The 57671-nt window shown below is 41.0% G+C and carries 53 protein-coding genes and 1 pseudogene (1 of these 54 running past the window's edge); 27 read left to right on the top strand and 27 right to left on the bottom strand.

Annotated elements, in window-relative coordinates:
- From tatB to rraA, 7 genes are all read right to left on the bottom strand, one after another.
- Positions 1 to 182: the start of a Sec-independent protein translocase protein TatB gene (tatB, locus tag L2737_RS20995; RefSeq protein WP_102526387.1), read on the bottom strand. 217 nt of this gene lie to the left of the window's left edge; 182 of the gene's 399 nt are visible here — the first part of the coding sequence; it begins with the start codon at positions 180 to 182; its stop codon lies beyond the left edge, outside the window.
- Between the two features lie 6 nt (positions 183 to 188).
- Positions 189 to 428: a Sec-independent protein translocase subunit TatA gene (gene tatA / locus L2737_RS20990; RefSeq protein ID WP_102526388.1), complete on the bottom strand. Its 240-nt coding sequence runs from the start codon at positions 426 to 428 to the stop codon at positions 189 to 191.
- A gap of 99 nt (positions 429 to 527) precedes the next feature.
- Complete coding sequence (ubiB, locus tag L2737_RS20985; protein WP_248957002.1) at positions 528 to 2177, bottom strand: ubiquinone biosynthesis regulatory protein kinase UbiB; 1650 nt, start codon at positions 2175 to 2177, stop codon at positions 528 to 530.
- Positions 2174 to 2794: a ubiquinone biosynthesis accessory factor UbiJ gene (locus L2737_RS20980; protein WP_248957001.1), complete on the bottom strand. Its 621-nt coding sequence runs from the start codon at positions 2792 to 2794 to the stop codon at positions 2174 to 2176. The genes ubiB and L2737_RS20980 overlap by 4 nt, the downstream gene beginning before the upstream one ends.
- A complete protein-coding gene (ubiE, locus tag L2737_RS20975) occupies positions 2794 to 3549 on the bottom strand; it encodes a bifunctional demethylmenaquinone methyltransferase/2-methoxy-6-polyprenyl-1,4-benzoquinol methylase UbiE (protein WP_102526391.1) in 756 nt (251 codons plus the stop codon). The genes L2737_RS20980 and ubiE overlap by 1 nt, the downstream gene beginning before the upstream one ends.
- A gap of 589 nt (positions 3550 to 4138) precedes the next feature.
- Positions 4139 to 5176, bottom strand: coding sequence for a formimidoylglutamase (locus L2737_RS20970; protein ID WP_248957000.1), 1038 nt, complete (start codon positions 5174 to 5176; stop codon positions 4139 to 4141).
- A 148-nt stretch (positions 5177 to 5324) separates the two neighbouring features.
- Complete coding sequence (gene rraA / locus L2737_RS20965) at positions 5325 to 5810, bottom strand: ribonuclease E activity regulator RraA (RefSeq protein ID WP_102526393.1); 486 nt, start codon at positions 5808 to 5810, stop codon at positions 5325 to 5327.
- Between the two features lie 382 nt (positions 5811 to 6192).
- On the opposite strand from rraA, the gene L2737_RS20960 reads away from it, so the two are divergent.
- The 3 genes from L2737_RS20960 (at position 6193) to L2737_RS20950 (ending at position 8401) form a co-directional block, all read left to right on the top strand.
- On the top strand, positions 6193 to 6450 hold the full coding sequence (locus tag L2737_RS20960; RefSeq protein ID WP_102526446.1) for a YgjV family protein: 258 nt from the start codon (positions 6193 to 6195) through the stop codon (positions 6448 to 6450).
- 277 nt (positions 6451 to 6727) lie between these two features.
- Positions 6728 to 7252, top strand: coding sequence for a phosphatase PAP2 family protein (locus tag L2737_RS20955; RefSeq protein ID WP_229371562.1), 525 nt, complete (start codon positions 6728 to 6730; stop codon positions 7250 to 7252).
- A 105-nt stretch (positions 7253 to 7357) separates the two neighbouring features.
- Positions 7358 to 8401, top strand: a complete 1044-nt coding sequence (locus L2737_RS20950; protein ID WP_102526394.1) for an MJ1255/VC2487 family glycosyltransferase — start codon at positions 7358 to 7360, stop codon at positions 8399 to 8401.
- Between the two features lie 108 nt (positions 8402 to 8509).
- On the opposite strand, the gene rsd is transcribed toward L2737_RS20950, so the two are convergent.
- Entirely contained in the window at positions 8510 to 8986 is a 477-nt protein-coding gene (gene rsd, locus L2737_RS20945) for a sigma D regulator (protein WP_102526395.1), read from the bottom strand.
- Positions 8987 to 9454: 468 nt separating this feature from the next.
- Here rsd and hemE point away from each other — a divergent pair, with 468 nt between their 5' ends.
- Positions 9455 to 10519 carry a uroporphyrinogen decarboxylase gene (hemE, locus tag L2737_RS20940; RefSeq protein ID WP_102526396.1) on the top strand — a complete coding sequence of 355 codons (1065 nt, stop codon included), beginning with the start codon at positions 9455 to 9457 and terminating at the stop codon, positions 10517 to 10519.
- Between the two features lie 628 nt (positions 10520 to 11147).
- Entirely contained in the window at positions 11148 to 11366 is a 219-nt protein-coding gene (locus tag L2737_RS20935; protein ID WP_102526397.1) for a hypothetical protein, read from the top strand.
- 165 nt (positions 11367 to 11531) lie between these two features.
- Here L2737_RS20935 and L2737_RS20930 read toward each other — a convergent pair whose 3' ends face one another.
- The 4 genes from L2737_RS20930 to L2737_RS20915 all read right to left on the bottom strand — a co-directional run bounded on the left by L2737_RS20930 (position 11532) and on the right by L2737_RS20915 (position 15393).
- Positions 11532 to 12986 (bottom strand): sensor histidine kinase, encoded by a 1455-nt coding sequence (locus tag L2737_RS20930; protein WP_248956999.1) that lies wholly within the window; start codon positions 12984 to 12986, stop codon positions 11532 to 11534.
- Positions 12987 to 13068: 82 nt separating this feature from the next.
- On the bottom strand, positions 13069 to 13803 hold the full coding sequence (locus L2737_RS20925) for a response regulator transcription factor (protein WP_248956998.1): 735 nt from the start codon (positions 13801 to 13803) through the stop codon (positions 13069 to 13071).
- Between the two features lie 118 nt (positions 13804 to 13921).
- Positions 13922 to 14674, bottom strand: coding sequence for a spondin domain-containing protein (locus L2737_RS20920; protein ID WP_248956997.1), 753 nt, complete (start codon positions 14672 to 14674; stop codon positions 13922 to 13924).
- A gap of 11 nt (positions 14675 to 14685) precedes the next feature.
- The gene (locus L2737_RS20915; RefSeq protein ID WP_248957008.1) at positions 14686 to 15393 is read right to left on the bottom strand and encodes a spondin domain-containing protein; all 708 of its coding nucleotides are present in this window, start codon (positions 15391 to 15393) and stop codon (positions 14686 to 14688) included.
- A gap of 223 nt (positions 15394 to 15616) precedes the next feature.
- Between L2737_RS20915 and L2737_RS20910 the strand changes: the two genes are divergently transcribed.
- Entirely contained in the window at positions 15617 to 16195 is a 579-nt protein-coding gene (locus L2737_RS20910; protein ID WP_248956996.1) for a GNAT family N-acetyltransferase, read from the top strand.
- A 59-nt stretch (positions 16196 to 16254) separates the two neighbouring features.
- Entirely contained in the window at positions 16255 to 17607 is a 1353-nt protein-coding gene (locus L2737_RS20905; protein ID WP_248956995.1) for an NAD(P)/FAD-dependent oxidoreductase, read from the top strand.
- Here L2737_RS20905 and nhaC read toward each other — a convergent pair.
- Positions 17604 to 19082, bottom strand: a complete 1479-nt coding sequence (gene nhaC, locus L2737_RS20900) for a Na+/H+ antiporter NhaC (RefSeq protein WP_248956994.1) — start codon at positions 19080 to 19082, stop codon at positions 17604 to 17606. The two genes, L2737_RS20905 and nhaC, sit on opposite strands and share 4 nt — an antisense overlap.
- A 458-nt stretch (positions 19083 to 19540) precedes the next feature.
- On the opposite strand from nhaC, the gene L2737_RS20895 reads away from it, so the two are divergent.
- From L2737_RS20895 to L2737_RS20885, 3 genes are all read left to right on the top strand, one after another.
- Positions 19541 to 19990: a hypothetical protein gene (locus tag L2737_RS20895; protein ID WP_248956993.1), complete on the top strand. Its 450-nt coding sequence runs from the start codon at positions 19541 to 19543 to the stop codon at positions 19988 to 19990.
- A 161-nt stretch (positions 19991 to 20151) separates the two neighbouring features.
- Positions 20152 to 20703, top strand: a complete 552-nt coding sequence (locus L2737_RS20890) for a GNAT family N-acetyltransferase (RefSeq protein WP_248956992.1) — start codon at positions 20152 to 20154, stop codon at positions 20701 to 20703.
- 824 nt (positions 20704 to 21527) lie between these two features.
- Complete coding sequence (locus tag L2737_RS20885; protein WP_248956991.1) at positions 21528 to 22295, top strand: Abi-alpha family protein; 768 nt, start codon at positions 21528 to 21530, stop codon at positions 22293 to 22295.
- Between the two features lie 70 nt (positions 22296 to 22365).
- Here the strand turns inward: L2737_RS20885 and purD are convergent, their stop codons facing one another.
- Both purD and purH read right to left on the bottom strand, forming a co-directional pair.
- Positions 22366 to 23667: a phosphoribosylamine--glycine ligase gene (gene purD, locus L2737_RS20880; protein ID WP_248956990.1), complete on the bottom strand. Its 1302-nt coding sequence runs from the start codon at positions 23665 to 23667 to the stop codon at positions 22366 to 22368.
- 269 nt (positions 23668 to 23936) lie between these two features.
- Positions 23937 to 25526: a bifunctional phosphoribosylaminoimidazolecarboxamide formyltransferase/IMP cyclohydrolase gene (purH, locus tag L2737_RS20875; protein WP_102526411.1), complete on the bottom strand. Its 1590-nt coding sequence runs from the start codon at positions 25524 to 25526 to the stop codon at positions 23937 to 23939.
- A gap of 328 nt (positions 25527 to 25854) precedes the next feature.
- Between purH and zntR the strand changes: the two genes are divergently transcribed.
- From zntR to L2737_RS20850, 5 genes are all read left to right on the top strand, one after another.
- Positions 25855 to 26310, top strand: coding sequence for a Zn(2+)-responsive transcriptional regulator (gene zntR / locus L2737_RS20870; RefSeq protein ID WP_248957007.1), 456 nt, complete (start codon positions 25855 to 25857; stop codon positions 26308 to 26310).
- Positions 26311 to 26318: 8 nt separating this feature from the next.
- The gene (locus L2737_RS20865; RefSeq protein ID WP_248956989.1) at positions 26319 to 27686 is read left to right on the top strand and encodes an SO_0444 family Cu/Zn efflux transporter; all 1368 of its coding nucleotides are present in this window, start codon (positions 26319 to 26321) and stop codon (positions 27684 to 27686) included.
- 290 nt (positions 27687 to 27976) lie between these two features.
- Positions 27977 to 29845: a multiheme c-type cytochrome gene (locus L2737_RS20860; protein ID WP_248956988.1), complete on the top strand. Its 1869-nt coding sequence runs from the start codon at positions 27977 to 27979 to the stop codon at positions 29843 to 29845.
- Positions 29846 to 30410: 565 nt separating this feature from the next.
- Positions 30411 to 32321, top strand: coding sequence for a multiheme c-type cytochrome (locus tag L2737_RS20855; protein WP_248956987.1), 1911 nt, complete (start codon positions 30411 to 30413; stop codon positions 32319 to 32321).
- A 592-nt stretch (positions 32322 to 32913) separates the two neighbouring features.
- A complete protein-coding gene (locus tag L2737_RS20850) occupies positions 32914 to 34896 on the top strand; it encodes a multiheme c-type cytochrome (protein ID WP_248956986.1) in 1983 nt (660 codons plus the stop codon).
- A 482-nt stretch (positions 34897 to 35378) separates the two neighbouring features.
- Here L2737_RS20850 and L2737_RS20845 read toward each other — a convergent pair whose 3' ends face one another.
- The gene (locus L2737_RS20845) at positions 35379 to 36173 is read right to left on the bottom strand and encodes a S1/P1 nuclease (RefSeq protein WP_248956985.1); all 795 of its coding nucleotides are present in this window, start codon (positions 36171 to 36173) and stop codon (positions 35379 to 35381) included.
- Positions 36174 to 36502: 329 nt separating this feature from the next.
- On the opposite strand from L2737_RS20845, the gene L2737_RS20840 reads away from it, so the two are divergent.
- The gene (locus L2737_RS20840) at positions 36503 to 39715 is read left to right on the top strand and encodes a TonB-dependent receptor (RefSeq protein ID WP_248956984.1); all 3213 of its coding nucleotides are present in this window, start codon (positions 36503 to 36505) and stop codon (positions 39713 to 39715) included.
- 140 nt (positions 39716 to 39855) lie between these two features.
- On the top strand, positions 39856 to 40326 hold the full coding sequence (locus L2737_RS20835; protein ID WP_248956983.1) for a GNAT family N-acetyltransferase: 471 nt from the start codon (positions 39856 to 39858) through the stop codon (positions 40324 to 40326).
- Positions 40327 to 40484: 158 nt separating this feature from the next.
- Here L2737_RS20835 and L2737_RS20830 read toward each other — a convergent pair whose 3' ends face one another.
- Complete coding sequence (locus L2737_RS20830; RefSeq protein ID WP_248956981.1) at positions 40485 to 40682, bottom strand: hypothetical protein; 198 nt, start codon at positions 40680 to 40682, stop codon at positions 40485 to 40487.
- Between the two features lie 232 nt (positions 40683 to 40914).
- Here L2737_RS20830 and L2737_RS20825 point away from each other — a divergent pair, with 232 nt between their 5' ends.
- On the top strand, positions 40915 to 41793 hold the full coding sequence (locus L2737_RS20825) for a radical SAM protein (protein ID WP_248956980.1): 879 nt from the start codon (positions 40915 to 40917) through the stop codon (positions 41791 to 41793).
- A gap of 61 nt (positions 41794 to 41854) precedes the next feature.
- Here L2737_RS20825 and L2737_RS20820 read toward each other — a convergent pair whose 3' ends face one another.
- Positions 41855 to 42568, bottom strand: a complete 714-nt coding sequence (locus L2737_RS20820; protein ID WP_248956979.1) for a DUF3313 family protein — start codon at positions 42566 to 42568, stop codon at positions 41855 to 41857.
- A gap of 205 nt (positions 42569 to 42773) precedes the next feature.
- On the opposite strand from L2737_RS20820, the gene L2737_RS20815 reads away from it, so the two are divergent.
- Entirely contained in the window at positions 42774 to 43229 is a 456-nt protein-coding gene (locus tag L2737_RS20815) for a GNAT family N-acetyltransferase (protein WP_102526422.1), read from the top strand.
- 34 nt (positions 43230 to 43263) lie between these two features.
- On the opposite strand, the gene L2737_RS20810 is transcribed toward L2737_RS20815, so the two are convergent.
- From L2737_RS20810 to L2737_RS20800, 3 genes are all read right to left on the bottom strand, one after another.
- Positions 43264 to 43467 carry a helix-turn-helix transcriptional regulator gene (locus L2737_RS20810; RefSeq protein ID WP_102526423.1) on the bottom strand — a complete coding sequence of 68 codons (204 nt, stop codon included), beginning with the start codon at positions 43465 to 43467 and terminating at the stop codon, positions 43264 to 43266.
- A complete protein-coding gene (locus L2737_RS20805; RefSeq protein ID WP_229372340.1) occupies positions 43464 to 43880 on the bottom strand; it encodes a hypothetical protein in 417 nt (138 codons plus the stop codon). The genes L2737_RS20810 and L2737_RS20805 overlap by 4 nt, the downstream gene beginning before the upstream one ends.
- A 279-nt stretch (positions 43881 to 44159) precedes the next feature.
- Entirely contained in the window at positions 44160 to 44999 is an 840-nt protein-coding gene (locus L2737_RS20800) for a mechanosensitive ion channel family protein (RefSeq protein ID WP_248956978.1), read from the bottom strand.
- Between the two features lie 283 nt (positions 45000 to 45282).
- Here L2737_RS20800 and L2737_RS20795 point away from each other — a divergent pair, with 283 nt between their 5' ends.
- Positions 45283 to 45747 carry a hypothetical protein gene (locus L2737_RS20795; protein ID WP_229372338.1) on the top strand — a complete coding sequence of 155 codons (465 nt, stop codon included), beginning with the start codon at positions 45283 to 45285 and terminating at the stop codon, positions 45745 to 45747.
- 121 nt (positions 45748 to 45868) lie between these two features.
- Here L2737_RS20795 and L2737_RS20790 read toward each other — a convergent pair whose 3' ends face one another.
- Complete coding sequence (locus L2737_RS20790; RefSeq protein ID WP_102526427.1) at positions 45869 to 46078, bottom strand: HP1242/YdcH family protein; 210 nt, start codon at positions 46076 to 46078, stop codon at positions 45869 to 45871.
- A gap of 305 nt (positions 46079 to 46383) precedes the next feature.
- Between L2737_RS20790 and udp the strand changes: the two genes are divergently transcribed.
- The gene (udp, locus tag L2737_RS20785) at positions 46384 to 47142 is read left to right on the top strand and encodes a uridine phosphorylase (protein WP_248956977.1); all 759 of its coding nucleotides are present in this window, start codon (positions 46384 to 46386) and stop codon (positions 47140 to 47142) included.
- Between the two features lie 11 nt (positions 47143 to 47153).
- On the opposite strand, the pseudogene L2737_RS22570 reads toward udp, so the two are convergent.
- A pseudogene (locus L2737_RS22570) lies at positions 47154 to 47354 on the bottom strand (hypothetical protein).
- Positions 47355 to 47772: 418 nt separating this feature from the next.
- On the opposite strand from L2737_RS22570, the gene L2737_RS20775 reads away from it, so the two are divergent.
- The 4 genes from L2737_RS20775 to L2737_RS20760 all read left to right on the top strand — a co-directional run bounded on the left by L2737_RS20775 (position 47773) and on the right by L2737_RS20760 (position 51612).
- Positions 47773 to 48249, top strand: a complete 477-nt coding sequence (locus tag L2737_RS20775) for an NfeD family protein (protein WP_102526429.1) — start codon at positions 47773 to 47775, stop codon at positions 48247 to 48249.
- Between the two features lie 67 nt (positions 48250 to 48316).
- Positions 48317 to 49252, top strand: coding sequence for an SPFH domain-containing protein (locus L2737_RS20770; RefSeq protein ID WP_248956976.1), 936 nt, complete (start codon positions 48317 to 48319; stop codon positions 49250 to 49252).
- Between the two features lies 1 nt (position 49253).
- A complete protein-coding gene (locus L2737_RS20765) occupies positions 49254 to 50192 on the top strand; it encodes an SPFH domain-containing protein (RefSeq protein WP_102526431.1) in 939 nt (312 codons plus the stop codon).
- Between the two features lie 226 nt (positions 50193 to 50418).
- Complete coding sequence (locus L2737_RS20760) at positions 50419 to 51612, top strand: glycosyltransferase family 4 protein (protein ID WP_248956975.1); 1194 nt, start codon at positions 50419 to 50421, stop codon at positions 51610 to 51612.
- Between the two features lie 47 nt (positions 51613 to 51659).
- Here L2737_RS20760 and L2737_RS20755 read toward each other — a convergent pair whose 3' ends face one another.
- From L2737_RS20755 to L2737_RS20740, 4 genes are all read right to left on the bottom strand, one after another.
- On the bottom strand, positions 51660 to 51941 hold the full coding sequence (locus tag L2737_RS20755) for a hypothetical protein (RefSeq protein WP_248956974.1): 282 nt from the start codon (positions 51939 to 51941) through the stop codon (positions 51660 to 51662).
- Positions 51942 to 52061: 120 nt separating this feature from the next.
- A complete protein-coding gene (locus L2737_RS20750; protein WP_248956973.1) occupies positions 52062 to 52454 on the bottom strand; it encodes a hypothetical protein in 393 nt (130 codons plus the stop codon).
- A gap of 98 nt (positions 52455 to 52552) precedes the next feature.
- Complete coding sequence (locus L2737_RS20745; RefSeq protein WP_248956972.1) at positions 52553 to 52795, bottom strand: hypothetical protein; 243 nt, start codon at positions 52793 to 52795, stop codon at positions 52553 to 52555.
- A gap of 30 nt (positions 52796 to 52825) precedes the next feature.
- Entirely contained in the window at positions 52826 to 53392 is a 567-nt protein-coding gene (locus L2737_RS20740) for a low molecular weight protein tyrosine phosphatase family protein (RefSeq protein WP_248956971.1), read from the bottom strand.
- A gap of 1290 nt (positions 53393 to 54682) precedes the next feature.
- Between L2737_RS20740 and L2737_RS20735 the strand changes: the two genes are divergently transcribed.
- Entirely contained in the window at positions 54683 to 56887 is a 2205-nt protein-coding gene (locus tag L2737_RS20735; RefSeq protein ID WP_248956970.1) for an LruC domain-containing protein, read from the top strand.
- 64 nt (positions 56888 to 56951) lie between these two features.
- A complete protein-coding gene (locus L2737_RS20730; protein ID WP_248956969.1) occupies positions 56952 to 57536 on the top strand; it encodes a hypothetical protein in 585 nt (194 codons plus the stop codon).
- Positions 57537 to 57671: the final 135 nt, after the last annotated feature.

Genomic DNA, 57671 nt, shown 5'->3' with positions numbered 1-57671 from the left:
TGAAGCTCTTCGATTTTAAGCTCTTGCTCTAATTCGTCTTTAACAGAGTTTGCCATTCGCTTTAATGAGCGAATCCACCCAGAGATTGAACGTACCGCAGTAGGAAGTCTTTCGGGGCCGAGAACCACTAGCCCCAAAATTCCAATCAGCAGTAGCTCCATAAAGCCAATACCGTCGAACATAATGAATTACGCCTGTTCTTTGTCCTTTGACTCGGACTTTTGTTCAGTTGCCTGTTGAGAGGTTTTTGCAGTGCTATCTTTATCTTCTAAAGATTTTTTCTCTTCATCTTCAGGATTCATAGCATTTTTGAAGCCTTTAACTGCTCCACCTAAATCACCACCTAAAGAACGTAACTTTTTAGTTCCGAATAACAAAACAACAATTAACGCAACGATAAGAAGCTGCCAAATACTGATGCCGCCCATGAACATTTCCTCTATAGAATAAAAAAGTGTTTTTAATAATGCCTAAATTTTAGCACTCATTATATTGAGTATTATGAACCTCTAATGAATAAGTGCTAGTTAAAATTTACGATTCTTTGGTCTGGATCGCCATCCTGTGAACCAAAGCACTATACCTGCAGTTAGACAAATATAAGAAGGCCATAGTGTAGCGTCTTGATTTAATAATAGTGTGCCGCAGATCAACAATACAGCAGATGTTATTAAGAAGTAGTTACTTTTATGAGCTTTGTGTTGAAACTTCAGATACTTATCTAGCATCTGTTGTTGTGTTCCTAGCAGTTTACGACCCACTTTTAGGTTGTCATAAATAAGCTCTGGGAATTCTGGCAGTTTTTCAGCCCAATATGGCGACTTCATTTTTACTTTGTCAAATATCGCTTTAGGCCCGACTTGCTCAGACATCCATTGCTCTAAAAAGGGTTTCGCTGTCGACCAAAGATCAAGCTGTGGGTAAAGCTGACGGCCTAAACCTTCGATGTACAGTAAGGTTTTTTCAAGCAAGACTAATTGCGGCTGTACCACAATATCGAACTGACGAGCGGTGCGGAACAACTCTAGTAATACATGGCCAAATGAAATTTCATCTAATGGTTTATTGAACATCGGTTCGCAAACCACTTTAACCGCTTGCTCGAATGCTAACACATCGGTGTTTTCTGATACCCAGCCAGATTCAATATAGAGCTGAGCAATACGCTGATAATCTCGGTTGAAGAAGGCTAAAAAGTTTTCTGCTAAATAACGTTTATCAACATCATTTAAGGTGCCCATAATCCCGCAATCCATGCCGATATAAAATGGGTTGTCAGGGTGCTCACGGCTAATGAAAATATTGCCGGGGTGCATATCTGCATGGAAAAAATTATCACGAAATACCTGGGTGAAAAACAGCTCAACACCGCGCTCAGCGAGTAATTTTAAATTGGTGCCCTGGGCTCTCAGTGCCTCTACATCGGAAACAGGAATACCATACACACGTTCCATTACCATCAGGCGGGAGTAGCAATAATCTTCATACACGTAAGGTACGTACAGTGCGTCAGAATCTAAAAAGTTATTGCGAAGCTTAATCGCGTTAAGGGCTTCAAGGTTTAAATTGAGTTCCCCCAGAATTGTGGTGCGATAATCTTCAATTACTTCTGCAGGGCGTAAGCGGTTGCCTTCGCCTAGTAACCTTTCTAAAAAGCTCGCCGCTTGGCACATAAGCTGTAAATCAGCCTGTACTTGCGCTTCAACATTTGGGCGAAGCACTTTTAATACCACTTCAGCGCCATTTTCTTTGAGGTTTGCGGTATGCACTTGCGAGATCGACGCTGAAGCCAATGGCGTTTCATCAAAATTATCAAATAAGCTTTCAATCGGCGCTTTTAGTTCGGCTTCAATGGCTTCGCGGGCCAAAGCTGAATCGAATGGAGGTACTCTGTCTTGAAGCATGGCTAGCTCTTCTGCCCACTCATCATTGAGTAAGTCACGACGTGTAGATAGCATTTGTCCGAGCTTGATATAAACAGGCCCTAACTCTTGCATCGCCAATTTTAGCCGCTGAGCTGATGGCTTATCTTTGTGTTGGTTACGGAGCCAGAAAAAGCTGTGTCGCAGAAGAGAGAAGTACCAGGGTGTTTTCTTACTGGGTAAAAGTTCGTCTAAGCCGTAATGTAATACAGTTTTGATGACTTGATAACCGCGCCTGATACTTGCAATTGTCATGGGGTAATTTTTTCTCTTAATTTATCTATTCGGGTAACCAGTGCCGATGTGCTATCAGCGAGTTCTTCAAGATTATCACGAAAATGAATGAATTCTATTTGATGGGGGGCAATACGATATTCTTCGGTGGTTAATTGGCCAACGTGAGAACGTGACTTTTCAAAAACCTGCTTTGCTGAACTGGCAAGTTGTTTAGCGCCAGAAACCAACATATGCGTCGGAGCATCCCCAATATAACGTGACAAGGGCTCTGCAAAATCTAATTCAATATGACGCAGATAATGGCTAAAACTTTGTAATAAATTAACGTCGCCATCAAGCTTCAGCTTATCTTGTTTAATCAGCTCTGTTAGGCTTTCGCCTTCAGATATTTGGTAAAGTGTGGTGGCATCGGCTGTCACGCTGACATCGATATCCCCATCATAAATACTGAGTACTTGAATTTGCTTAGCAAAAACTAAGTATAAAGGCCATTCAAGCTGACTTAATTGAATGCAGAACACTTTGCCGTGTAAATTTTTAAGGCGTGCATATTCACCCTGATCTTGCGCTTGTAACTGCGCAATGGCAGTTTCTAGAGCAGCGCAAGTCAGTAATGAAAAATGGTTGGGCTGCATCAGAACTTATAACCACGGTGCAATGCAACAACACCATCAGTCATGTTGGTGTAATCAACTTGCTCAAGACCTGCATCAATCATCATTTGCTTTAATGTTTCTTGATCTGGGTGCATACGAATTGATTCAGCTAAGTACTCATAGCTGTCAGCATCTTGAGTGATTAGTGCGCCCATTTTAGGCAATACTTTAAAGCTATACATATCGTAAACTTTGCGCATTACTTCATGTTGTGGCTTTGAGAACTCAAGCACCAATAACTTTCCGCCAGGTTTTAACACGCGGCGCATTGAGCGTAATGCTGCATCTTTGTCTGTCACGTTACGTAGGCCAAATGCGATAGTGATAATGTCAAAATAATTATCAGGGAACGGTAAGGCTTCAGCATTGGCTTGAACATAATCTACGTTCCCTACAATGCCTTTGTCGCGTAATTTAGTCCGACCAACTTTTAACATTGAGTCGTTAATGTCCGCTAAAATAACTTGGCCACGGTCGCCGACTAAATGTGAGAATTTAGCGGTTAAGTCACCAGTACCACCGGCCAGATCCAACACTTTCATGCCAGGACGTGCGCCCGCAGTTGCAATAGTGTGGCGTTTCCAGAAACGATGAACACCAAATGACATGACATCATTCATAATGTCGTATTTAGCTGCAACCGAGTGAAATACGTCAGCGACTAAGTCAGCTTTCTTTTCTGAATCAACGGTCTTATAACCAAAATGAGTGTTCTTTGGGTCGCCCTCAGACATCTGTGTATTCCTATAATATGCGGTAATTAACAGCGAGTGTATGCCATTGCTTGCTTTGCAGAAACTTTAATCAGCGAGAGTGTGATCCAGTTTACTAGAAACAGCGTGGAATTCAGCGATACAGAATCGATATATGCTTTTGTGTAAATAGCGCTGTAAAAACAGTTCTACAAAATTGCCCTGCATTAGACCATAAATCTGTTCGATATTGAATAGCCTGTAAATGGTGAAATAACACATGAGCAGTAATTGATACGTTTAATCTAATAACAGGGTTCAACTATAGCCAAGCCAGTTGAGATGAGTGTTAGTTACTGAGTTTAAAACGTAAGGTTGTTTTTGCAGCGAATTGTTGTTGATTTAGACAAGACGGAGGCTTTGTGGTGCAGTTATTCTGCATAAAAGCCGATAACGTTGTAAAAAGTGGACAACAAACGTTGCCTGAAAGATTCGGCTAAAAACGGATTCTGCATTATTGAGCGAATTTTTTGCGAATAAAGAGTGTTTAGATTACGAGGCGGCAATTCTCTTGCCGCCGCTTAATCCGTTTTTATCTTGAACAACGTTCAACTAGCTAAGACCAACACGCCTAATATTGGACAGGTTTCTTCGCTTGAATATAGGCATATATTAATTCGCTAACACTTTGACCAACATCTCTATTGCCTGCGATTTCACCAGCCTCATGACATTGGGGCGCGGCTTCTGCAATGTGCAGATATGCCGTTTGACAGTGTTTGGCTATATAGTGGATGTAATGACATGCATCTAACAATGGCACGCCAGCAAACGTTGATGCACTGCTGGGCATTTTTGCAATAGCATCGACATCCAGTTCGAGCGCAACAGGAAGCTGGGTTTGGTTTAAGTTGTTGGCAATTGCCTTTAGAGCCTCTTCCAAACTCATTTCTCGCCTGACCCATATTTGCTGAAAGCTATGCCACTCGCCGCCAAATAAACTTAGCTGCTCTAGAGTGGTTTCGCTGTTTTTAAGCTCATGTAGTCCTAGAACGTGGTAATAAGCTAAGGCGCCATTGGCTGCGGCGTAACTAAAGCCATTGCCACTATGCCGTCCTTCTCGAGGTCTGAAATCACTATGGGGGTCTAGGTTTACGGCTGCGGCAGCTTGATTGAAATGAGACTTCAGCGCCATTAATAATCCATAAGCATTATTGTGGCCGCCACCAATCACAATAGGCTCAAGCTCTGCTGCGAGAATGTGACTGATTACTTCAATGACTTGTTGGTCAAGTTCAGCTGTAGCCTGTCTTAGTTGTTCTGTACTGGCGTGAGTATCGAGTTGCTTAGGTTCAATATTACCTAAAATAAGACATTCACTGCCGTTGAGGTAGCGGTTTGATTGTAGATTCAGTAGCTGGCTCATCGCGGCATTAAATGCAGTGGTTGAACCGCCACGGCCTAAGTTGGCTCTGGGGCCTGCATCTTCACTAATACCCAAGATCACAAACTGTACGCCTTGATTTTTTGCTTGTACAAGGGCATGTTTTAGCTCGCTAGGTTGAGTATTCACCTGACTGAGCAATTGCACCTGCTGGCCTAGCTTGGTTTCGCCATCGCGCGTTGATAGATATGTATCTAACCAGGCTTGAGTCATAATTTGCAGCATAGGGCCTACTTATCTCGTTATTATTGTTATGTGAGCAGTGATATCTAATTTATTCATTAGCGTTTATTTTACAGGCAATAAAAAAGCCAGCATAGCTGGCTTTAGTTTATTTATGCATTATTGAATAGATTATGCAATATTGAATCGATTATTCAATATCTAAAGCTTCAGGCGATAAAATCACCCCAGTGTTATCAGCATAAATATGATCGAAAGGTAGGAAAGTCACACCGCCAAAATTGACTGGTATTTCGACCTCACCAACACCATTACTGTCGGCGCCAATTGGAATTGAAGCAAGTGCTTGAATACCAATGTCCATTTCTTCTAATGTGTCTACGTCTCTTACAGAGCCATAAACAATAATGCCTTCCCACTTATTAGCAACTGCAATTTCTGCGATAGAAGCATCGACCAATGCGCGGCGCATAGAGCCACCACCATCAACTAATAATACTTTGCCTTCGCCATCAGCCTGAAGAGCATCAGCAATCAGGCCGTTATCTTCAAAGCACTTAATGGTGCTAATAGAACCACCAAAAGAGCTAGTACCGCCATAGTTACTGAACATAGGTTCGACGACATCAACAACATCTAAATACATATCACACAGTTCTGAGGTGTTGTATTCCATAGTGACACTCCTTGGGGTTAGCGATTTGAATAAATTCGCCAGTAGTTAAGCAATCTTAAATGAATTATATGAGCTTTTTTTGAAATTAACAGCGATATTCATCACCAGAATGCGATAAAGCAACAAGTTGATTTATAACCTGATGTTATAAGCAGCCATAATGATCCAGTTTAGCTTAGTCTGTAAGAAAGTAACTTACATAATGGCCTTGGGGTGAAACAAATATTGATCTTAGTCATCATATTACGGATTTTTATTACAACCTTGTATGAATTTTTGTTAATATCAGCACTTAATTAAATGCAGTTTGTTTTATTTGCTTTAGGGGCACGGACCCCCCGTAACGCTTATGGATGGCAGAGAGCCTTACTTAGAGGTTCTTATGGAAGGGTTAGACGTTGTTGAAATCATTGGTTATGGCGCATCTGTTATGGTGGCGATTTCGTTAATGATGAAAGACATTATTTGGCTTCGCTGGTTAAATTTTGTTGGTTGTACATTATTCGTTATTTACGGTGTACAAATTGAAGCATGGCCAGTGGCTGGTATGAACGCGTTCGTGGCTGGGATCAATATTTTTCATTTGATCAAAATCTATCGCACCAGTAAATCCGACAATCTTGCAGAAGCATCAGCTTAAATTTTTTGTCGAATGAGGTGTCTTCCCAAGGCACCTTACTTTTATTGCCTTAAGTAACTTTTATTGCCTTAAGTAACTTTAATCACCTTAACTTAATCACCTTAACTTAAGTCTCGTTGGATAAATCCTCCCTAAGTACTCTCAATTAATTCTTTCTCGAGACAGTCTAATTAACACTTTGTCATAAAACTTTCGATAGATTGTCATGTCTCCGTCATTCGAAATATTTACAGTCCTTACAATGGTTGAATAACAATTAATCAATAAGGGCACAATTATGGCAAAGGACGTGACGTTAAGCATCGCCAACTTAGACAAGCAGTTGTTTTGTCATATTTTGACTTTTTGTCGTGATCATAAAATCACTGATTTTGCTAAAAAAGTGTCAGCAACAGGTGATGGTCATTGCTACGTTTACATGGCGGTAGGCTTATTGTTTCTTCACCCACAAGGCAGTCATTTTTTTAATTTGATGCTTGTAAGTTACGTGATTGAACTGCCACTTTATTTGTTATTAAAAAATTCTATTCGTCGCACTCGTCCTTGCGCTGCATTTGCAGGTTTCGAGTCTGACTTTCAACCTTCAGATAAATTCAGTTTACCATCAGGACATACTGCAGCAGCTTTTATTATGGCGTCGGTTGTCATGACAACGTTTCCTATATTGGCACCAATCGCGTTTGCTTGGGCTGGATTTATTGGTTTATCTCGAATCGCATTAGGTGTGCATTACCCGTTAGATATTTTGGCTGGTATGGGGCTGGGTATCGGCGCAGTTACCTTGGCTGAACAATTTATTTAATCCGTTAGCGTATTTATATTGCTTTAAATAACAAGATGTCTAATTAACAACTCACCGTCACCCTAAGTGTGATGCAATATTGCTTGAGTTAGCACAAGGAACTTTATGAAAATATTATATGGTGTTCAAGGGACTGGAAATGGCCATATTAGTCGTGCGCGTGTCATGGCGAAATCATTGAGTAAAACAGATGTCGAAGTCGACTTTTTATTTAGCGGTCGTAATAAAGATCAATATTTTGATATGGAGTGCTTTGGTGACTATCAAGTAAGAGAGGGGATGTCGTTTATTACTGAGTCAGGTCGAGTTAATTTGACCAAAACGGTGAAACGTAATTTATCGTCATCTATTTTATCTGAAGTTCAGCAAATGGATTTGTCTGATTACGATTTAGTCTTGAATGATTTTGAGCCTGTTACGGCATGGGCGGCTAAAAAACAAGGGGTTACCTCCATCAGTATTAGTCATCAAGCTGCGCTGCAGTATCCTGTGCCAAAGCAGGGGATGAGCTGGTTTGATCGGGTACTATTAAATAACTTTGCGCCAACAGATATTAAGCTTGGTTGTCATTGGCACCATTTTGGGTTTCCAATATTACCGCCATTTGTCGAAGTAGAACCTAACTCTGGCGATCATAGTCATCAAATATTGGTGTATCTTCCGTTTGAAAATGCCGACACTATTGCCAAATTCTTAAGCCCATTCTCAGAGTATCAATTCTTTGTTTATCACGCAGATAAACCGTTACAGGGATTACCCGAACACATAAATTGGTTTGGTTTTAATCGTGAAGGATTTAAGCAGCATATGTCTCAGTGTGGTGGGGTGATTGGTAATGCAGGCTTTGAATTGGCGAGTGAAGCGATGACCCTTGGCAAGAAGTTGCTGGTTAAGCCATTGCAGGGGCAGTTTGAACAGTCCTCTAATGTGGCAGCATTAGAGTTATTAGCTGCAGCGCAAAGCATGGATAAATTAGATGCAGGTATTTTAAATCGCTGGCTTAAGTCAGCTTCACCTAAGCCGATTAAATATCCACAAGTGGGTGATGCACTGGTTAAGTGGCTTAAGCAAGGTGATTGGCATCAGCATCAAGTGTTGTGTAATGATCTTTGGTCACAGGTAGAGTTACCAGATAATTGGCGTAAATAAGCTAGGTAAGTGGATCGTTATACGTGCTAGAGAAGCTCTCTTTTGATGAAAATCAAAGAGAGCTTTTTAATGTGTGAATAAGGCTTAAATGGATAAGTGTTAAGCGAGTTAACTTGCTTTTGAATGGTGCTCGTGAAGTTGCTCAAGTAGTTCATCTTCGAAGGCAAAGCGGGTTTCCATTGCTTGAGCTAATTTAGAGAGGTCTGCATCTAGGTCCATTAATACATCATCATTATCGGCTTCAGTGTATTTATCATTAAAGTCGAGGGCTGCATCAGTGGTTTCACTGATTTGTGGTAATAATGTTTGCGCTCTTTCTTTACTGCTTTCGCCAAATTTCTCGCATTCAGTTACCACCTGATCATAGACCTCGAAGTGGCCTTCTGAGACATAATCCACCAATTGTGCACAGAATTGCTTAACAGCATCAGCTTTAGGCAGGCTTTTAGCGGGCATGGTATATGGCGCAAGGCCGGCAATTTTGAAATATTGGATCAGCAACGTTCTGCGATGATGTAGCCATTGATCGACAAGCTTGTTAGAGCCGCCCCATTTTTGTTCGGCTTTTTCTAGTTTTGTCAGCATAACGAATTCCAGTGTTGCAACTAATCCATATCACTTAATGTATGAGAGAAAGTGACTATTGATCAACTGTTTTCTGTAAAAGATCTAATGGATCGACCAGATAAGGTCTTATTTGATAGTGATTTGTATCACGGGGAAATAGCATAAAAAGAAAAATGCCCAGTGATAGCAAGCTACCACTGGGCAAATAGATTTTTTAAGGGCTCGATTTATCGTGCTTCTTGATTGTTCTTGCTAGCGCAGACTTTTTATACCAAAGGCGAACAAGAGGTGCAACTTTTTTATCCAATTAGGCTACCTGATACCTAAATATGGGTATTATTGTGAGCATGCTAACGATTACATTAGCAATTTCGATACTAGTTAGGGTGTTAGTTCACATTAATTTAGCATCGCTGGTTACATTAATCGCATAAGTGCTAAACTACGCGCCAGCGGATATCACTATATGTTTAGGAATTAAGCCCAATGGCAGAATTAAAGAATGATCGTTATTTACGCGCCTTATTAAAACAGCCTGTTGACAAAACACCTGTGTGGATGATGCGTCAAGCTGGACGTTATCTACCTGAATATAAAGCGACTCGCGCAGAAGCGGGTGACTTTATGTCTCTTTGTAAGAACCAAGATTTAGCATGTGAAGTGACGTTACAACCACTTCGTCGTTACGACTTAGATGCTGCAATTCTATTCTCAGATATTCTTACCGTTCCAGATGCAATGGGCTTAGGTCTTTACTTTGAAACAGGCGAAGGCCCACGTTTCGAACGTCCTACTGACACCATCGATTCAATCAAAAAGCTTTGCATTCCAGATCCAGAAGATGAATTAGGTTACGTAATGCGTGCTGTTAGCACTATTCGTCGTGAACTAAAAGGTGAAGTACCTTTAATCGGTTTCTCTGGTTCACCTTGGACACTAGCGACTTACATGGTCGAAGGTGGTTCAAGCAAGACTTTCGAAAAGATCAAGAAAATGGCTTACGAAGAGCCAGCAACATTACACATGCTTTTAGACAAGTTAGCTGACTCAGTTATCTTATACCTAAACGCACAAGTAGCTAATGGCGCGCAATCGTTAATGATCTTTGATTCATGGGGCGGTGCGTTATCTCACCACGCTTACCGTGAATTCTCACTACGTTACATGCAAAAAATCGTTGATGGCTTAACTCGCCATGCAGACGGTCGCCAAGTACCAGTTACCTTATTTACTAAAGGTGGCGGACTGTGGTTAGAATCTATGGCTGAAACAGGTTGTGATGCTCTAGGTTTAGACTGGACTGTTGACATCGGTGATGCACGTCGTCGTGTTGGACATAAAGTTGCACTTCAAGGCAACATGGACCCATCTGTACTTTACGCATCTCCTGAGCGTATTCATCAAGAAGTTGACCAAATCTTGTCATCTTACGGTGAAGGTACTGGCCATGTATTTAACTTGGGTCATGGTATTCATCAACATGTTAATCCAGAGCATGCTGGCGCATTCATTAACTCAGTTAATCAATTATCGCCTAAGTACCATAAATAAAAGTACCATAAATAAAAATACCAGAAATAAAGCGCCGCAAATAATTGATGGTGCATAATTTGGGTATTAAATAAAAGACGAGCATGGCTCGTCTTTTTTTATGGCAAGAATAAACAGAAAATTAACAAAGGACTGTTAGGGCTTGTTGAACTTTGCTGGTTGAGTTTTGTTCGAGATAAAAAATGGATTAAGCGCGGCGAGTGAATTGCCGCCTAGTAACCTAAGCACTCTTTATTCGCAAAAAATTCGCTCAACAATGCAGAATCCGTTTTTAGCCGAACCCTTCGGGCAGCGTTTGTTGTTCATTTTTACTGCGTTATCGGCTTTTTATGTAGAATAACTACACCACAAAGCCTCTGTCTTGTCTAAATGAACAACAACTCGCTGCAAAAACAACCTTGAAAGATCAACACGCCTAGACTATACAAATCATTGTTTTAACTATTTAGGTGCGCTTTATCACAAAGTGAGAATGGAATATTCTATTTTGTGATCTTTGCAAAACTCTTCATGGAACTAATTTGATATTTTATGCTCATTGTGAGAATAATATTAATAAGCTGACTAGCTTTGTTTTATGGTGGGATGGAAGCCACATCTAGTAGCCTTTGCCAAAAGAGAGATAAATATGAAAGTTCAAATTATTGTTGCGTTAGTATTCTTTGCTATTTTTGCTGCACTGCTACCTGGTACCCATTACATCTATGTTGCTAATGCTGGTTACTACATGGGGCAATTCGTAACTGTTGCTGCAGTATTGCTAATGTGGGGCTGTTTAGCTGCTGGTTTTGTGAGTCTTTTCTTCCACAAAATTAAAGCTTTGTACCTTTCAATTGAAAATGGCTAGTCACAGCCTGATTCATTGAGAGTGATGCTCGTAAACGGGAATGCTCTCAGAATGATTATTTAGCGACGCTGTCGATAGATAATATATAAAGCCACCATTTTAAGGTGGCTTTCTTGTTTTTTAACCTTTGTTTTTTCTTAAAATATTGCAGTAGCAACGAAAGGGTTAATGGGTTGCTAGCTCAATCATAAAGTGACTTCCCTTTCCTGGGGTACTTTTTATATCAATTCTGCACTTTAATAAGCCTAATAACTGCCTGACAATGGCTAAGCCAACTCCGAGCTGTGGCAGCGCTTGATTTGGCTCAAAGTTAAGCTGCTGCATAGATAACTGTTTCAAAGCCTCTACTTCATGCTTGTGCATGCCTGCGCCAGTATCCTCAACCGCTAACCACGTTTGATCATGATGTGTTTCACTGTAAACCGTTATCGTGCCGCCTTTTGGTGTGTATCGCAGTGCGTTGTCGACGAGATTATTTAAAATCCGCCTCATCAGCTGAGGATCGGTATAAACCTGCAGTTGATCCGTGACATTAAAATCTAATGTAATCCCTAGTTTTTTTGCCCTAGGGGCAAAAGTTTGATTTAAATCGAGTAAGACTTCACGCAAATTAATTTTAGCTATTTGAGCACTGATTTGGCCATTTTCAAGGGCGGCAAGCTCAAGTAACTGCGATAATAATTGCTGTAAGTTTTGCCCAGAATTGGCAGCATATTCAATGTATTCTGCTTGACGCTCTTCAGGTGGTGACAGTAACCAAGTGTCAATATAACCAATCAACGAAGTTAATGGTGTCTTTAAGTCATGGGATAAGTGAAGTAAAAAGTCATGTTTGGCCTGTTGTTGTCGTTTCACTTGTTGATGTTGCTGGTTTAACTCTTGCAGCAAGTGATTAATGTGCTCACTGAGTTTTTTGATTTCTAAGCTGCCGTTATAGCGATTCGGCAAAGCCAAATTTTCTTCTAGGGGAGCGTCTTTAAGACGCGTTAAATCGCTGGCTAACTTTTGAATTGGGCGGGTAAAAAAGCCTAATAACAGCACAAATAGAATCAACGCGAAAATCACCCAAAAACCGATTGTTGCGCCCCAAAGTTTAGGCTGGTTTTCTGAATTAATTAACGCCTGCCAACTGTCATAATCCTCGCCGCCAATGATTACGTATAAGTATCCACTATGAAGGCCGTTTTCTGTCACTAGTGGACTGACGGAGAATATTTTCTGGGTTTCAGTTGAGCGTGGATCTGTGCCTAAAATCGGTAAGTCACCACCTGCAATAAACTGCTGAATTTGGCTTAGGTTGACGCGATCTTTTTTGATTTTTTCTTCTTTGGCATCATAAGCGATGACACGGCCTTCGGGATCAAGGGTATAAATTTCAAAGCTTGGCCCTAACAGCATAAAGTCATGAAATGCTTCCTTTAGCGCGGCATCTGAGGTAATACCTTGTGAAAGTAACGGGTTGATATGCGCCATATGTTCGGCAAGTTGCAGATGTAATGATTGCTGAATTTGATTACGACTAAATTCGTGATTCAGTTGCAACCACTGCCACAGTGCGACAAATAACAGTAATACCACCACAGTCGCAGATAGGAACAGCCGGTTAAATAATCGATTCATGATGCGGGACCTACCTTGGTTCGACTAGGGTGAATGAAGTCAGAGTACTGAGTTAATTTGAAGTGCGTTTAATTTAACAGGGCTAATGCGCTCCTGCTTCGGGTGGTGAAAATTTGTAACCGACTCCCCATACTGTTTTGACTAATTCCGGGTGGCCAGGGCTTCGAGAAAGCTTAGTGCGCAAGCGATTTATATGGCTATTAACAGTGTGCTCATAGCCGTCATAGTTATAACCCCATACTGCTTCTAATAATTGCATTCTGCTAAACACTTGCAGGGGATGCTGGGCAAGAAACAGTAATAAATCGAACTCTCTCGCTGTGAGCTCTAACGTACTATTGTTAGACACTACTTCGCGGGTTGTTGAGTTAATGGTGACCCCATTAAACTCCAATTGCTCAGTTTGTATTTGTTGTACTTTACTGCGCCTGAGCATGGCTTTAACCCTTGCTCGAAGCTCTAATACGCTAAAGGGTTTGACGAGATAATCGTCTGCGCCAGCTTCTAAACCTAAAACAATATCGGCTTCTGAATCTTTGGCAGTTAACATCATCACAGGCAATGATTTTCCAGCTTCTCTGAGTTGCTGGCAAAGCATAATGCCATCACCATCAGGGAGCATACGATCCATTAAAATCAGATCGAGTGATTTAGTGTCGATGATTTGCATGGCTTGGCTTAAGGTCGTGGCATGAAACACTTCGTAGTTTAATGCCGTGAGATTCAACATAATCAGCTTGGCTAAATCTTGTTCGTCTTCAACCAGTAAAATATGTTGCTTTATCTGGTGGCCGTTATGCTTAGTGTTATCGTTCATCCAAAATTTCCCAAATCAGATCCCTAATAACCAGACCTGAGATGGGAAGATTAAATTTCAACCTGTTTGTTTTTTATTTGTTAACAAACTTGTTTAAGCTTAATCATGGATGTTTTCACTATTCCGTTCGACTAATCGAAATGGAGATTGCCGGATTATCAAAACGATGTGAAGGCGTTAATACACTGTCCATCAATCCGTCGTACATGGTGATCACACCAGGATGAATATGAACAAAATCTACATCATCACGTTCTGAGTTATATCCTTCGCCACCATCAGCAGGTCCAGGCATCGTGCCTTGTGCTTCTGAGTTCGCTTCGGTGCCTGCATCGTAAACCATACCGCGCATCGACACTGACTCATCAACAGCCAACATACTAATGTCATAACTATTTAGGCCAGTAAACGCATCATTGGTGTTGACTAACATTGTGGCGACAGTGAGATTGGCAATGTCTGCTTCATCAAGTGTCACAGTGATAGTTTCTGACATACCCGGCATTAAAATACCTGCGCCACTGACCGTAGACGTTACGCCTTCAATTGCTGCAACATCTGCGGCATCGCCGCCTTCAGCAATTTTTTCCAGTGCAACATTGGCTGCTTCACCTGCTTGCCACAACATCACATCACTATTGTGTGAGGCAATGGCAATCGGTGACATAGGTTGGTTAGCCGTTAAATTGGTCACGGTAACCGTATAAGTCTGCATTACAACAGTCGGTTCAGGCGGAGTAACAGGTTCTGGTGTAGGTGATTCATCGTCATCATCAGAACAACCGCTTAGTCCTAACACCGCAATTAATGCTACTGCCGTTAAGCTATATTTATGGGTATGTTTAGTTTTACTATTTGTTAAATATCTCATCGCGAGTCCCCTTATTTGACAGTAACAACTACTTTCGCAACAGGGTTTAACCAGCGATGAATGCGGCTATCTAAATCACTTGCGCCACCGGCTGCATCAGTATCACCAAGCACACCTGGATGAGTGTGAACATTAGCATTAGTAGAACCATCCATAACACCAGTACCATTCATACCTCCGTCACCACCAGGTGCTGCAGGAATACCTGGAACGCCTGCCATACCGCCGCCATTAACCATTTCATCATTGGCTTCAGTGCCTGCGTCATAGGCATTTAAGTAAACTGTATAACTACCTGCTTCAGTAGGGATTTTCCAACCATCTAAACCGATAAAGGCATCATTGGTTGGTAGCACCATGGCAACAATTGAAAGGTGCGTCATTTCCATGGAATCAAGCATCACTTCGCTGACATTAGCCCCTGGTGCTAGTAATCCCATCGCAGGGTTAACTGCGGTAAAACCACCTGCGCCCATCACAGCAGCGTCTAAATCACCAACATCGCCACCTTCGGCCATTTTTTGCAATGCTGGTGTTGCTTCGGTGCCGACTTCAAATAAGTGACTGTCAGCATCATGAGCTGCAATTAAGATTGGGGTGAAGTGATTACCATGGGTTAAGTTAACCACGCTAATTTCTAATTCTGCAGCAGTGGCTGAAACACTGAATAGACCTGTAGCCACTAGGGCAAGTGAAAGTAGAGTCGCTTTAGTTTTCATTGATGCAGATGATGTTGATACTGAAATTGACGGTTGTACTTCTGATGCCTTTAAGACTGATGATTTCATAACAGAGCTCCTTTTGTTTAATTGCTAACGATTCTGGCAAAGGGATCTCACTGTGTTATCGCCAAATTATCACAAAAGATTAACATCGTTTATTTTGCCGAATTTATTGTGTAGTCTTGGCGATATAATGATGACAATTGGAGTCAATATAATAATGATAAGAAACTTAACTCCTGAGTATTTTCAACAGGTTATAGAGCTAGGTAATCTCGTGCATGGTGAAGGCTATTTAAATCTCGACTCCCTTGAAAAAATTTATCAAATGGGTATAAAAAATAATATTAATGCGCATTTTATCGCGATAAGTGATGAAACTTCACAGATTGACAGTCAATCAACTATCGTCGGTTTTCGATTAACTTATTCGGCGGGAAAGTGGCCCATTGATCAATGGTGCACCCCAGATAAATGGCCAGTTTCCGTTGAAGATATGTGTTACTTCAAATGCAATACAGTGGCAGAAGGTCAGCGAGGGAAAGGCATTGGTTCTCGGCTATTGCAGGCTTCAATTGCAGCAGTAAAGCAGCAAGGGGCTAAAGCTGGCGTGAGTCATTTGTGGCAGCAAAGCCCCAATAACTCGGCAGTAGGCTACTTTACACATGCTGGAGGTGAATTGATTAAGTTGCACCCGAGTCGCTGGAATCAGCGACATGACAACAGCGATTACCTGTGCGTGATATGTGGTGATGACTGTCACTGCACCGCTTGTGAAATGGTGATTGAATTTGGCTAAGTTCGCTTCAAAACATCACTTTTAATGTATTTCAGCACAGCGATAAATGAGTACCTTGTATGCCTTCAAGTTATTACGATCCTTTAATCAACAGCACGCCAGCATCACAACCTTTTGCAGATAGTTATTGGGCATCGACCCAAAGCTTGCCTGCGCTACTACCTTCACTTAAGAGTAGTCAACAAACAGATGTGGCGATTATCGGCGGTGGCTACACTGGATTACTAACAGCGTATTACTTAGCAACCGAATTTAATATTGATTGCCGTGTACTTGAAGCTAATCAGGTAGGGTTTGGTGCCAGTGCACGAAATGCGGGGTTTGTGCTTAAAGGTTCAGGTCGCTTAGGCTACTCAGCTATGGCAAAGCGGTGGGATCTTGCTACAGCACAAGGTATTTATCAGGAGTTCAGTCAAGCGGTAAGCCGAGTAGAAGGGCTGATAAATCAACACCAGATAGCCTGTGAACCCCAAGAACATGGTTATCTTAAAGTGGCGCATAATCCCAAAGCGCTTAACAGCCTTAAAGCCGCCGCTGATTTTATTCAGCAAAACATGGCGCAAGACAGTGATTTTACGGCGCAATTTATCAGTGCTGATAAGTTTAAAAATCAATATCTCAATCATCATCAAGCTTATGGTGCATTAAGGCTTAATGATGGCTTTGGTGTAAATCCGCTGAAATTGTTACTGGGTTATAAATCATTGGTTCAGCAGCAAGGTATTAGCATTAATGAGCAGTCTTGTGTTGTCGATTGGATTGAAGAAAACGGTAAACATCGACTGCTTACCGAGCATGGTGAACTGTTGGCAAACAAAGTGATAATGGCGGGAAATGCCTATTCACCAAAACAGTTTAATCAGCGAGTGGATGACAAGTTTTTACCGATTTTAAGTAATATTATTGTCACCGAGCCATTGAGCGATGATGAGCTAGCCCAAGCGGGTTTGCATACTAACCAAGTCACCATGGATACCAGAATATTAAAGTATTACTTTAGGCTGCTACCTGATAACCGACTGTTATTCGGCGGAAGAGGCGCGGTGTGGGGCAAAGATGCGGCTGAACCTATTTATGGTCAGCGCTTAAAGCTAGCTATGGATAAATGTTTCCCGTATTTAAGCCGCAAAAAAATTGCCTATAACTGGACAGGTTGGATTGCTGCATCAATGGATGACATGCCCCATGTGTACAGTAAAAATGGTGTTGGTTATAGCCTTGGTTATTGTGGCGCAGGAGTATCTTTTAGTGCTCAAGCTGCCTTTAGGCTAGCTCAAAGTATTGCTGGTGAATCTTTACCTGATTTACCGCTTTATAACGCGCCACTGCCTGCGATGCCCTTTACCAAAGCAAGGCGAATAGGGCAGTGGGGTTACTATCATTATGGTTGGTTAAAAGATAAATTCGGTTAACCTTCACTTGGATTAGTTATCGTTAATTCGGTTTCTTCTAACGGCTCAATTTTAATATTGAAGTAAGCATACGATGCACTGATAAATGGGCAGACCAAGTTAAATATCGCATAGGGCAAGTAAGCGATAGTCGCTACACCTAAAGTGCTTGCCATAAATGCGCCACAAGTATTCCAAGGAATTAATGGGCTGGTAACAGTGGCCGAGTCTTCAAGGGCGCGGCTGAGGTTCACAGCAGCAAGTTGACGTTTTTGATATTCAAGTTTCAGCATTCTTCCAGGCAGTACAATGGCAATATACTGGTCGGCAGTAATCACGTTAGCACCGATACAAACCCCTAATGTAGTGATGATTAAGCTACTGGTGCCTGTGACTAAGCTAAGAATGCTTTCTAGTAACCTTGAAAGTAAGCCTGTTACTTCCATTACTCCACCAAACGCCATGGCACAGAGAATTAACCAAACGGTAGTGACCATGCTGCTCATACCACCACGGCTGAGTAAGTTATCCAGTACCTCATCACCCGTGGTTGCCACGTAACCATCGAACATTGCAATCCAAATGCCTTTAATGATCGCCACAAATGGCAATAAATCGGGCTCATTAACATACGCTATGATGTTGTCGAATTGGAAAAGGGCTGCGCAAATTGCCCCTGCAATGGTACCTAAAATGACGGTAGGGAAAGCGGGCATTTTCTTGTTTGCTAAAAACAGCACGACTAACAGGGGTAACAGTAAATGCAGGCCGGGGTCGTAGGTTTGCTCAAGCAGAGCTAACGTTGTGCCTAGTTGCGAGTCAAAACTCGACACATCAGCAGACAAGCCAATAATCGTAAACACAATGAGCGCAATAATGATGCTTGGCACGGTTGTCCAAGTCATATGCTTGATATGACTAAAAATATTAGAACCTGCAACAGCGGGCGCAAGGTTGGTGGTATCAGATAATGGCGACATTTTATCGCCAAAATAAGCACCACTAATAATAGCGCCAGCGGTGATATTAATATCTAAGCCCATTGCCGAGGCAATGCCCACCAGTGCAATACCTATTGTACCGGCCACCGTCCATGAACTGCCGATACTGATAGCGACTATCGCGCACAAGATACAACTTGCAGCGTAGAAATATTTGGGGTTGAGGATTTGCATACCGTAATAAATCATTGTCGGTACAGTTCCTGAAAGAATCCAAGTTCCAATGAGCGATCCCACAGTAAATAGAATCAGTAATGCGCCTGTGGCGATACCAATACTGTTGACTATTCCGCGCTCCATTTGGTTCCAGCTGTAACCATTTTTATAACCAATCACGATGGCAATACACGCAGCAAGGATCAGCGCTATTTGGTTAGCACCTGAAGAGCTGTCAGATGAAAAAAGGTATACCGCAGCGCCAAGCATAGTGATTAATGCAAAGACGGGTAAGAGTGCATCAAGCAAACTCGGCTGCTTGATTTGAGAGTCAGACATAAAGCTATCCCTAATGTTATTTTTATTATAGGTCGTGCTAGGTATAAGTTATTTTTAGCCTTGGTTACTATTGTTATTAAATTGTGACGGTGCGACATCCTGCCATAAAGCAGTAGCTCAAGTCGATGTTTGTGGGTCGTTGTTATAGCCGTTAATTGGATTGGATTTAGCTAGTTTTAACAATTCAGACATTTAATAAGCATAGCTATTCATAATAGTTATTTAGCGTGCATAAATACCCATTCAAAATATTACCGAAAAAAGTCGATGTGATTTGAACTGCTTGTTCGACGGCATTAAGCCGTTAACTTTTGACCTTAAACAAGCTATATGAGGGTTGAGTCCTTCAAAAGCGATTAATTGCTTAGATTAGTAAAGGGTAGACTGCGGTTATTGAGATTTTCCTTTATTGAGAGGCTGACGCACCTCAATAAACCGCCACGATATATAGGTATTACATGAATAAAAAACAAATTGGCGCAGTGCTTATGTCGCTATCATTTAGCGCATTGGGTGTTTCAGCGACGGCAAATGCCAATGAAGCATCTGAACAAGCTCAATTAGAGCAAGCTATGAGTGAAATGGTGGTGGCTGAAACATCGATGCTGTTGCTAGAAGAAGGTGATGCGTACCATACTGAGTTTACGAGAATTGTAGCGACCCAATTTAGTGAAATCCTTATCACAAAAGAGCAAGCTAAGCAGTTATCGTTGCAGAAAACCAAGCATTTCTATTTTTCTGCAGAGCATGACGTAGAAACATTGGCACAGGTGGTTTCAGGTGTGATTGATACTGATGCACCGACCTATTTCTCAGTAAGCTTATTTCGCGAATACAACCGTAATAATGGTGGCTATCAGTTCGGTGCCAAAATTACTGAGTACGAAGATACCGTTAACCGTGATTAACCCATTTTTCATTTGAATCACCCCTTTGCCGAGCCCATGCTCGGCTTTTTTGTTTTAGGGTCGCAATTTGATTTTAGCAAACTGGCTTGTAGTGAAATAACCGTCGATAATAATGTTATATGACATCAATAAATTCCGTTTCAGAGGCTTAATTGCAAAATATGACAGATGACACTATAAAGTTATCGGCTTTCACTACTAACGCAACAGACGATGTTATTGAGTTATTTACTCAATCGTTTGGGGATGCTGAGGGCGAGGTTGAAGGCAAGGTGATTGGTCACTTAGTTTCTGAATTGATTGTGACAACACCTGAGACAGACTTGTTGGGCTTTGTTGCAACCATAGAAAACAAGATTGTAGGGGCTATCTTCTTTAGTCGTTTAACATTAGCGAATAAAGCCAATGCGTTTATTTTATCTCCTGTTGCGGTGAGCACCGCTTTTCAAGCAAAAGGGATTGGCCAAAAGCTAATTAACTTTGGCTTAAAACAGCTGAAAGACAATGGGGTTGAGTTAGTGTTTACTTACGGTGACCCTAACTACTACGTTAAGGTTGGCTTTAACCCTGTCAGCGAAGACTGCATCAAAGCGCCTCTTATACTGACTTACCCTGAAGGATGGTTAGCACAGTCATTAGTTGGCACCGAGATTGAGCCGATTGAAGGGGATAGTTTTTGTGTGGATGCACTGAATGAGCAGTCATACTGGTAATTGGGTTTCGGCAGAAATGCCGAAGTGATTTTTATTTTATAAATCTACATCTAAATCTACATCAAGATCGTGGCGCTTCGCCCACACCAAAATCAAGGGGGAAAGCGCTTGTCCCCCTTGATAATCCCTCAGCGCTCCGGCGAAATTTAAAAAGCAAAATTTCCAACGGAGTATTGTTTATCTTTTGGCCTCGTTTTGATTCTGCTTCGTTCATCTTCAAAAATTACTAACGCTTCCGATGGCGCATTTCGTTTTGTTTTTTGTAGTTCAAAGCAAAATCAAGGTCGTGGCGCCTCGCCCACTCCAGACCAAAAGGGTATCAACAGCAATACCCTCTAGGATCACCCTGCCGCCTTTACGAAATTTTCTGAAAAGCGAAAGATTTCTACAAGGATGGCTCCAGCTTTTAGCTTCTTTTTGATTCTACTTCGACCATCTTCGAAAATGACTAACGCTTTCGATGGGGCGTCCCTTCCCCTCGAAAGCTAGCCAGACATCCATGTCTGGGCTCACGTAATTTTTTTGATGGCCTCAATTCATATGGTGTCTTCAAATTGTATGCTCGAGCTTTTTAGAATACCCAAAAGAAGTTAAATCGAAGAAGTAATAATCCCAGTGTAGATGCAGCAGCGAGCTTCCAAAACATGGATGTTTTGGCAGAGCTTACATGGATGTACTTGCAGCGCCTCGCAGTTGTATCTGCACATAAGCCTGCGGCAGGCAATTGGTTAGATTGAAGTTTTGAGTTAGGTCAACAAACATCATTTTCAGTTAAGGTAGATTGGTATTTATATAAATGTAATTTAGAAGGAAGAATAAGCCTAATGACGGAAGAGAATAAAAGTATAGATATTTTAGGCGTAAAACCAATCGCAGACTCAATCAATACAGTAACAGAAGGGACTGTTAATGGTGCTTCGGCTTTCTTAGGGTGTATATGCTTACCTGCAGCTGAAGAGTTTGGACTTCTGCTTAAAGACAAAGTTAGTAGTTGGAGAGCTAGAAATGCGATAACAATAGCGAATAAAGCTGAAAAATTATTAGAGCTTCAAGGTGGTTATAAAGAGTTAAGTGCTCACCCAAGAATTATTCATTCGACTATCGAAAATGGATCATGGGCGGAAGAAAAGGTTATGCAGGGTTTATGGGCTGGCATTCTTGCTAGTTCATGCACAAAAGAGGGAGGAGGTGAAAGTAACTTAATATTGATTAATCTTTTAACGCAGCTAACAACGAGTCAAGTTAAGCTATTGAACCATATTTGTGAGCAATCAAAAGTCTTTCAAACTGAAGAGGGATGGATTGCAGCTCAAACATTCAAAATGGAAGTTGAAGAGTTAACTCTAGTGATGAACACAATGGATCTTCAACAAATCGATCGTGAATTAGATCACTTGCGTAGCTTAGAGCTAATAAAAACAGGGTTTTCATCTGATAGTCTAATTGCGGATGTCACCCCCATGCCTTTGTCTTTACACATGTATGTGAAAGGAAAAGGCTTTAATGGGAATCCATGTGAGTTTTTCGGAGCCCCAATTGTATCTAAAGAAGAAAGGACAAAGCTACGTAAGGATGAGTATGGATTAGGTTGAAAATCCCTATGATATTTCTATCACAGGGATTTTATTTTTATCGCTTCAACTACAAGTACAAACTAAATAATTAGTCTTTCCCTTGCTCACGTGCAATTGCACGGTATGCAATATCAGTGCGGAAGTAGACATCATCCCAGTGGATGGCATCGACTAACTTGTATGCGCTTGCTTGTGCTTCTGTAACTGTATCACCTAACGCAGTCGCACATAATACGCGGCCGCCTGCAGTGACGACGTGACCATCTTTCATTGCTGTGCCAGCGTGGAATACTTTGGCGTTGTTATCACCTAAAGATAAGCCGTCAATCACGTCAGCTTTGCGGTATGCATCTGGGTAACCGCCTGCTGCAAGTACAACACCGACTGCTGCGCGTGAATCAAATTCTGCAGTCACAGTATCTAACTCACCACGGGTGGCTGCTAGACAAAGCTCAACTAGGTCTGATTGTAGACGCATCATGATTGGTTGTGTTTCTGGGTCGCCAAAGCGGCAGTTGTACTCAAGTACTTTTGCGCTGCCATCTGGAGAAATCATTAACCCTGCATATAAGAAGCCTGTGTATACATTGCCTTCTGCTGCCATGCCATCAACCGTTGGGCGGATAACATTTGCAATCGTCCAATCGTGAACGGCTTGGGTGACAACAGGGGCTGGTGAGTATGCACCCATGCCGCCAGTGTTAGGGCCATAATCGCCGTTATCACGGGCTTTATGGTCTTGGCTGGTGGCCATTGCTAAGATGTTTTTGCCGTCTACCATCACGATAAAACTGGCTTCTTCACCTTTTAAAAATTCTTCGATAACGACGCGAGAACCGGCTTCACCGAACTTGTTGCCAGCTAGCATGTCTTCGATTGCCGCATCAGCTTCAGCTTGGTCAGCAGCGATAATCACGCCTTTGCCTGCTGCTAAGCCGTCAGCTTTAATCACAACAGGGAAACCTGTTTTAGCTGTTAACTCTGCTGAGTACGCTTTTGCAGCGTCAATTTCAGTGAAGTTTGAGTAGTCAGCAGTTGGGATGTTATGACGCGCTAAAAAGTCTTTGGTGAAGGCTTTTGAAGACTCAAGCTGCGCAGCGCCTTGGGTAGGGCCGAAAATCGGTAATTTTGCTTCGTTAAAAGCATCGACTACGCCCAGTGCTAATGGCACTTCTGGACCAACAATCGTCAATTCAATTTTGTTGTCTTGAGCAAACTTAACTAACTCTGAAATCGCTTCAACGTTAATGTCGACGTTTTCTAGTTTTGGCTCTAAAGACGTGCCCGCATTGCCTGGTGCGACAAATACAGTGTCAACTTCTGGTGATTGTGCTGCTTTCCAAGCTAACGCATGTTCGCGTCCGCCGCCGCCAATAACTAATACTTGCATCTTTTAATCCTCTTATAGCTGCGCCATAGTCTCAATTTCTGCTTCAAACATGCTCACTTATGCTTATAAGCTCCGCGTGTTTTCATTGAGCTTGAAACAATGGCTTGCTCTAATATGCTTAAAAATTCCATGGTCTCAATTTCTGCTTCATTTATAGTTATAAACTCCGCGTGTCTTCATTGAGCTTGAAACAATGGCTTGCTCTAATATGCTTAAAGCTGAACTTAGTACATCGCTTATTAGCATTAACAAGCGATGTTAAATCGTATTTAGTGACGGAAGTGACGCATGCCAGTAAATACCATGGCAATGCCGTGCTCGTCTGCCGCTGCGATAATTTCTTCATCACGGATTGAGCCACCAGGTTGGATGATACAGCTAATACCTGCAGCCGCTGCTGCATCGATACCGTCACGGAATGGGAAGAAGGCATCTGATGCCATCACTGAACCTTCAACCACTAAACCTTCGTCAGCCGCTTTAATGCCAGCCACTTTAGCTGAGTAAACACGGCTCATTTGGCCAGCGCCGACACCGATAGTCATGCCATCTTTTGCGTAAACAATCGCGTTAGATTTAACGAATTTAGCCACTTTCCAGCAGAACATTAAGTCAGTTAGCTGCTCGGCTGTTGGTTGTATTTTTGATACCACTTTAACGTCAGCCACATCAACCATGCCTTGGTCGCGGTCTTGAACTAATAAGCCGCCGTTAACACGTTTGAAGTCTTGAGTCGTGGTTTTAGTATTCCACTGGCCGCACTCTAATAAACGTACGTTAGCTTTTGCTGCCACGATATCACGTGCTGCTTGGCTTACTGTTGGCGCAATAATCACTTCAACAAATTGACGGTCAACAATGGCTTTTGCGGTATCAGCATCTAACTCTTGGTTAAAGGCGATGATGCCACCAAATGCTGACGTTGGGTCAGTTTTGAATGCGCGATCGTAAGCTTCAAGAATCGTGTTGCCTAATGCCACACCACAAGGGTTAGCATGTTTTACGATGACACAAGCTGGGCCGTCAAATTCTTTAACACATTCTAGTGCTGAATCAGTATCGGCGATGTTGTTGTATGACAGCGCTTTACCTTGCAATTGTGTTGCACTTGCAACTGAGGCTTCATCAATGTTGCTATCAACATAGAAAGCCGCTTTTTGATGGCTGTTTTCACCGTAGCGTAAATCTTGTTTTTTGATTAGCTGAGTGTTGAATGTACGTGGGAAACTTGAATCTTCGTGACACTCATCTTTACTGTGGGCAGGAACCATAGTGCCAAAGTAGTTAGCAATCATGCCGTCATAAGCTGCAGTGTGCTCGAACGCTGCAATCGCTAGATCAAAACGGGTTTCAAGTGTGGTGCTACCTTCGTTTGCTTGCATTTCTGCAATGACGCGGCCGTAGTCGCTAGCATTAACAACAATCGTGGTGTCTTTATGGTTTTTAGCGGTAGAACGCACCATTGTTGGGCCACCGATATCGATGTTTTCAACAGCATCGGCAAGGGTACAACCTTCTTTTGCTACAGTAGAAGCAAATGGGTATAGGTTAACGGCAACTAAATCGATTGGTTTGATGGCGTTTTGTTCCATCACGATTTCATCAATACCACGACGGGCTAGAATGCCACCGTGTACTTTTGGATGCAGAGTTTTAACACGACCATCCATGATCTCAGGATGACCCGTGTAGTCAGAGACTTCGGTCACTGGAATATTATTATCAGCAAGTAATTTAGCGGTGCCACCAGTAGAAAGTAATTCTACGCCTTGCTCATGTAATGCTTTAGCAAACTCAAGCATTCCAGTTTTATCAGATACGCTTAACAGCGCGCGACGAATAGGTCTGACAGTATTCATGTAGGTACAGTGTCCACTATTTATTTTAAGGAAGTTTGGCAAAACAGAATTACTCGAACACAGTTGCGTGAAATCTGTTTTGCCAAAGTTCCTACGCCCTTCATCTTATTGTTTTTAGGTGGGCCGTAATGAAACGCGCGTATTTTAACGTAATCAGTGTTATTTCGGGAAATTTATGCGCGATTTCACAATATTGAAATAAGAACAAAGTAAGGGGGTGAACTTTGTTCTATAAAACCCTTGACCTTGGATTTAACTCCAAGGTTTATAATTGGCTTATTAAGCTGGTAAAGGTTTGAATTTAAGTTTTCACTGGGCAGGTAAATATATGTATCGAATTGGCGAACTCGCGACTTTATTTGATGTTAAAACAGATACGCTGCGATTTTATGAAAAGCACGGTTTATTGACATCTTCAACTCGTTCAGAGGCGGGATATCGACTATATAGCCAAGATGATGCGCAAAAATTACGTTTTATTATTCGTGCGAAAGCGGTCGGCTTTAGTTTAAATGATATTGCAGAGCTGTTATCGATTGAGTTGGACAAAGCTAATTGGGCCTGCGCCGATGTGAAAGGCTTGGTGGATACCAAGTTAGAACAAGTACAGGCGAAGATCGCAGAGCTTGAATTTTTTGCCAGTTCATTAAATAAATTATCACAGGCGTGTTGCGGCGGACCTGATAGTGCTGAGCACTGCTCTATTTTAGAGGCGCTAGAATCAACCGATAAAGAGTTAAGCCCAAAAGTTGAACATCACCTTCATGCAGAAAAGCAGGGGTAGGACATATTATGTTATTAAGTAATTTTATTGAGTTATTTTTAGAGTCAGCGCCGTGGCTGTTATTAGGCCTAGTGTTGGCTGGCTTGTTAAAAGTGTTTGTACCGATGGCGTGGATGCAAAAACAACTGGGTGGCCACGGTTTAAAAACTGTTGTTAAGGCTGCAGTTATTGGTGCACCTTTGCCGCTGTGTTCATGCGGGGTTATCCCGGCGGCAGTGGGACTTCGTCGCTCGGGTGCTTCAAAAGCTGCAACGACATCATTTTTAGTGTCGACGCCTGAAACGGGTGTCGATTCAGTAACGGTGTCTTATGTTTTATTAGGGCCATTTATGGCCATCATTCGCCCTATTGCTGCTATCACCAGTGCTGTTGTGGCTGGGCTATTAGTCGGACGAGATGATAAGCCTGAAATCGTTGAAACTAAGTTAGATAAGGGTGAAAAATTAGCCCGCGAGCTTGGCGATAAAGGTGAAGTGACTTCTTCTTGCTGCAGTAAAACTAAAGCCAGCGCAGCGCCTAAATTTACACCTGATACAGCGCCTATGATGGCTAGTACAACTGAGACTAAAAGCTGTTGCTCAAGTAAGGCGGTACAGCCTGAAAAAACCAGCTGTTGTTCTAGTAAAGTGGATAAAGCTGAGGTTAAGTCAGAGAAAGCTAGCTGTTGTGCAAGCAAAGCGGATAAAGCTAACCTTATGACAGAGGAAACCAGTTGTTGTTCAAGTAAGCCGGATCTCGCAGCTGAATCGTCTGAAAGCTGCTGTGAATCCACTAAAGACATGGCGACAGAGCTTAAAAGTGAGTCAATATTATCAAGAGTGAAATCAGGGTTGGTTTATGCCGCCACTGATTTAGTCAGAGATACCACGTTATGGTTGTTGGTGGGGTTATTCTTTGCTGCATTAGTACAGACGTTTGTGCCTGGTGATTTTCTTGCCAAGTGGGGTGATGGCATATTGGCTATGTTAGTGATGGTATTGATTTCTGTGCCTATGTACATCTGCGCTACAGCATCCACGCCGATTGCGGCTGGTTTGTTATTGGCTGGTGTTTCACCTGGTGCGGTATTGGTGTTCATGATGGCAGGTCCTGCTACTAATATCGCGACTTTAGGCGTTGTCACTAAAGAGTTAGGTAAGCGCGCCTTGTTTGGCTATCTAGGCGGCGTACTGGGTGTCGCATTAGCGTTTGGTGTATTGGTTAACTATCTTGTGGCAGAGTTTGGTTTTGTGGTGATGCCGCAAATTGGTCACGAGCATGAACTGCTTCCTTCATATGTCACCATAGGCTCAGGTATTGTGTTGGCACTATTAATGGCAAAAGTGATTTACGATAAGCTACCTAAAAAGAGTATGAGAAGGGACTGTTGTTCTTAATGCTTGTATAGGTTGAACTTTATATTTTCTAAATATACTCATGAATAAAGGCCCGAAAGGGTCTTTTTTGTGTTTAAAAGCCATGGGTTAAATCTTTTAGTTAATGATACATTTTGTCACCTAGTTTATTGATTTATAACCCTCAAGTTAGCATTCAGGTCATACTTGTTAATATCAGCTTTACCTAAACAAGACACAGCTCAAGTTTTTAATTTAAACAATATCATATTTGTTAAATTTCAGATCTCATGTGATCGGCGTCACTCATTTCACTAAATGGAATACCTAATATGCGCGCAAGTGCCTATTTAGTTGGTATTAAAAATAACGGAGTGATGATGAAACATTTAACGAAATGCAAATTAGCATTTGTTATCGCAGCGGCAGTGGGGATTGCAGGTTGTGGTAGTGATGGTAAAGATGGCAACCCAGGGGAACCAGGTCCAGGACCAACCCCACCAACAACAGAAACATCAGAAATTACAAATGTAGATGTGATCCATCATGCGGTTGAAGATGGACAAGTAACGGTTGAGTTTGGCATTACCAATGAAGACGATATTCGCATTATTGGCTTAGAAGATGCCGAGTTATATCTTGCCGCGTTAACTGAGCAAGGTATCAAGCGTAGTAACAGCAGCGATGAAAATCCTGTTGGCGGCGCAGCAAAAGCGAGTGACGAAGGTGCTTCGTTAACTGAACTTGAAAATGGCAATTATGAGTTTATTGCACCAATGGCAGCAGTAACTGCTGGCACTGAAGGCATTATTCGCTTTCAAGTGGGCGGCGGTGACATCGCAACATCTGACTATATCGTAATTGATAAGCCTGAAGCAGCGATGACAACGTCAACAGAAGCTTGTTATACCTGTCACGTTGATTACTCAACTTCAAGTTTCAGACATCCATCGCGTGTAGCGGTTGATTTAGAAGGTGAAACTGATTTTGTTGCTGGTTGTATGACTTGTCACGGTCACGTTACTCGTGACGACAATGGCTCAAACACCCATATGCAAAAAATTGGTCATATCAATCACCAAGGTTTTGAAACTGGTTTTGAAGTATCTAACTGTACAACTTGTCACGTAGATCCAATCACGACTGTTTATAACCAACAGACTTGTATTGATTGTCATGATGCAGCAGGTGTTGCAAACACTGAAGTTGAAGCAACATTTAATAGCTTTAACCAAACTGGTGATGACTGGCGTCAATTCCACACTGTAATGACTGAACGTAAAGAATTGAAGGAAGAGCATGTTGTTTCAGCATCAGCTCCTTACTTTGTTCAAGGCGAAGAGTCAGGAGAGTGGTGTAGCGATATTTCTCTTCACGATGTTGAAGAAAATCAACTTAACTTAGGTGAGCTAGTGGATGCTGGTACTGTTTCTGTATCTAGCTACTTACATGGTTACTACGAAGCGTCAATCACTGGTCGCGCTGCGTCTATGAGCGTTTCTACATCTGGTGAGAGCATGGCTTTATGTGGCACTTTAGATGAAAGCTTCGTGGGTTCTGAGTTATTTGCTTCAGCACGTATTACGTTTGATGGCTTAGTGAGCATGACTGCTCATTCAGATATCGTCAGTGCTGAAGGTGCGTTCATTCATGAGTTTGATCGTCGTCATAGCGTTACTGCTGACAGTTGTACTTCATGTCATAACTCTGAAGGTGATTACCATAAAGGTGGCACGTTTGATGAAGGTGGTATTGGTTGTATAGCATGTCATAACAATGGCCAAGATCGTAATGCTAAAAGCTCAGCACCAGGCTTTGGACCAATGGTTCACAGCATGCACTGGGGTGAAGGTAGCGATGCAGTGACTGGTGAGCCGAACTCAGCAACTAAGCTAAATGCTGAAAACTGTGTTGCTTGTCATGCTGATGGTATCGATTTATATGAAGTGCCAAATGCGTACATTAAGTCTAAAGCATTCAATGGTGGTGAAGCTGGTGTGATGACTTCTCCTGTTATGGCAAACTGTTTTGCTTGTCATAATGATGAGAAAGCACAAAGCCACATGGAACAAAATGGTGGTGAGCTAAACGTACCAGTTACTGCTGATTGGCATACTCAACCTACATCAGAATCTTGTGCCACTTGTCATGCTGAAGGTAAATCTTTTGGTATCGAAAAATTCCATATTTTTGAGCGTTAAATAGTTATTAATATAAGCTGGTAGAGTTAGCTTAAATCAAGACTAACTCTTAGGTTTGATGTTTGAATAAAAAAAGCCACTAGTCATAGTGGCTTTTTTATATTCTGAATTTGGGATGATTGACACAAGATTATATATTGCATTCAAATATAATTAAAAATCATATGATACATATGGTTACACTATTAATTGATGGTTTTTAGTGTTCCAACCTTAAAATAACCTTAACTCATTATTAATCCTGTCTATACTTCGTATGTTTAATCGTAATGCGAACCTTAAATTTTAATATAAAGGCTTGAAAATAAAGGTTTTTAAAATGTTAATCATTTTTAAGGATTTAAAAATCCTTTAAAAACAACAACTTAAGTATTTGTTAAATTCGTCTTTGATTATATAAGAATGTGTTGATTAAGATCTGGTTCAAAGTTCTACCATAAAGGCGATAAAATATACGTCTTGTCATGGCGCATGTGATTCTAGTCACTATTTAACAATACAGAAAAGTCTAATATTAAAAACGGGTTATACCTACAAAGTAGTATCAAATACATTCGGAGTGATGATGAAAAACTTAACGAAATGCAGATTAGCTTTCGTTGTTGCAGCAGCAATGGGGATTGCAGGCTGTGGTAGCGATGGTAAAGACGGCGAAGATGGAGCACCAGGTGAACCAGGTCCAGGACCGACTCCACCAGTAGTAGAAGCTTCTGAAGTGACCAATGTAGAATTTATTTCTCATATGGTTGAAGAAGGACAAGTAACACTTGAGTTTGAAATCACTGATGAAGAAGGCTTATTAATTAATGGCCTTGAAAATGCTGCAGTATATTTGGCAGCAAAAACTGAAGATGGCATTCAGCGTTCACGCGATGGTTCTGTTGGTGGCAGTGCATCTGCAAGTGACGAAGGCGCAACGCTAACTATGCTTGACGATGGTCGATATGAGTTTGTAGCGCCTATGGCTGCTGTTCAAGCTGATACTGAAGGACTCATTCGCTTACAAGTAGGTGGCGGAGATAGCATCGCTTCTTCACCATATATTATTGTGAATAAGCCTGAAATGACGCACACAACAACGACTGAAACTTGTTATTCATGTCACGTTGACTATGCAACTTCAGATATTAAACACAGTGGCTACGTTGCATTAAATACTGACGGCGAAGTTGATTTTGTTGGCGGCTGTATGGTTTGTCATAACAACGTTGCACGCGATGTTGATTCTGAAGGGAACTCTCTAAATACTGGTGGTTATGCTAAAAATACCATGCAGAAATTGGGTCACATCAATCACCAGAAGTTTGAAAAAGACTTCACACCGACTAACTGTTATACCTGTCACGCAGAGCCTGTAATCAATACTAGCATTGCGGGTAACGGTTGTAGTGATTGTCACACAACGGATTCTGCTTCTGCACAATTCATTATGGCAAACAGTGATTTTGATGCTCGTGAATTCCATGTTAAATCAGAAAAAATTGGTATCGATGAGCGTCAAGTGATCCGTGCTGAGCATTCAACTACACTTTCTGCTGTATACATGAATGACACTGGTGCTTACTGTACTGACCTAAGTTTATTCAAAGGTGAAGAGCAACTAAGCATCGAAACACTATATGCTGACGGTACGCTAACTTATGCAAGTACTTACTTACATGGTTACCACAATGAATCTATTGTTGGACGTGAGTCTCGTAGCTACGAAGAGTCTTATAACAGCGATGGTTCTAAAACTTTCTGTCATTCAACATTAGATCTACAAACGCCGCAAATCATGGCGAGTTCACGTGTTACATTTAATCATGGTGAAGATGCATCTTATGATGGCGTTTCTTTCACTAGCTACTCTCCAGTTGCTGAATTAGCAGACTTAAATGTAGTGAGTGATTACGATCGTCGTCACGCTGTGACTACTGATAGCTGTACCACTTGTCACAACAACGAAACTAACTACCACAAAAATGGTAGCTACGTTGAAGGTGGTTTAGATTGTGTTGCTTGTCATAACAATGGCCAAGATCGTAATGCTGTAGGTTCAGCACCTGGCTTTGGCCCAATGGTTCACAGCATGCACTGGGGTATCGGTAACGAGCTTTCTGGTGCTAAGCAAGATGAAGATGGTAACAACGTGCCAAATTCAGCAGACAGTTTAAACGCTGATAACTGTGTATCTTGTCATGCTGAAGGTATTGATTTAAGTGCAATTCCAAATCAATACATGCGTGCTAAAGCATTCAATACAGATGAAAATGGGGACCCAGATACAACTAAGATGGCTAGCCCAATTACAGCTAATTGTTTTGCTTGTCACGATAGCGCATCAGCACTAAGCCATATGGAACAAAATGGCGGTGAGATCGATGCAGAGGTTGTTACTGACTGGTACACACAGCCTACTGCTGAATCTTGTGCAACATGTCATGATACTGGTAAATCATTCGGTATCGACAAGTTCCATAACTTCGAGCGTTAATGTCGTTAGCTAATGCAAAGCATTAGTGTCGCGAGATGATATAGACGGCAAGATTATTAACTAGTTTTTGCTAAATCTATATAAGTATTGAAAAAAAACCACTATTTACCATAGTGGTTTTTTTATGCCTAAAAAATACCCTAGGCTATAAATTGAGCAAGTTTTTTTGATTATATTTTTATTTTTCAATATCTTAGTGTTTACGGTATGAATTGATCTACACTTTAAATCCTCTCAGGCTTAAAGTGGTATGAAAAATCTAAAAGCGCTCTTATAACCTCAAGATATACGTCATAATTCAACGATAAGATTTTTAAACTTTTCTTCATCTTTTAGCTGTTAGTATTATTTTTTTCTCAATAGTGTTGTTTAAGTCATTGTAAAGTAATGTAAAGATAATGGTGTTAAGGCTTTGTTGTTGCATTAGTTATTACTTAAATTGATCTAGCTCAATTTTTTAACATAAACCTTCTATTTTGAAACATGTGATGCAATGGGTTGTGACAGTTATCACTATTTAATTAAATGAAAACGTCTAATGTATAAATTAGAAATACCTAAAAAGTAGTAAAACAAGAAAATCGGAGTGATGATGAAGCATTTAACCAAACGTAAATTAGCGTTCGTTATTGCAGCCGCTATGGGGATAGCAGGCTGTGGTAGTGACGGAAGTGATGGAGAAGATGGTGCGCCAGGCGAACCAGGCGCACCTGGAGAACCAAGTACCCCAGTGACAGAAGTTTCAACAGTGACTAATGTCGAATATATTTCACATCTTGTAGGAGAAGGTCAAGTTACCCTTGAGTTTGAAATTACAGATGAAGATGGCACGTTAATTAATGGTCTTGAAAATGCCGCTGTATATTTAGCTGCAAAAACTGATCATGGAATTCAGCGTGCACGTGATGGCTCTGTTGGTGGCAGTGCTAGCGCGGGTGGTGATAGTGCCACAGAAGGTGCAACGTTAACCATGTTAGATGATGGTCGTTACGAATTTGTTGCGCCGATGGCAGCTGTTCAAGCGGATACAGAAGGCTTGATTCGTTTACAAGTGGGTGGCGGGGATAACATTGCATCTTCACCTTACATTATTGTCAACAAGCCTGAAAATACTCATACCAGCACAACTGAAACTTGTTACTCGTGCCACGTAGATTATGCTACATCAGATATTAAGCACAGTAAGTATGTTGCCTTAAATACAGAAGGGGAAGTTGATTTTGTTGGCGGCTGTATGGTGTGTCATAACAACGTACCTCGTGATATCGACGCTGAAGGAAACTCTTTAGACACTGGTGGTTATGCTAAAAATAGCATGCAGAAATTGGGTCATATTAACCATCAGAAATTTGAAAAAGATTTCACACCAACTAATTGCTACACCTGTCATGCTGAACCTGTAATCAACACCAGTATTGCTGGTAATGGTTGTAGTGACTGTCATGGTAATGGCGAGTCAGGCGTTATTGTACCTGCTGACGGATTCGATGCGCGTGCATTCCACGCAGAATCTTCATTGATTGGTTTAGTTGAGCGTGAAGAAATACGTGCTAACCATTACACCACAACAAGTAACCCATACTTTAATCCAACTATGGATGAGTGGATTGACCACAAAGACGTAGCTTGGACTCAAGGTTACTGTGTTGATATCGCATTATTTGATAACTCAGGTGAAACACCTGTGCAATTAAATATTGGTGAAATGTATGAAGCCCATGAAGTGACTTATGGCGGTGCTTACATCAACAACTACCATAATGATTCTATTGTGGCTCGTGTGATTTCTCATGGCGCAGAAGGTTACATTGAAAACGAAGATGGTTCTCGTTCAGTGTGTTACGGCGAGCTAACAGATGGCTTTGAAGATGCTAACTTGTCAGCAAGTTCACGTATCACTATCGCAGATACTAACTGGGAAGATAGTGATGGTGAGTTCGGTGTATCTTTCACTGGTTACAGTGAAGTCGTTGACCCAATTAACTTTGAAAAAGTGCAAGATTGGGGACGTCGCCATGCAGTAACTGAAGATAGCTGTACGACTTGTCACAACAACGATACTAACTATCATAAAAATGGTGGATACCGTGATGGCGGCTTAGATTGTGTTGCGTGTCATAACAACGGCCAAGATCGTAAAGGCGCTTTATCAGCTCCTGGTTTCGGACCTATGGTTCATAGCATGCACTGGGGTATCGGTAATGCACTTTCAGGTGCTAAGACTGATGAAGAGACTGGTGAGAATGTAGTTAACTCTGCAGCAAGCTTGAATGCTGACAACTGTGTGTCTTGTCATGCTGACGGTGTAAGCCTAGCTGATGTGCCTAATCAATATATGCTTTCAAAAGCGTTTAACGAAGGTACTGCTGGCGTAATGACTAGCCCAATTACAGCAAACTGTTTTGCATGTCATGATTCAGATTCAGCATTGAGCCATATGGAACAAAATGGTGGCGAATTTAACGTTCCAACTACCGATAAATGGTTTACTGAAGGAACTGCTGAGTCATGTGCAACGTGTCATGACACTGGTAAGTCGTTTGGTATTGATGTTTACCATAACTTCGAACGTTAATCACATTAGGTTAATCTAGACGTTAAAAGTGTATTACAGCTCGACCTTGTTGGCGCTGTAATAACAGGAAGCCACTATTGGTAACAATAGTGGCTTTTTTTATTTGATATCTTATAAGGCAACATTATTTACAGGCTCTTATTTTCTGCTGGTTAGGCTCACTTCTCGTAATTCCTACTCAAGTTTCACCTTGCTCATTCTTACTTTATAACGATCATCTGTCGAGACTGCTTAATAAAGTTGACTGTAATTCGCGCTAGTGATCTCATTCGTGATTATTAATGTAGTAAAGAACTAATAAGTCTCTATTGCTACGTATTTAAGATAGTTTTATGCGAAATAAATGATGAAAAAATGACGAATATACGGCGTATTGATTAACGAATTGTTTCCTAAAAATTAAACCCACCTATCATTAAACAAGTGGGCTTATGTTCATGATTCATAAAATTTTGATAATCATGCAGATTTTGCGCTTTAATTTACTGACCAAATATGACGTTAAGCTTTTCAGCTAAACGAATGCCAGCTTGTTGCAGTCTTAATTCAACTGTTGGGGTATGGTTGAATATGTACTGGAATCGAAGATCGGGTTGATCATCACGATTCTTTTCTAGCTCGTATGTTCCTGCACGTAATGCTTTAGATTCATCAGCCCAGTCATAATAGCTTTTGCCTTGCCAGTTTTTGATGTCTTTATCTGAGATACGTTCAATAAACCCTGTGTATTCGGTGTAGCTTAATTTTTGATGCTCAATAATTTTACTGTCCCACACAGAGTGCAGATTTGTATCGTCTCCAAACCATTTCAGTTTTACTTTATTACCGCCGTGGTCGTGGCTATGGCCAACATGCAATGGCTGATGAATGTCGCCGACAAAATGAACATAAAAAGCCAGTGCTTCCCATTTATCTTTTTTTGTTGTTTTTGGATCGATTAAGATTTTTTCATATCGCTCAAGGCTTTCAATAATATCGCCTTTAGGATTTCTTTTTACTGTATCCCACGTCTCATCATCTTCAATAGACACATAGTGCCAAGGCGATGCGTGGTACCAATTTTTATCTGAACGGATCTCATCAGGCCAAGTCGACATTTGTGCCAGTGATTCACCTTTTGTTAATGTATTGATATTACTTTGTGCTGTTGGTGATAGATTATTTTGAGCGAGCTCGCCAATAATTCTATGACCTATTTGACCAAAAGCATGAACGGGTTGGCTGATTGCGCTAGCTAAGGTAATCGTTGCGCTTAATAGGAGTACTGCAGGTTTCATTATTATTATTCCTTTAGCGATTCAGCCACTTTGACCCTAGTAATGTGACCAAATCGATGGTTTAGAAGATTTGTATATTATCTTTTTTTTATTAAATTTTTGTGACTAAACTACCGAGAAACCTTAGCCCATATGGCTTTGGTTAAATTTGTAAAGTAAATTGAGCGCGAATAGTTTAGGTTTTGTTGAGAAATAGTTCAAGAATGACATGATTTTGAAACAAATTGGTTATAAAATCCGCCCTGAAGTTTTTACTCTACAGCTTCATATTAAAAGCTAGATTAACTAGCAAACAAATTAAAATATAAAAATATTTCAGGGGTCTGAAAATGTTAAACAATAAAATCAGTCGCTTAGCACTAGCGACTTGCTTTGCTATGGGTGTTTCTCTACCAGCCATGGCAGCCGATACTGCATCAAACATCCGAGGCCAGATTGTTGGCCCTCAAGGAAATGCTGTTACAGATGCAACAATTACTATCATCCACGAACCAACAGGGACTGTAACAGAAGTGTCAGTAGGCGCTGAGGGTCAATTCCTTGCTCGTGGTCTTCGTGTTGGTGGTCCTTATCTGATCAAAGTTGATTCAGGTAAATTTGCTGATGATATAGAGCAAGATTTATATCTAAACGTAGGTGAAACATTACGTTTTAACCGTACTCTGCAATCTGCAGCTGATATGGAACGTATCGGTGTTGTCGGTAATGCTAGTTACTACCGCAGTGCTGGGGCTAACAGCGAGTTTGGTGCAAAAGAAATTGCTAACGCACCAGGAATTAGTCGTGATCTTAAAGATGTATTGCGTCAAAACCCAATGGCTGTAGTGGGTACCGATGGTATTTCCATGAGCGTAGCGGGTATGAACCCTCGCTTTAACACCTTCGTTGTCGATGGTATTTCTCAAAATGATGATTTCGGCCTTAACTCAAATGGTTATCCGACTCAACGCTCACCCATCTCAATTGATGCAGTAGAAAGTGTTGCGTTAAATGTTTCTCCTTATACTGCACGATTAGGTGGCTTTACTGGCGCGCAGATTAATGCGGTAACTAAGTCTGGTACTAACGAAGTTTCTGGTACCGTTTTTTACGAAATGACCAATGACAGCATGGCTGGTGAAGGTCTTACTCGCGCAGATGAAGATGGTGTTCGTGAAAAGGTAGAACAAAAATTCGAAGAAAAAACCTTTGGAGGCACCATTGGCTTCCCAATCATCAAAGATAAACTGTTTTTCTTTGGTTCTTATGAAAGCTTTGATGCGCCAAAATCTGCTGAATGGGGACCTGAAGGAGCTGGTTTTGGCAACAACTCTGACATTACAGAAGCCGAATTGCAGCGTGTGAGAGATGCTGCAGCAAGCATTTACGGTCTAGAAAATATTGGTGCTTACGATAAAACCCCTCAAGAAGAAGATAAGAAAATTCTGGCTAAAATTGACTGGAATATTAACGACGATCACCGTGCCAGTTTTACTTATCAAAATACCAAAGGTAACTTAACTAACAACTTAGCAAGCAACTCAAGCAGCATTAAGTTATCAAGCACTTGGTATAACAAAGAAGAAATCTTAGAGACGTACGCTGCTAATTTATACAGCGACTGGACTGAAGATTTCAGTACTGAAATTAAAGTGGCATACAAAGATACCACTTCAAACTCAAACACCATTGATGACCTAGGTATTGGCCAAGTTGAAGTACAAACTTACTGGTTCCCAAATGCTGATGAACCATGGAAAAGCTTTGGTTCAGGCGACAAAGTTACCTTTGGTACTGATAAATCACGCCAAGCTAATGAGCTAAATAACCAAAATTTAGAAATGCGTTTTGTTGGTGATTACTACTTAGGTGATCATGAAATAGGCTTTGGTGTGCAATACAATAAAATTGAAGTATTCAATTTGTTCGCACAAAACGTATCGGGTAATTGGAGTTTCAAATCAATTGAAGACTTTGAGCAGGCCATTGTTGATGACTTCTTTTATTCAAATGCAAAGTCAGGCAATCCAACAGACGTAGCTGCAGAATTTAATATGAGTACTTTAGCGTTGTTTGCTGAGGATACTTGGAATATTAATGACGACTTAGAAATGACCTTTGGCTTACGCTACGAAACCATCAGCATGTCAGACTCACCGGCATTGAATGATAACTTTGTTGAACGCTATGGTTTTGCCAACAATGCTACTTTTGATGGCAAGGATATCTGGCTGCCACGTATCGGTTTAACTTATATCCTATCAGATGACGTGAAGTTGCGCGGTGGGGTGGGTCGTTATAGCGGTGGTTCACCAACGGTATGGATGTCTAACAGTTTCTCAAATGATGGTAATAGTTTACTAACATATAATGACGGTTGGAACGACGCTTGGGGCACGCCGGACTTTGGTGATGTACCAAGTGACGCACAAGATGGTTTAGTGGGCGGCGATGGTAACACTAACTCATTAGATCCTGATTTCGATTTACCTTCTGATTGGCGTGCAAGCATTGGCTTTGATAGCACCTGGGACTTCGGTGCTCTAGGTCAAGACTGGTTCTTCGGTGGTGAATTCTTATATATCCAAAAAGAAAATGATGTAGCTTGGGTTGACCTTGCTCGTCGTGAAGTGAAAACAGATGATAGTGGTCGTGTCATTTATGAAACATGGGACCCATTAGCTAACAATGGTGTTGGTGGAAACACTGACCGTTATGACTTGATGCTGACCAATGCCGAAGAAGATGGCACCAGTAAAACGTTATCTTTTACCTTAGCTAAGAGTTGGGATATGGGCCTGAATATGCGTGCTAGTTATGCATATAACTCAGTAGATGAAGGTAACCAAGGCTCATCTTCAACAGCCACTTCTAACTACCAATACACACCTGTTCAATCTGATCGCAATGGTACCTCTATGGGTCCTGGTTACTATGAAACGCCACACCGTTTCACTGTTAGCCTAGGTTATGAAACTGAGTTTGTTGCTGGTTATGCATCTAGCTTCAATATGTTCTATGAAGCCCGTGAAGGTAACCCGTTAACTTGGGTGCTTGGCTCTTATAAAGACGGTGGTTTCGGGGATCAAAGTGCGTTTTATGGTTCTTCATACTATCTACCTTATATACCAACGGACGCGGATGATCCGTTAGTAGAATATAACGGTTTAACGTACGAAGAGTTCAAGAAGGCGATTGATGAAATCGGTCTGAGTAAGTACGCAGGTGGTATTGCAGGTAAGGGTACTAGTAACCAACCATGGGTACATCAATTAGATTTCCGTTTCACTCAGGAACTACCAGGATTTATGGATGGGCATAAAGGTATTTTATACTTTGACGTGAAAAACGTACTTAACCTGATGAATGATGATTGGGGCCGTGTAGAAACACAAAGCTATGGTAGTAAGAAGTTGGTAGACCATAATTATAACCCAGAAACGGGTGTTTACTCTTACTCAGTGCCTTACGGGCAAGATGGGTTAGAGACTGACAATTACAATAGCTATGACGTAAACAAGTCTACTTGGCAGTTAAAAGTTGGCGTTAAATACAAGTTCTAAATTGAGCTAATTTAACCAATAAAATACCGAGCTTAGGCTCGGTATTTTTTTGCCTGAAATAAATGCACAAATAAGCGTGTTAATCAGGTAATTTTTTCATGCTAGACTGCCAAAATACACTCCAATGATAATGGACCAATATGTCTGCTTTAGATTCAATACAGTGGAAACTTTTGCACTTTAACCAGCTTAGTCTTGATGAGCTTTACGAGATATTAAAGCTGCGGGTAGATGTGTTTGTTGTCGAGCAAAATTGTCCTTATCCAGAGCTTGATAATAAAGATAGGTTAGCCGATGTTAAACATCTTTTAGGGCTCAATTCACAGGGTGAACTTATTGCTTATACAAGAATATTACCCGCTGGAGTGAGTTACCCTGAAGCCAGTATTGGTCGAGTGATTATTGCTGAACAAGGTCGCGGCAAAGGGATTGCCCATGAGCTAATGCAGCGATCAATCGATGTGGTCAAAACTCAGTGGCCACAAACCAGTATCCAAATAGGCGCGCAACAGCATCTCAGTGACTTTTATCAGCAGCAGGGGTTTACTGTTAACTCTGAAATGTATTTAGAAGATGGGATCCCGCACATTGATATGCTGCTTAACTTGTAGCAATTTGATTAGAAAGTAAGCCATAAAAAAAGAGTGCCAAGGCACTCTTTTTATAGGGCAATAAAGTACTTAACTAACCATGAGGATGATTGTGACTAATGCTGTCATTGAGACTAAGACAGTCTTTGTGACTATTATTGAGACTGTGATTGAGACTATTATTGAGACTGTGATTGAGACTCATCACGTAACTTGATCTCTGGGCGTAGGTTAAGTTCGCCTTCAAAATCAATTGTCGCCAACTCTTTTTGTTGAGCAATGACTGCCAGAGGGCCTTCTGGCATCATTCTCACAAAAAGTAATCGGTAACCAAATCGGTTGAGATCATACAGCGCCATTTTTTGATCTGCTGTCATGAGTTCCCAATGGTGCTATTGATCGAGGGCTTCGCCTCTACGTTCACTGAGTGCATATGCGACTTGATTCATAATCAATTAGCCTGAATAATTATTTAGTTAACAAAACGACTATAAACAACCAATATGAGCAATTCAAACGTTTTGGATCAAAAAATAGAATAAAAAACAATCGCTATGCTCGTAATTCGTACAGGGCGTATTTAAAACAGAGCACTAAAAAGGGAAAAGTGTGATTAATTATATTGAACCCGTGTTTCGACCGCCATCAGAATGGAAGTCGCTGATCCTTCAAGTAACCAATGGTTGTAGCTGGAATCACTGCAGTTTTTGCGACATGTACACCCAAGAACAAAAAAAGTTTAGAGCAACTAAAGTTGAGCAGATTGAGCAAGATATATTAGCTGCTGCCGCGTCAGGTCATCCCATTTCTAGGGTGTTCTTGGCAGATGGTGATGCGATGACGTTGCCTTTTAAGCGATTAAAAGAAATATGCGAATTAATTAACACTCACTTACCTTCCGTGACGCGTATCAGTAGTTATTGCTTACCACGAAATTTGACCAATAAAACGGTCGAACAGTTGTCTGAACTACGTGATATGGGGCTGTCATTGCTTTATGTAGGCTGTGAAAGTGGCGATGACGAAGTACTCACTAAGATTAAAAAAGGTGAGGATTACGCAAGTTCCTTAGTAGCGCTTGAAAAAATCAAGCAAGCGGGCATGAAGTCGTCGGTGATGATTTTAATGGGACTTGGCGGTAAACAGTTATCGCAACAACATGCTAAAGCTTCAGCGAAATTAATGAATGCTGCCCAGCCTGATTACCTTTCGACTTTAGTGGTCACCTTACCCTTAGGCACTGAGAAAATGGATAGCGTGTTTGATGGTAAATTTGAATTACCTGATCAGCTTGGGCTGTTGAATGAGATGCAGACATTATTATCAGAGCTTGTGCTCACCAAGACCATTTTTAGATCCGATCACGCTTCTAATTATTTAGTGCTCAAAGGCGTACTTGGCAAGGATAAACAACAATTATTGAATCAAGTTTCTGATGCAATTACAGGGACTATTCCACTTCGCCAAGAATGGCAGCGAGGCTTATAAGCAACAAGCGCCTTAAGCTATTTACCTAAGGCGCTTGATTCAAACTAATGAATGTAAAATGTTAGTTTCCAGTTTGAGCATTGGCTTCAATTAAGGCATTTTTGAAGTCGTTTGCCCAGCGACGGTAAACCGTTTTGACATCTCCCCAATTAAATACTTGAGTGTTTTGACGCCATTGATCAAATCCCATCGCACGATCGGCAGCTTTCGCTAACACTTCGCCACTTTCAGCATCTTTAAGCACGGCTAATAACACCATCGAGCCTGAGCTTTGGGTGTATGTTTTACCTGATGAGTTAAAGCTTCTACGAGACTTTTCAATCGGAGCAGTTAAGCGAATATCGGTGACTGCAGTTTCAATGATTAATGTATTTGGCCCAGCTTGCGTGACTAACTCAAAAGGCTGCTCGCTATTAAACACATCGGCAACGGTCTTTGAAAATTGTAGCGCCATTTTATCTAATGACGCTTGAGGTAGGTCGTAGGTTGCGTTTAAACCGTCGCTTTGCCTATCAATTTTCGGTGCGCGATAATCATCAGGGTGATCGTTGGTGACCTTTGTCGGTTTAAAATACAGTTTACTGTATTGCTGCCAATTCACATTAGGTCTTGCATATGAAAGTGCGAGCTTTGAATTATCGACTTTAACTAAACCATCTTTAGTGGTTTCAGCATCAGGGCCTTGTTGCAGTGTCGCGGGTCCAGAGGCGCAGCCAATAAGGCTGAACAATATACTGGTCACTAGAATAGCTGGGTAAAACTGACGATTGCGCATATGATTAATCCCTTAAATAATACTGTTAGTAAATATGGCAGCTTAATCAAAAGAGTCAATCAAAGCATTAGTCTCTGTTAAGCTAAGATATCATGGTTAACTATTTTATCGTTGAGATACAAGGTTATAGCGTCATTAAAGTGGTAGTTGTAATAGCCAAGTAAGCTTGGTAAAAAGAGAATGAGTAGCAAAAGGAATGATAAATATGGATATTCGACTCGACGACCTCACAGGCGATGACGTAGCTAAGTTATTGACTGAGCATTTACAAGATATGTATGCGACTTCACCTGCCGACAGTGTACACGCATTAGATTTATCTAAACTGCGCCAACCTCATATCGACTTTTGGACTATTTGGGAAAACAACCAATTAGCGGGTTGTGGTGCGATTAATCGATATTCAGTAGAAGATGTTGAAATAAAATCTATGCGAGTATCGAGTGCATTTCGCCGCCGTGGTGTTGCAGCTACTTTATTGACCTTTATGCTCAATGAGGCTAAAGCTAGCGGGGCTAAAACAGTTAACTTAGAAACGGGCTCCATGGATTTTTTTATCCCAGCAAGAACGTTATATGCTCGCCATGGTTTTATTGAATGCGGCCCCTTTGCAGATTATAAAGCAGACGCTAATAGTGTGTTTATGACCCTGAGTTTATAAGCGAAATAAACGCACTATTAGCTGCTTTTATTATTCAAGATACGGCCTCTTCATCTTGGAAGATATCTTCAATTGTGAGCTTAAATAATCTTGCTGCTTTAAAGGCTAAAGGCAGACTCGGATCGAATTTACCTTTTTCAATCGCATTAACAGTCTGTCTGGATACATTCAATAAGTCAGCCAGTTGCGCCTGAGTTAAATTGTGCTCTGCCCTTAGCACTTTTAATCTGTTATTCATCGATATTTCCTATTACCCAATATAATGCCGACCATGTAGGTCAAACTCATGACGATGACAAGATGAGAAATTTCGGCATGAGCGTTGATTATCCCTGTTGTAGCTAGGGTTGAGTAACTAATACCCACAATTAATCCGACTCCAAGGCTCAAGCCCATGGCATTTAACTGAATTTTTTGTTGTAGCTCATCGAGAGAAGCGAGGTGTTGTTTATTGGCCCAGATCATACCGATACCCACCAAGAAGTTTCCTCCAATTGTAGCCACCGTGATGATGTCATTTTCAGGCCACAAAAAGATAGGCCCAAAGGTTGTTATTGCGAGCGTTATCACCCATGCTGCAGTCCATTTAGCTAATCGTATTGTGTTGATGCTGTTGCACTTTTTCCAATCATTATCCATTGAATCATTCATAGAACACCCTGTTAACCATTTTGATTTAAAATTAAACTTAACTTGTCTTTATGTAAAGTAAGCTTGACTTAAATATGTGCTTTAAAAATTAAAATGTCAAGTTTTAGCGACATTTTATCAAGTTGGCATGACATAGCTATAGGCGCTAGAGGGAACTATTTGACATTTTTGAAAGGGTGGGGAGTTATTAAGCTGCTAATCTATAAGCTATAAATCACTGAGCGAGTTATAACCATAACTCGCTCAGTGAGCGTAAGGGAGTGATCGACTAACGGTAGATTAATGTTGTAGGTGTATCTCTCTCACCGGACAAGGAATGGTAATGCTAGCGGTTTTTAATGCGCTAAAAATGGCTAAATTACTTTGATATTTATCTTCATAATAACTTTTAGTTGGTACCCAATAGCGCACACCAATTTCCATTCCTATGCTATTAAAGTCATTAATACCAACCTGTGGCGGACGAGACTGATTCACTTTCTCTTGAGACAATAATGCGTCAGTAATTAACGTAGTCACAATTTTGGGATCGGTTTCATAATCAATGTTGAACTTGGTTTCGACCAATTTGTATTCTTGAGAGTTATGTAAGATTTCACCAACAATGTGCTTATTAGGAATATGAATTAACTCGCCTTCTTCGTTAGTCAGAATCGTGAGTCCTAGTTGAATTTTTTGTACGACGCCTGACACGCCTTGGATCTCGATAGTGTTACCAATAACAAAAGGTCTAGTGACAATAATCGTCACGCCTGCAGCGTAATTGGCAAGCATGCCTTGTAACGCTAAACCAGCGCCCAATGAGGCAGCACCAATAGCGGCGACCATTGGCGTCACACTGATCCCGAGTTTGCCTAAACAAATAATCGATACCATGACTATGATGGTAATTCTGACAAGGTTTGAAACAAAGTTACCTAAAGTGACATCAATATTATGTTTTTCAAATTGATTGGTCACCACATCAGACATCTTGTTAGCTATCCAGATACCAATGAGCAAAATGATAATAGCACCAATTATTTGGAAGCTATATTGGACAATAAACTCTGTCAGCAACTCATAAACATTTTGCAGTTGAGCTAATTCTTGATCTAAGCCTGCTGGGGTCTCATTCATAATGATGGTCTTTTTATTAGATGAATAAACAGATAATCACTGATTATAGTGTTGTAATTAAGTGTTGTCTTGGGTTGTTTTTTAACGTTTTTACATAATTAGACTCACAAAATATTCATTAATCCTATTTCATTAATTTTAATGTCGTTAATACGTGAGATACCTCAAGTTTTTCAGGCTAGTTAATAGGTAGGGAATCTCATTAAGGTATAGTGCATTGCACCCTCTATTTGAAGACTTTTTCTATGATTAAGGCTTTAAACCCTAATTCAGGAATAACAAGATGAAAGCAATTTTATTTGTAGTAAGTTTATTTTTTATGACGACGGCACAAGCGAATGTGTTTGCTGTGAACGATAAAATTGAACCTGTGACGTTAGAAGATCAATTTGAACAACCGTTAGTGATTAACGAGCAAACCCAAGTTGTACTATTTAGCCGTGGTATGAAAGGTGGCGAATTCATCCAAGAAGCCTTAGAGGCAATTCCAGCAGAGAAAAAGCCTGAAAACTTGGCTTATATTGCTGATATCAGCGGCATGCCTTCACTAATTGCTCGTTTTGTTGCAATCCCAAAAATGAAAGATTTACCTTTTTCAATGGGGCTTGATCGTGAAGGTGAAGTGACCGCTTCTTGGCCTGCGGAAAAAGATATGGCAACAGTTATTGTATTAGATAAATTTACCGTAGTCAGCATTGAGAACTTTGACTCAAGTGACGCTATTGTTGAAGCAATCAGTAAGCAGTAATTCAACTCAAAAAGGCGACTTAATCTAGCCTAAAACTAAAGGACGCCTATGCGTCCTTTTTTGTTGCTTGCGTTACAAGGTTAACTCGTAAATGCTTACAGTAAATAAGCGAAATTACCGCTTACTGTTTTTTAAGCATGGTATAAATTTCTTCTTTTAAATGTAGCTTCTTCGACTTAAGGATTTTAAGTTCAGGTGTGGTGTCACTATTATAGTGCTTTTCATGATGCTTAATTTTTTCATCTAACTGATTGTGCTCATCAAAAATCCTAGAAAAATGTGCATTTGATGTTTTTAATTTACTGATTAAATCACGGTACTCTGGAAACATAGAACAACTCCTTTTCGTTACTGTTAACTTAAAATTACTCCCTCTTTTGCCTAGGTAACGTGACTAAGATCAACTATTGCTTGATTGGGTAAAATTGCCCTAAATGAACTAAAATTAGCTATTATTTTTTAGGTGGTTTATGGTGCGCTAAATTAGCTAACGATGTTTGCGCTTGTAAATTTGCCACGGCAATCGTTTTATAAATATCAAGATTTATGTGATCGAGTTAACCTTAACTGAGTGGATAGTGGGTTAAAGTCGACACAATTAGGATTTTATATTCAATAATGAAAGGGGTTTTCAACATGGCCGACGTATTTCACTTAGGTTTAACCAAGCAAATGCTTGATGGCGCAACTTTGGCAATTGTGCCTGGCGATCCAGAAAGAGTTAAGCGAATTGCTGAATTAATGGACAACGCGACTTTCTTAGCAAGTCACCGTGAATATACAACGTATCTTGCTTACATTGATGGCAAAGCTGTTGTGGTTTGCTCAACGGGTATTGGTGGTCCATCGACTTCAATTGCAGTAGAAGAATTAGCACAATTAGGTGTGACGACTTTCTTGCGAGTGGGTACAACGGGTGCGATTCAACCTGAAGTTAATGTGGGTGATGTGATTGTGACTCAAGCATCAGTGCGTTTAGACGGTGCAAGCTTGCACTTTGCGCCGCTTGAATTCCCAGCAGCAGCTGATTTTAATTGTACGACTGCTATGGTTGCAGCATGTCGCGATTATGGTTTAGAGCCTCATATAGGTATTACCGCTTCTTCAGATACTTTCTACCCAGGTCAAGAACGTTATGATACCGTTTCTGGTCGCGTGACAAGTCGCTTTGTAGGTTCTATGAAAGAGTGGCAGTCAATGGGCGTGCTTAACTATGAAATGGAATCAGCAACCTTATTCACTATGTGTGCTTCTCAAGGCTGGCGCGCAGCGTGTGTAGCGGGTGTTATCGTAAATCGTACTCAGCAAGAGATCCCTGATGAAGCGATGATGAAGAAAACCGAAGTCAGCGCAATTACCATCGTGGTTGATGCTGCTCGTAAGTTATTGGCTTAATATTATTAAGTCTAATTAGGGCCTGTTGATCTTTCAAGGTTGTTTTTGCAGCGAATTGTTGGCCATTTATACAAGGCAGAGACTTTGTGGTGTAGTTATTCTACATAAAAAGTCGATAACGCAGTAAAAATCGCCAACAAACGCTGCCCAAAGGGTTCGACTAAAAGCGTTTTACTCTTTGTTGGATGAATCTTGCTTAGATGACTAGGCATCAATCCATCCGCCTCAATTAAAACGCTTTTATTTCGAACAAAACTTAACCGGCAAAGTTCAACAGGCCCTAGTTAACTTATTGTAATTAAAGGTGCTTCGGCACCTTTTTTGTTGCCTTTTTTTTACGAATGATGAAGTATTTTTAATGTAAACCTAACCCTTCAACGAGGGAATGTGATTGCAATTTCATCGTTTTACTGTATTGTTGACATAATATGTCGCACTTAGCAGACATTATCGATAACGATTATCTGTCGTCATTGTTACTACTATTTTCATTAATATTTTTACTACTATGCCTTAGGCATTCCAACAGTTATCAAGTCTATACAATTCACGCTATCCCAACTAAAGAGGATGCCGAACAGGGTTTTATAGCTTAAAGGATTTTATGATAACGTTTTTACAGGGGGGTATATGGAGTTTTCAAATCCAACCAGCATTTGGTTAATTGTTGGTCTTATCTTAATGGTCGCGGAAATTATCGTTCCGGGCGGCATCGTAATCTTACTCGGCGCTGCATGTGTTATCGTCGCTGCAGCATTGTTTGCAGGGATTGTTGACGGCGCAACACAAAGCTTTACTTTATGGTTTATTACGTCAATCGTGTTGTTACTGAGTTTTCGCCATATCACTCAAAAAATGATTGGTGGTGATGCTCATGTGGATAATACCGATGAAGAAATGGATTTATATAATCAAGTTGTCACGGTAAAAGCGGATATTGGCCCCGGTGAACATGAAGGACGCGTGACGTTCTCTGGCACTGAATGGCCTGCTTTAGGTGATGGCACCGAGATCAAATCAGGCAGCAAAGTGCGTATTATATGTCGTGAGAATATCGGATTGATTGTTGAGCCTTACGTTGAATCAGAACCCGAAACACCGAATTAAAGTGTTATTGCGCTTTAACACTAATCGAATTTAAGTAAAAACCATATTTACAAAAGGAAGGGGAAGTATGTTTGAACTAACCATCGCATTTTTATTTATCATGTTTATTCTTTATAAACTGATGTTGATAGTGCCTATGCGTGAGGTCAATGTGATCGAACGTTTAGGAAAATTTAGAACCGTACTAAAACCTGGATTTCATTTCTTAGTGCCATTTGTGGATCGCGTTGCTTACCGTCACGATACACGTGAAGAAGTATTAGATGTCCCGCCACAAAGCTGTATTTCAAAAGATAACACCCAGCTAGAAGTTGATGGCTTAGTGTATTTAAAAGTCATGGACGGTAAGTTAGCCAGTTATGGTATTGAGAATTACCGCCGCGCTGCCGTTAACCTTGCACAAACCACCATGCGTTCAGAGATTGGTAAATTGACCTTGTCGCAAACCTTTTCAGAACGTGACAGCTTAAACGAATCTATCGTTCGTGAGATTGACAAGGCATCCGATCCTTGGGGGATCAAAGTACTGCGTTACGAGATCAAAAACATTACCCCTTCGATTCACGTTATCCATACGCTTGAAAAGCAAATGGAAGCCGAGCGTCGTAAACGTGCTGAGATTACCTTAGCTAATGCTGAAAAAGACGCGATGATTAATATTTCGCAAGGTGAACGCCAAGAGGCAATTAACTTGTCCGAAGGGCAAAAACAGAAACGAATTAATGAAGCAGTAGGCTCGGGTCAGCAGATAACGATTATTGCTCAAGCTAAATCTGAAGGCATGAATATGATTTGTACCGCCCTTGATAATGAAGGCGGTAATGATGCAATGAATATGATGCTTAAAGAGCAGTTCATCAGCCAAGTCGGTAATATCTTGTCTGAATCTCAAGTGTCGATTGTCCCGGCTGAAATGGCCAAGCTTGAAGGCTTCTTTGAGGGCATGGAGCAAGTGACTCACGCGGTAGCTAAAGCACCGGCAGCAACAAAAGGAGCACGTTAATATGTTAAATGGAATTGATACCGATTTTGTTGTGATGATTATTTGGGGCGCGATATTTCTCATTTTCGTGTTAAAGCTGTTTCAATCTATTCGCTTAGTACCGACTAAATCGGCCTATATTGTTGAGCGTTTAGGTAAGTATCACAGCACCTTAGATGCAGGCTTTCACGCACTGGTGCCGTTTATCGATAAAGTGGCTTATATACATGACTTGAAAGAAGAAACCATTGATGTGCCACCACAAGAATGTTTCTCAAGTGATGAAGTGAATGTTGAAGTGGATGGAGTGATTTATATTTCAGTCACTGATCCTGTTAAAGCGAGCTATGGTATTACTGATTACCGTTACGCGGCGATTCAGCTAGCACAAACCACCACACGTTCAGTGATTGGTACGCTTGATTTAGACCGCACCTTTGAAGAACGTGACGTCATTTCGGCTAAAGTGGTTGAAGTACTCGATGAAGCGGGGGCCATGTGGGGCATTCGAGTTCATCGCTATGAAATCAAGAATATTACTCCACCAGAAACCGTTAAAAATGCCATGGAAATGCAAGTGAACGCCGAGCGTGAGCGCCGTGCATTACTGGCAAGAAGTGAAGGTGATAAGCAAAGTAAAATCAACCGTTCTGAAGGTATCATGACTGAAACCATTAACCGCTCAGAAGGTGAAATGCAGCGTATTGTCAACGAAGCTGAAGGTAAAGCTGAGGAAATTTTAACCCTTGCTAAAGCAACAGCAGAGTCGATTGAAAAGTTGGCTGTAGTGATTTCAAAACCGGGTGGTCAAAGTGCGCTGCGCCTGCAACTCGGTGAGCAGTACTTTAAACAACTGGGTGGCTTAAGCGACAAAGACAACCGTGTGGTCTTACCCGGCAGTATGATTAACTTCGACTACTGGTTAAATAGTATGGGTCTTGAAGACGAAAAGAAGAAGTAGCTTTCAGCTGCTTTGGTTAACTCAAAACGCTGAGTATTAAGTTAACCTAGATAAAATAAACTAAAAGAGGCTAGCACTGCGCTAGCCTCTTTTTTTATCGTTAAAGCGGGTATTACGATTAACCTTTACTATCAAACGAAGCCTTTGCGAAATCAATGAGATAACGTTATGTTTAATTAACTGGCTGCTGCCTTGTTATGTTTTAACTTATCACTGATGGAATTTGATGAAACCTAAGATTTTGCATTGTGTCGATGACCCTAACATGGGCGGCGTTAATTTTGCGCTGCAAAGCCTGTGTGGCTCCACGTTGCAAGATGACTTTGCATTCGATATTCAATATATCGATTTTTCAACGCCTGTGAATATCAATAGCGATGCCGACATTATCTGCCTTCATGGGGCATCAAACTGGCGAAACCTGCTCAACATTATTCAGTTTAAATGGCGTCATCGAAACGCCACATTTGTGCTGCAAGAGCATCATTACAGCGCCGCTTTTGTCAGTGAACAAATAAAATCTCCCAAGCGTTTTTATTTAATGCTGAAGTTGAATTATTGGCTGATGGATAAAGTCATCGCCATCGCACCTTCACAGCAACAATGGATGCTAGAACATAAGCTTATTTCTCAGCAAAAAATTGCTTTATTAGGGCAGGGTCGAGACTTAACTCGTTTTACCGCCAGTGATATCGCTAGTCAAATCCCTAACAAAATCCCTAACAAAATCCCTAACAAAAGCCCTAGCAAAAGCCAAGATAAGCTAAACGCTAATGAGACTCCGGTGTTAGCCGCTTATGGCCGATTTCACCCTCAAAAAGGCTTTGATTTACTAATTAAAGCCATGCAGCAGGTGAAGTCACCGTGTCGATTATTGTTAGCTGGAGAAGGTGAGCAACTCGACGAGCTTAACGCGTTAGCAGCAAAGGTAACTAATGTTGAAATTGTCGGTAAAATAGATGATGTCCCCAGTTTTTTACAAGCCTGTGATGCCGTCATTATCCCGTCAAGATGGGAGCCATTTGGGCTGATATTCATTGAATCACTAGCAATGAATAAACCGATTATTTCAAGCCAAGTGGATGGCTTAGGCGATCAAATTAACCAGCATGCAGAACATCACCTTATTGATGATGGCCATCAATCTGCGATAACAACTATCGCAGAGCCTATTTCAGCTGATTCGATTGCAGATGCCATTAATCATTTTTTATCTCAAACAGCAGCAACTTCCTTGGTGGATGCTCAAGCGACAGAAGAATGCCAAGTCGTTGCAGACAGCCAAGTTACGGCTGTTGGCTCTGTCGACTCCAATCCTGACTACATTGAACAGTGGCAAGCCCTGCAATGGCTTGAGCTACAACAAGCATGGAAAAGTTTGTTTAAGCAGCTTTTAGAAGACAAGAAGGAAAGTCAGTAATAGAAAAGAAGTTAAGCCGCCCTAACGATTTTAAAGGCGATTAATTACTATGATATGCCGATTAACCAAGGTAGCGCAGCCCCTAAACCTACAGAAAACAAGCCAAGTATAAATTTTATGTGATTCATGTAACTACATTTTGAGTACATAAATACCCCAATGAAAAAGGCCAAAAACGACCAGATAATCGAACCGATAAAATATAACTGCAAAGCACTTTGATTAACTGAACCTGTATAAGCAGGGCCTGCAATAACGTTCAAAAGCAGTGCTACTAGCAAACCTAAAACAGGTAAAAAGCCAAGCATAAAAATTTGTTTATTGATCATCCATTTATTCATTATTGAATCCATTCAATTAAAAGGAAATATTTACACTACAGACAATAACTAGCTGGTCAAATTAAGCGGCGAAAGAAGAGTAGGTAACTGTTCTATGGGTTAAATTTTTTACTGTGCGGCTTCTTTATTGATGCCCCGAAAATACTTACCTAAACAAAATGCAGCTAAAACAGTGATGACATCAATAGGGAAATTAATCATCCACATAGGAGAAATAAATAACTCTCCTAGCAGTAATAAAGTCATCGTGAAACTTAGCAATGAACAAGCTGAAAAGGATAACGCTAAGTGAAGGATTGTTCGGTTAACCTGTTGTTTAGCATAGATGGTTAAAATGAAAATACTTAAGAGCGCAGATGGTAGTTTTTGATAAATAAGTAGTTCATTTAAAGATTTAGGTGAATAATAATCTACTCCCCAAAGTACTGATAGTAATGTACTTAATCCTGTTTGAGCGATAACAAGAATAAAGCAATATTGTATAATACGAATCCAATTCATAGCTATCCTTGCCACATATCGTCTGTTAATTAGGTGCATCACAGTAAGCAAGTTAATGAACTCTTATAGTCCTTGCTTAATATCCTGTTAGCTGGTTTCTAGTTTACTGAACATTTGCTAGAAATTTTAATTTTGAGTTCGCCAACGGTTTTAATAAAAGGTCGAATTGAACAGAAACCAGCAGCAATAAGACCCATTGAGCCATAATTTAATGGCAAACCGACCTCTTCTGACATGATGTTGTAACCAACCAAATATCCAATGTTATAAACTGCACCAATAATGACAAGGGGCAGAATAAGTAAGAATGCCCAAAAACGAATTTCTGACAATGAATCCATAACTAATCCTTTAGATTTATATTTTTGCAGCTAATGCCCAATTAACGGGCTAATACTTAGGTAGCTGCCCACTGTTTGTTGCATAATCTCTACCAACTCACTATCCATATATTGATAATCATCAGGAATATCTAATACTTGAATATCTTTATAATTTAGTAGCCTCGTAAATTCAGCTTTAAGCTTGTTTTTATGCTTTTCTTCCATAACAAAAATCACGTCTGCCCATTGAATATCTTTGACGTTTACTGTTCTTTTAGCTTTAGGGCTCGTACCAGCTGATCTAACGTTTAGTTCGGGGTGGTTCTTCCAAACTTGCTCTCCAGTAGGACTACGCCATTGATTACGACTACATATGAAGAGGATTTTTTTCACATTACTGTCCTCAATTGGCATTTCATAATCTAATTTTTGTCTCAATGTTATTGGAGGGTAATCAATCCCTAATTGTTTAGCTCGTTTTAATTTTTTCGAGCGAATGTACATAAGCTTCCAGTTTTTCTCTGGAGTAAATTGCTTCTCAATATGTCCATCTTCTTTGAGTTTTTTACATTCTTTCTTTGCCTGTCTCCAAGCTTTATTTCTGTCGTTATCCATAATTCTCATCAATTTATCGGGTTCAGCAGCCGCAATAATACGGTGAGATTTGGTGCGGAGCTTAAAGCCCCTAACAGCTTATTAAACGGCTCGCCTTATGAAGTCGGCGGCTTAAGTTATTGATTAATATCATCCTATATTTTTTATCTGATTGATATAAGTACTAATTTATTTTTACAGCTTAAAATTAAACAGGCTTTCCTGATAAAGGTTGCTGCAAAATAATGATCAATTTTTTAAATTGATTATTATGATAGCGTTAGAGTTAGCTACCTTGTTTCATTGTCTAGCGATGTTTGGAGTAGCTCAAAGTCGTGGCGCTTCGCCCACACCTGACGAAAGGGAAACAACAGCATTTCCCTTCTCGCTGATTAATATATAAAGAGTTCTGCCGCCCCAACGAAATTACTCTTTCAAAGCGAGTAAGCTTCATGCTTATTCGAAAATAGCTAACGATTCCGATAGGCCATCCATGGCCAAACGAAAGCTAGCCTGACGTCCTGTCAGGCTTACGCCATTTTCTTCAACACATTTCAGCAATTTCAATGGGGATCATTGAGCCTGCAAGTTCGCTTGTTGTTCTTAATTTTTAGGAAGTTATTTGTATTTAATATGCTTTTGATCTTCTTTGAGTGTTCAATTTTCTTGCTTACCTCAATTCAAATTGAACATTCCTAGTTTTAAAAAATACTCTATGAATTTGCTAAAACAAATGAATCTTCGGGCTCAATAGACTCCGTTGGAAGTGTCCGAATGCGTTGAGCTAATTTGCGTGATGGAGGCAGGACGCCGACATAGCCTCAGTTGAGCCAGGGATGGCGAATCTGAGGCGATAGCAAATTCGCTCATTTAGCATGAGGAACAACACTTCGTCGGAGCGGCAAGGGATATCGAAAAGGGAAATGCTGTTGTTTCCCTTTCGTCTGGGGTGGGCGAAGCGCCACGACGTTGACCTTAATCCAAACAGAGTTTGGAAAGTAACTGAGCAGCTGCAATCTAGTGCGGGTGAAGCGCCACGACTTTAACCTTAATCCAAACGGAGTTTGGAAATATAGGAACACCTCGACTTTAATCCAAACAAAGTTTGGAACAATACATATCGAACTAATTCAAACCATTTCAACCTTAAAAATCACAAACTCTCACATTCAGAATGCGTTGCAGAATGCATTTATAAAACAATAAATAATTCCATAAACCAACTAAGCTTATGTATTTGTTCGGTAATTAAAGTTGGCACTCACTGTGCATTATCAAGTTACATCCTGATAATGAATAGCGAGATGCAATATGAAAATACCGACACAACAAACCGTAAACGCCAATGCTTTGAACGCTAAGATGATCAAAATTTTAAGCTTCAGTAGCATTGCTATTGGTACTAGCATGGCATTGTTTAGTGCCAATACCTATGCTGCCGAAGCTTTTGAAGCGTGTCCAACTGAAGCCTTTATTGTACAAACACCATCGGGTGTGCCAAAAACCTTCGGGGTTGAATTAGGCACAGGTAGTTACACCGTGTTGTCACCTGATATGGGGCTTACTAAGTCACTTAATGGTGTGGGTTTCAGTTATCTAGATAATTATCTATATGGCTGGGATTATGAACATGGCACTGTGGGTAAAGTGGGTGAGGATTATCAAGTTGAACCACTAACTATCGTAAAAGACAGTTCAGCTGCTGCAGCTGGAAATTTCTATGTTGGTGACGTCGCGATCAATGAAAACGTATGGTACGGCTACCGTAAAAATAAAGGCTTATTTACTGTCCCGCTTGATGGTAACGATCACCCAATGAACATTGTCCCAGGTAGTAAATCCAATGCCACCTACAACGTAACAGATTTTGCCTTTCATCCAAGCAACGGTTTTTTGTATGCCGTGACTAACGGGAGTACAGGTAAATTAATCAAAATTGACCCAAGCACAGGTGCAGCAGAAACCATTGCAACGGTTATTACTAAAAGCAGTGGTAGCTTTACTTTTGGCGCACAATTTTTTGACCCCGACGGTAACCTTTATTTAAGTAACAACGGCGACGGTAACGTGTATAAAGTCAACGTTGATAGTGACAACCCCGCTGCTGAACTCTTCTCTTATGGTCCGTCATCAACCTCTAATGATGGTGCTCGTTGTGCACTTGCTGAAGTCCCAGTGGGTGACAGTGTCGACTTTGGTGACGCACCTGACAGCTACGGCACCTTGATTGACTCAAATGGTGCTCGCCACGGTATTGTTGCTGGCATGTCGTTAGGTAGCTTAGTAGACAATGAATCCGATGGGTACCCAGCGCCACTTTCTGATGATGAAAGTGATGGCATTGATGATGATGACGGTATCAGCATGCCTACAGGGTTTGAGATTGGTGAAAGTGCCATGTTGATTGTCACCACCCAAGGCGATGCTGCCTTTTTAAATGGCTGGATTGATTGGAACCAAAATGGCGAATTCGATACTGATGAAAAAGTCATTGCAGCGCGTTCAGTCAATGCGGGCACCACTACGTTATCAATTGATGTTCCAAACTGGGCTACAACAGGTGATACATGGGCTCGCTTCCGTCTCAGTTCGGTGGCGGACATTCTGCCAACAGGTGGTGTGAGCGATGGTGAGGTAGAGGATTATCCAATTACTGTTACCGAAACCGGTATCACTATCAGCTACTACCCATCGTCTTCTGAATACACCACGTTAGCTTATGAGGATTTATACCCATATCAAGGCGATTTTGATATGAACGATGTGGTCATGCAGCTACGTATTAGCCAGTTTAGTAAAAATGATATGGTTCGCCGAGTGGCGTTTGATGCACAGCTAGTGGCAATGGGTGCAGCCTACCACAATGGTTTTGCGGTGCAGTTACCTGATATTGGCCGCGGTAATGTGCAAGAGTCTGCGATTGACTGGAGTATGCAAGGGGTTAAACAAACCACCTCGCCGTTAGAAGCAGGCCAAACTAACGCAGTGTTGTTATTCAGTGAAGATTTATGGCAACACGCCACACCCGGTAATGACTGTTTATACTTCAGAACCGAACCAGGTTGCGGCACCCAATATCGCGCAACTTGGCAGATGACCGTACCCTTTGTTGACTCTGTTCATGTTGATGATATGCCAGAGTTTCCCTATGACCCATTTATTTTTGCAACCCCAGGAACTGACCATAGTTTAGCGGCTAAAAATATTACTGATGGTCAAAACCCGGGTCGTAAATTAGAAATTCATCTAAAAAACAAAGCACCAACAGACTTATTCGATACGCGCTTTTTAGGCATGCACGACGATGCTTCTGCCGCTTCGCAAGGGCATTATTTCCAAGATGAAAATGGCATGAGCTGGGCAATAGAAGTACCAGATACATGGCAGCATCCTGCAGAAAACCAACGTGTTGATAGTGCTTATATTGAGTTTATTGAGTTTGCAGCAGATGAGTCAGGTGAAACCAAGCCATATTGGTATTTAAATGCAACTGACTCGTTAATTTTCAAAGACTAATGACGCTATTGCAGCAAATCAATTTAACTCAATTAAGCAGTAAACGGAATTTAAGGTGAATACGATGAAAACATTAACTCAACAAGCTAAAAACCTGAAAAATCAAGGTTTCGGTATTAAAAGCACTAGCGTTGCAATGGCAATGTTACTGACACAATTAACCGCTTGTGGTGGTGGGGGAGACGATAGTTCTCCAGAACCAGTAGCGTCAACACCAACGACTACGACTACACCAACGACGCCTACCACCCCGACAACACCGGAGACGCCAGTTGACCCAGATCCTGAAACACCGCCAACGGAGCCAACGCCTCCAGCAACTTCGATTGATGACTTAGTTGTGGATGCAGACTTTGACTTACAAGCGGCATTCACGCTAGCGATTGATGTGGCGCTTGATTCAACCCAGCGAGGTTACTTCTCATTGTGTGACCAATTTGAGCAAAATGGTGCTGAGGTTACGGTGAACTTTGAATCGTGTTTATTACGTGGTGCATTAGATGAAGGCAGTTTATCTGAAGCACTATTGGTGGCAAACCATCAACAAAACTTAGTCGCTGTGGTGTGGTTTTATGATGGTTCAGATCCTGTTTATCAGATGTGGTCATATGATATGGAAGCTGAGGAACAGTCTCTTACTATTGATTAAAGCATGATCGACTAAGTTGATTAGCTAAGTTGATTAGCTAAGTTGATTAGCTAAGTTGATTAGCTAAGTTGATTAGCTAAGTTGATTAGCTAAGTTGATTAGCTAAGTTGATTAGCTAAGTTGATTAGCTAAGTT

This window comes from Shewanella electrodiphila (genome assembly GCF_023283985.1).
Lineage (GTDB): Bacteria > Pseudomonadota > Gammaproteobacteria > Enterobacterales > Shewanellaceae > Shewanella > Shewanella electrodiphila.
The sequence above is the reverse complement of the archived record's forward strand: the minus strand, read 5'-3'. Positions and strand labels throughout refer to the sequence as shown.

What these genes read in the sequence shown, in the direction of transcription:
- tatA (WP_102526388.1), bottom strand. Translation starts at nt 428, where the DNA reads ATGGGCGGCATCAGTATTTGGCAGCTTCTTATCGTTGCGTTAATTGTT.
- ubiB (WP_248957002.1), bottom strand. Translation starts at nt 2,177, where the DNA reads ATGACAATTGCAAGTATCAGGCGCGGTTATCAAGTCATCAAAACTGTA.
- L2737_RS20980 (WP_248957001.1), bottom strand. Translation starts at nt 2,794, where the DNA reads ATGCAGCCCAACCATTTTTCATTACTGACTTGCGCTGCTCTAGAAACT.
- ubiE (WP_102526391.1), bottom strand. Translation starts at nt 3,549, where the DNA reads ATGTCTGAGGGCGACCCAAAGAACACTCATTTTGGTTATAAGACCGTT.
- L2737_RS20970 (WP_248957000.1), bottom strand. Translation starts at nt 5,176, where the DNA reads ATGCTGCAAATTATGACTCAAGCCTGGTTAGATACATATCTATCAACG.
- rraA (WP_102526393.1), bottom strand. Translation starts at nt 5,810, where the DNA reads ATGGAATACAACACCTCAGAACTGTGTGATATGTATTTAGATGTTGTT.
- L2737_RS20960 (WP_102526446.1), top strand. Translation starts at nt 6,193, where the DNA reads ATGGAAGGGTTAGACGTTGTTGAAATCATTGGTTATGGCGCATCTGTT.
- L2737_RS20955 (WP_229371562.1), top strand. Translation starts at nt 6,728, where the DNA reads ATGGCAAAGGACGTGACGTTAAGCATCGCCAACTTAGACAAGCAGTTG.
- L2737_RS20950 (WP_102526394.1), top strand. Translation starts at nt 7,358, where the DNA reads ATGAAAATATTATATGGTGTTCAAGGGACTGGAAATGGCCATATTAGT.
- rsd (WP_102526395.1), bottom strand. Translation starts at nt 8,986, where the DNA reads ATGCTGACAAAACTAGAAAAAGCCGAACAAAAATGGGGCGGCTCTAAC.
- hemE (WP_102526396.1), top strand. Translation starts at nt 9,455, where the DNA reads ATGGCAGAATTAAAGAATGATCGTTATTTACGCGCCTTATTAAAACAG.
- L2737_RS20935 (WP_102526397.1), top strand. Translation starts at nt 11,148, where the DNA reads ATGAAAGTTCAAATTATTGTTGCGTTAGTATTCTTTGCTATTTTTGCT.
- L2737_RS20930 (WP_248956999.1), bottom strand. Translation starts at nt 12,986, where the DNA reads ATGAATCGATTATTTAACCGGCTGTTCCTATCTGCGACTGTGGTGGTA.
- L2737_RS20925 (WP_248956998.1), bottom strand. Translation starts at nt 13,803, where the DNA reads ATGAACGATAACACTAAGCATAACGGCCACCAGATAAAGCAACATATT.
- L2737_RS20920 (WP_248956997.1), bottom strand. Translation starts at nt 14,674, where the DNA reads ATGAGATATTTAACAAATAGTAAAACTAAACATACCCATAAATATAGC.
- L2737_RS20915 (WP_248957008.1), bottom strand. Translation starts at nt 15,393, where the DNA reads ATGAAAACTAAAGCGACTCTACTTTCACTTGCCCTAGTGGCTACAGGT.
- L2737_RS20910 (WP_248956996.1), top strand. Translation starts at nt 15,617, where the DNA reads ATGATAAGAAACTTAACTCCTGAGTATTTTCAACAGGTTATAGAGCTA.
- L2737_RS20905 (WP_248956995.1), top strand. Translation starts at nt 16,255, where the DNA reads ATGCCTTCAAGTTATTACGATCCTTTAATCAACAGCACGCCAGCATCA.
- nhaC (WP_248956994.1), bottom strand. Translation starts at nt 19,082, where the DNA reads ATGTCTGACTCTCAAATCAAGCAGCCGAGTTTGCTTGATGCACTCTTA.
- L2737_RS20895 (WP_248956993.1), top strand. Translation starts at nt 19,541, where the DNA reads ATGAATAAAAAACAAATTGGCGCAGTGCTTATGTCGCTATCATTTAGC.
- L2737_RS20890 (WP_248956992.1), top strand. Translation starts at nt 20,152, where the DNA reads ATGACAGATGACACTATAAAGTTATCGGCTTTCACTACTAACGCAACA.
- L2737_RS20885 (WP_248956991.1), top strand. Translation starts at nt 21,528, where the DNA reads ATGACGGAAGAGAATAAAAGTATAGATATTTTAGGCGTAAAACCAATC.
- purD (WP_248956990.1), bottom strand. Translation starts at nt 23,667, where the DNA reads ATGCAAGTATTAGTTATTGGCGGCGGCGGACGCGAACATGCGTTAGCT.
- purH (WP_102526411.1), bottom strand. Translation starts at nt 25,526, where the DNA reads ATGAATACTGTCAGACCTATTCGTCGCGCGCTGTTAAGCGTATCTGAT.
- zntR (WP_248957007.1), top strand. Translation starts at nt 25,855, where the DNA reads ATGTATCGAATTGGCGAACTCGCGACTTTATTTGATGTTAAAACAGAT.
- L2737_RS20865 (WP_248956989.1), top strand. Translation starts at nt 26,319, where the DNA reads ATGTTATTAAGTAATTTTATTGAGTTATTTTTAGAGTCAGCGCCGTGG.
- L2737_RS20860 (WP_248956988.1), top strand. Translation starts at nt 27,977, where the DNA reads ATGCGCGCAAGTGCCTATTTAGTTGGTATTAAAAATAACGGAGTGATG.
- L2737_RS20855 (WP_248956987.1), top strand. Translation starts at nt 30,411, where the DNA reads ATGAAAAACTTAACGAAATGCAGATTAGCTTTCGTTGTTGCAGCAGCA.
- L2737_RS20850 (WP_248956986.1), top strand. Translation starts at nt 32,914, where the DNA reads ATGAAGCATTTAACCAAACGTAAATTAGCGTTCGTTATTGCAGCCGCT.
- L2737_RS20845 (WP_248956985.1), bottom strand. Translation starts at nt 36,173, where the DNA reads ATGAAACCTGCAGTACTCCTATTAAGCGCAACGATTACCTTAGCTAGC.
- L2737_RS20840 (WP_248956984.1), top strand. Translation starts at nt 36,503, where the DNA reads ATGTTAAACAATAAAATCAGTCGCTTAGCACTAGCGACTTGCTTTGCT.
- L2737_RS20835 (WP_248956983.1), top strand. Translation starts at nt 39,856, where the DNA reads ATGTCTGCTTTAGATTCAATACAGTGGAAACTTTTGCACTTTAACCAG.
- L2737_RS20830 (WP_248956981.1), bottom strand. Translation starts at nt 40,682, where the DNA reads ATGACAGCAGATCAAAAAATGGCGCTGTATGATCTCAACCGATTTGGT.
- L2737_RS20820 (WP_248956979.1), bottom strand. Translation starts at nt 42,568, where the DNA reads ATGCGCAATCGTCAGTTTTACCCAGCTATTCTAGTGACCAGTATATTG.
- L2737_RS20815 (WP_102526422.1), top strand. Translation starts at nt 42,774, where the DNA reads ATGGATATTCGACTCGACGACCTCACAGGCGATGACGTAGCTAAGTTA.
- L2737_RS20810 (WP_102526423.1), bottom strand. Translation starts at nt 43,467, where the DNA reads ATGAATAACAGATTAAAAGTGCTAAGGGCAGAGCACAATTTAACTCAG.
- L2737_RS20805 (WP_229372340.1), bottom strand. Translation starts at nt 43,880, where the DNA reads ATGAATGATTCAATGGATAATGATTGGAAAAAGTGCAACAGCATCAAC.
- L2737_RS20800 (WP_248956978.1), bottom strand. Translation starts at nt 44,999, where the DNA reads ATGAATGAGACCCCAGCAGGCTTAGATCAAGAATTAGCTCAACTGCAA.
- L2737_RS20795 (WP_229372338.1), top strand. Translation starts at nt 45,283, where the DNA reads ATGAAAGCAATTTTATTTGTAGTAAGTTTATTTTTTATGACGACGGCA.
- L2737_RS20790 (WP_102526427.1), bottom strand. Translation starts at nt 46,078, where the DNA reads ATGTTTCCAGAGTACCGTGATTTAATCAGTAAATTAAAAACATCAAAT.
- udp (WP_248956977.1), top strand. Translation starts at nt 46,384, where the DNA reads ATGGCCGACGTATTTCACTTAGGTTTAACCAAGCAAATGCTTGATGGC.
- L2737_RS20775 (WP_102526429.1), top strand. Translation starts at nt 47,773, where the DNA reads ATGGAGTTTTCAAATCCAACCAGCATTTGGTTAATTGTTGGTCTTATC.
- L2737_RS20770 (WP_248956976.1), top strand. Translation starts at nt 48,317, where the DNA reads ATGTTTGAACTAACCATCGCATTTTTATTTATCATGTTTATTCTTTAT.
- L2737_RS20765 (WP_102526431.1), top strand. Translation starts at nt 49,254, where the DNA reads ATGTTAAATGGAATTGATACCGATTTTGTTGTGATGATTATTTGGGGC.
- L2737_RS20760 (WP_248956975.1), top strand. Translation starts at nt 50,419, where the DNA reads ATGAAACCTAAGATTTTGCATTGTGTCGATGACCCTAACATGGGCGGC.
- L2737_RS20755 (WP_248956974.1), bottom strand. Translation starts at nt 51,941, where the DNA reads ATGATCAATAAACAAATTTTTATGCTTGGCTTTTTACCTGTTTTAGGT.
- L2737_RS20750 (WP_248956973.1), bottom strand. Translation starts at nt 52,454, where the DNA reads ATGAATTGGATTCGTATTATACAATATTGCTTTATTCTTGTTATCGCT.
- L2737_RS20745 (WP_248956972.1), bottom strand. Translation starts at nt 52,795, where the DNA reads ATGGATTCATTGTCAGAAATTCGTTTTTGGGCATTCTTACTTATTCTG.
- L2737_RS20740 (WP_248956971.1), bottom strand. Translation starts at nt 53,392, where the DNA reads ATGGATAACGACAGAAATAAAGCTTGGAGACAGGCAAAGAAAGAATGT.
- L2737_RS20735 (WP_248956970.1), top strand. Translation starts at nt 54,683, where the DNA reads ATGAAAATACCGACACAACAAACCGTAAACGCCAATGCTTTGAACGCT.
- L2737_RS20730 (WP_248956969.1), top strand. Translation starts at nt 56,952, where the DNA reads ATGAAAACATTAACTCAACAAGCTAAAAACCTGAAAAATCAAGGTTTC.